Annotated in this window: 54 protein-coding genes and 1 pseudogene; 30 read left to right on the top strand and 25 right to left on the bottom strand. The window is 72.0% G+C overall.

Annotated features, from left to right (window positions below; genetic code table 11):
* Positions 1-346 precede the first annotated feature (346 nt).
* The 4 genes from VQ02_RS06660 (at position 347) to VQ02_RS06645 (ending at position 5529) form a co-directional block, all read left to right on the top strand.
* Positions 347-1645, top strand: coding sequence for a TIGR04295 family B12-binding domain-containing radical SAM protein (locus VQ02_RS06660; RefSeq protein WP_048443382.1), 1299 nt, complete (start codon positions 347-349; stop codon positions 1643-1645).
* Positions 1630-2802, top strand: coding sequence for a glycosyltransferase family 4 protein (locus VQ02_RS06655; RefSeq protein WP_048443381.1), 1173 nt, complete (start codon positions 1630-1632; stop codon positions 2800-2802). The genes VQ02_RS06660 and VQ02_RS06655 overlap by 16 nt, the downstream gene beginning before the upstream one ends.
* On the top strand, positions 2799-3887 hold the full coding sequence (locus VQ02_RS06650) for a CgeB family protein (RefSeq protein WP_048443380.1): 1089 nt from the start codon (positions 2799-2801) through the stop codon (positions 3885-3887). The genes VQ02_RS06655 and VQ02_RS06650 overlap by 4 nt, the downstream gene beginning before the upstream one ends.
* A gap of 355 nt (positions 3888-4242) precedes the next feature.
* Positions 4243-5529 carry a radical SAM protein gene (locus tag VQ02_RS06645; protein ID WP_157080527.1) on the top strand — a complete coding sequence of 429 codons (1287 nt, stop codon included), beginning with the start codon at positions 4243-4245 and terminating at the stop codon, positions 5527-5529.
* 9 nt (positions 5530-5538) lie between these two features.
* On the opposite strand, the gene VQ02_RS36775 is transcribed toward VQ02_RS06645, so the two are convergent.
* Entirely contained in the window at positions 5539-5772 is a 234-nt protein-coding gene (locus tag VQ02_RS36775; RefSeq protein WP_157080526.1) for a hypothetical protein, read from the bottom strand.
* A 138-nt stretch (positions 5773-5910) separates the two neighbouring features.
* Between VQ02_RS36775 and VQ02_RS06640 the strand changes: the two genes are divergently transcribed.
* Positions 5911-6174 (top strand): hypothetical protein, encoded by a 264-nt coding sequence (locus VQ02_RS06640; RefSeq protein ID WP_048443378.1) that lies wholly within the window; start codon positions 5911-5913, stop codon positions 6172-6174.
* Positions 6175-6216: 42 nt separating this feature from the next.
* Here the strand turns inward: VQ02_RS06640 and VQ02_RS06635 are convergent, their stop codons facing one another.
* From VQ02_RS06635 to VQ02_RS06625, 3 genes are all read right to left on the bottom strand, one after another.
* Positions 6217-7398, bottom strand: a complete 1182-nt coding sequence (locus VQ02_RS06635) for an alpha-hydroxy acid oxidase (RefSeq protein ID WP_048443377.1) — start codon at positions 7396-7398, stop codon at positions 6217-6219.
* 251 nt (positions 7399-7649) lie between these two features.
* On the bottom strand, positions 7650-9200 hold the full coding sequence (locus tag VQ02_RS06630) for a cation:proton antiporter (RefSeq protein ID WP_048443376.1): 1551 nt from the start codon (positions 9198-9200) through the stop codon (positions 7650-7652).
* 118 nt (positions 9201-9318) lie between these two features.
* Positions 9319-9732: a flagellar biosynthesis repressor FlbT gene (locus VQ02_RS06625; RefSeq protein WP_048443375.1), complete on the bottom strand. Its 414-nt coding sequence runs from the start codon at positions 9730-9732 to the stop codon at positions 9319-9321.
* Positions 9733-10007: 275 nt separating this feature from the next.
* On the opposite strand from VQ02_RS06625, the gene VQ02_RS06620 reads away from it, so the two are divergent.
* Complete coding sequence (locus VQ02_RS06620; protein WP_048443374.1) at positions 10008-11861, top strand: flagellin N-terminal helical domain-containing protein; 1854 nt, start codon at positions 10008-10010, stop codon at positions 11859-11861.
* Positions 11862-11929: 68 nt separating this feature from the next.
* Here the strand turns inward: VQ02_RS06620 and VQ02_RS06615 are convergent, their stop codons facing one another.
* From VQ02_RS06615 to VQ02_RS06605, 3 genes are read right to left on the bottom strand one after another with little or no spacing between them, the layout of a single operon-like run.
* On the bottom strand, positions 11930-12244 hold the full coding sequence (locus VQ02_RS06615; RefSeq protein ID WP_048443373.1) for a cupin domain-containing protein: 315 nt from the start codon (positions 12242-12244) through the stop codon (positions 11930-11932).
* 11 nt (positions 12245-12255) lie between these two features.
* Positions 12256-13284 carry a histone deacetylase family protein gene (locus VQ02_RS06610; RefSeq protein ID WP_048443372.1) on the bottom strand — a complete coding sequence of 343 codons (1029 nt, stop codon included), beginning with the start codon at positions 13282-13284 and terminating at the stop codon, positions 12256-12258.
* A 13-nt stretch (positions 13285-13297) separates the two neighbouring features.
* Positions 13298-13981: a GntR family transcriptional regulator gene (locus VQ02_RS06605; protein ID WP_245239647.1), complete on the bottom strand. Its 684-nt coding sequence runs from the start codon at positions 13979-13981 to the stop codon at positions 13298-13300.
* 236 nt (positions 13982-14217) lie between these two features.
* Between VQ02_RS06605 and VQ02_RS06600 the strand changes: the two genes are divergently transcribed.
* The 10 genes from VQ02_RS06600 (at position 14218) to VQ02_RS06555 (ending at position 24250) form a co-directional block, all read left to right on the top strand.
* The gene (locus VQ02_RS06600) at positions 14218-14988 is read left to right on the top strand and encodes a class II aldolase/adducin family protein (protein WP_048443370.1); all 771 of its coding nucleotides are present in this window, start codon (positions 14218-14220) and stop codon (positions 14986-14988) included.
* A 299-nt stretch (positions 14989-15287) separates the two neighbouring features.
* Entirely contained in the window at positions 15288-16838 is a 1551-nt protein-coding gene (locus VQ02_RS06595; RefSeq protein WP_048443369.1) for an ABC transporter substrate-binding protein, read from the top strand.
* 11 nt (positions 16839-16849) lie between these two features.
* Positions 16850-17821: an ABC transporter permease gene (locus VQ02_RS06590; RefSeq protein WP_048443368.1), complete on the top strand. Its 972-nt coding sequence runs from the start codon at positions 16850-16852 to the stop codon at positions 17819-17821.
* Positions 17818-18696 carry an ABC transporter permease gene (locus VQ02_RS06585; RefSeq protein ID WP_048443367.1) on the top strand — a complete coding sequence of 293 codons (879 nt, stop codon included), beginning with the start codon at positions 17818-17820 and terminating at the stop codon, positions 18694-18696. The genes VQ02_RS06590 and VQ02_RS06585 overlap by 4 nt, the downstream gene beginning before the upstream one ends.
* 2 nt (positions 18697-18698) lie before the next feature.
* Complete coding sequence (locus VQ02_RS06580) at positions 18699-20318, top strand: ABC transporter ATP-binding protein (protein ID WP_048443366.1); 1620 nt, start codon at positions 18699-18701, stop codon at positions 20316-20318.
* A 2-nt stretch (positions 20319-20320) separates the two neighbouring features.
* Entirely contained in the window at positions 20321-21262 is a 942-nt protein-coding gene (locus tag VQ02_RS39705; protein ID WP_048443365.1) for a 2-hydroxyacid dehydrogenase, read from the top strand.
* Positions 21263-21520: 258 nt separating this feature from the next.
* The gene (locus tag VQ02_RS06570) at positions 21521-22738 is read left to right on the top strand and encodes an RNA ligase RtcB family protein (protein WP_063838469.1); all 1218 of its coding nucleotides are present in this window, start codon (positions 21521-21523) and stop codon (positions 22736-22738) included.
* Position 22739: 1 nt separating this feature from the next.
* Positions 22740-23372 carry a peptide chain release factor H gene (gene prfH / locus VQ02_RS06565; RefSeq protein WP_048443364.1) on the top strand — a complete coding sequence of 211 codons (633 nt, stop codon included), beginning with the start codon at positions 22740-22742 and terminating at the stop codon, positions 23370-23372.
* 151 nt (positions 23373-23523) lie between these two features.
* Positions 23524-23757, top strand: coding sequence for a hypothetical protein (locus VQ02_RS06560; protein WP_048443385.1), 234 nt, complete (start codon positions 23524-23526; stop codon positions 23755-23757).
* 259 nt (positions 23758-24016) lie between these two features.
* Positions 24017-24250 (top strand): hypothetical protein, encoded by a 234-nt coding sequence (locus tag VQ02_RS06555; RefSeq protein ID WP_048443363.1) that lies wholly within the window; start codon positions 24017-24019, stop codon positions 24248-24250.
* 60 nt (positions 24251-24310) lie between these two features.
* Here the strand turns inward: VQ02_RS06555 and bla are convergent, their stop codons facing one another.
* From bla to VQ02_RS06540, 3 genes are all read right to left on the bottom strand, one after another.
* Positions 24311-25210, bottom strand: a complete 900-nt coding sequence (bla, locus tag VQ02_RS06550) for a class A beta-lactamase (protein ID WP_048443362.1) — start codon at positions 25208-25210, stop codon at positions 24311-24313.
* 320 nt (positions 25211-25530) lie between these two features.
* Positions 25531-25752, bottom strand: coding sequence for a hypothetical protein (locus tag VQ02_RS06545; RefSeq protein ID WP_048443361.1), 222 nt, complete (start codon positions 25750-25752; stop codon positions 25531-25533).
* Between the two features lie 4 nt (positions 25753-25756).
* A complete protein-coding gene (locus tag VQ02_RS06540; protein ID WP_048443360.1) occupies positions 25757-25942 on the bottom strand; it encodes a hypothetical protein in 186 nt (61 codons plus the stop codon).
* A gap of 256 nt (positions 25943-26198) precedes the next feature.
* On the opposite strand from VQ02_RS06540, the gene VQ02_RS06535 reads away from it, so the two are divergent.
* Positions 26199-26708, top strand: a complete 510-nt coding sequence (locus VQ02_RS06535; RefSeq protein WP_048443359.1) for a ferritin-like domain-containing protein — start codon at positions 26199-26201, stop codon at positions 26706-26708.
* A 3-nt stretch (positions 26709-26711) separates the two neighbouring features.
* Here the strand turns inward: VQ02_RS06535 and VQ02_RS06530 are convergent, their stop codons facing one another.
* The 4 genes from VQ02_RS06530 to VQ02_RS06515 are packed head-to-tail and all read right to left on the bottom strand — an operon-like array spanning position 26712 to position 30078.
* Entirely contained in the window at positions 26712-27425 is a 714-nt protein-coding gene (locus VQ02_RS06530; RefSeq protein WP_048443358.1) for a maleate cis-trans isomerase family protein, read from the bottom strand.
* Positions 27425-28198, bottom strand: a complete 774-nt coding sequence (locus tag VQ02_RS06525; protein ID WP_048443357.1) for an ABC transporter ATP-binding protein — start codon at positions 28196-28198, stop codon at positions 27425-27427. Before VQ02_RS06525 ends, VQ02_RS06530 begins: the two co-directional genes overlap by 1 nt.
* Positions 28199-28235: 37 nt before the next feature.
* Positions 28236-29099: an ABC transporter permease gene (locus tag VQ02_RS06520; RefSeq protein WP_048443356.1), complete on the bottom strand. Its 864-nt coding sequence runs from the start codon at positions 29097-29099 to the stop codon at positions 28236-28238.
* On the bottom strand, positions 29083-30078 hold the full coding sequence (locus VQ02_RS06515) for an ABC transporter substrate-binding protein (protein ID WP_048443355.1): 996 nt from the start codon (positions 30076-30078) through the stop codon (positions 29083-29085). The genes VQ02_RS06520 and VQ02_RS06515 overlap by 17 nt, the downstream gene beginning before the upstream one ends.
* A 310-nt stretch (positions 30079-30388) precedes the next feature.
* Here VQ02_RS06515 and VQ02_RS06510 point away from each other — a divergent pair, with 310 nt between their 5' ends.
* Both VQ02_RS06510 and VQ02_RS06505 read left to right on the top strand, forming a co-directional pair.
* A complete protein-coding gene (locus VQ02_RS06510; RefSeq protein ID WP_048443354.1) occupies positions 30389-31123 on the top strand; it encodes a GntR family transcriptional regulator in 735 nt (244 codons plus the stop codon).
* A gap of 21 nt (positions 31124-31144) precedes the next feature.
* Positions 31145-31888 (top strand): aspartate/glutamate racemase family protein, encoded by a 744-nt coding sequence (locus tag VQ02_RS06505; RefSeq protein WP_048443353.1) that lies wholly within the window; start codon positions 31145-31147, stop codon positions 31886-31888.
* 99 nt (positions 31889-31987) lie between these two features.
* Here the strand turns inward: VQ02_RS06505 and VQ02_RS06500 are convergent, their stop codons facing one another.
* The 4 genes from VQ02_RS06500 to VQ02_RS06485 all read right to left on the bottom strand — a co-directional run bounded on the left by VQ02_RS06500 (position 31988) and on the right by VQ02_RS06485 (position 35508).
* Positions 31988-32686: a carbonic anhydrase gene (locus VQ02_RS06500; RefSeq protein WP_048443352.1), complete on the bottom strand. Its 699-nt coding sequence runs from the start codon at positions 32684-32686 to the stop codon at positions 31988-31990.
* A 32-nt stretch (positions 32687-32718) separates the two neighbouring features.
* Positions 32719-33246 carry an NUDIX hydrolase gene (locus VQ02_RS06495; protein ID WP_048443351.1) on the bottom strand — a complete coding sequence of 176 codons (528 nt, stop codon included), beginning with the start codon at positions 33244-33246 and terminating at the stop codon, positions 32719-32721.
* Complete coding sequence (locus VQ02_RS06490) at positions 33243-33971, bottom strand: DUF429 domain-containing protein (protein ID WP_048443350.1); 729 nt, start codon at positions 33969-33971, stop codon at positions 33243-33245. The genes VQ02_RS06495 and VQ02_RS06490 overlap by 4 nt, the downstream gene beginning before the upstream one ends.
* Before the next feature lie 271 nt (positions 33972-34242).
* Entirely contained in the window at positions 34243-35508 is a 1266-nt protein-coding gene (locus VQ02_RS06485; RefSeq protein WP_048443349.1) for a D-amino acid dehydrogenase, read from the bottom strand.
* 174 nt (positions 35509-35682) lie between these two features.
* On the opposite strand from VQ02_RS06485, the gene VQ02_RS06480 reads away from it, so the two are divergent.
* Positions 35683-36132: an Lrp/AsnC family transcriptional regulator gene (locus VQ02_RS06480; RefSeq protein ID WP_245239646.1), complete on the top strand. Its 450-nt coding sequence runs from the start codon at positions 35683-35685 to the stop codon at positions 36130-36132.
* Positions 36133-36228: 96 nt separating this feature from the next.
* Here the strand turns inward: VQ02_RS06480 and VQ02_RS06475 are convergent, their stop codons facing one another.
* Positions 36229-36924 carry a GntR family transcriptional regulator gene (locus VQ02_RS06475; RefSeq protein ID WP_048443347.1) on the bottom strand — a complete coding sequence of 232 codons (696 nt, stop codon included), beginning with the start codon at positions 36922-36924 and terminating at the stop codon, positions 36229-36231.
* A 179-nt stretch (positions 36925-37103) separates the two neighbouring features.
* Here VQ02_RS06475 and VQ02_RS06470 point away from each other — a divergent pair, with 179 nt between their 5' ends.
* The 7 genes from VQ02_RS06470 to VQ02_RS06440 all read left to right on the top strand — a co-directional run bounded on the left by VQ02_RS06470 (position 37104) and on the right by VQ02_RS06440 (position 43698).
* Positions 37104-38129 carry an ABC transporter substrate-binding protein gene (locus VQ02_RS06470; protein ID WP_048443346.1) on the top strand — a complete coding sequence of 342 codons (1026 nt, stop codon included), beginning with the start codon at positions 37104-37106 and terminating at the stop codon, positions 38127-38129.
* A 27-nt stretch (positions 38130-38156) separates the two neighbouring features.
* On the top strand, positions 38157-38924 hold the full coding sequence (locus tag VQ02_RS06465; protein ID WP_048443345.1) for an ABC transporter ATP-binding protein: 768 nt from the start codon (positions 38157-38159) through the stop codon (positions 38922-38924).
* A 44-nt stretch (positions 38925-38968) separates the two neighbouring features.
* Positions 38969-39820: an ABC transporter permease gene (locus VQ02_RS06460; RefSeq protein WP_048443384.1), complete on the top strand. Its 852-nt coding sequence runs from the start codon at positions 38969-38971 to the stop codon at positions 39818-39820.
* Between the two features lie 378 nt (positions 39821-40198).
* Positions 40199-41995 carry an L-arabinonate dehydratase gene (gene araD, locus VQ02_RS06455; protein WP_083469087.1) on the top strand — a complete coding sequence of 599 codons (1797 nt, stop codon included), beginning with the start codon at positions 40199-40201 and terminating at the stop codon, positions 41993-41995.
* 33 nt (positions 41996-42028) lie between these two features.
* Positions 42029-42775, top strand: a complete 747-nt coding sequence (locus VQ02_RS06450; RefSeq protein ID WP_048443344.1) for an FkbM family methyltransferase — start codon at positions 42029-42031, stop codon at positions 42773-42775.
* A gap of 38 nt (positions 42776-42813) precedes the next feature.
* Positions 42814-43284 (top strand): Cys-tRNA(Pro) deacylase, encoded by a 471-nt coding sequence (ybaK, locus tag VQ02_RS06445; protein WP_048443343.1) that lies wholly within the window; start codon positions 42814-42816, stop codon positions 43282-43284.
* Between the two features lie 66 nt (positions 43285-43350).
* The gene (locus VQ02_RS06440; protein ID WP_048443342.1) at positions 43351-43698 is read left to right on the top strand and encodes a hypothetical protein; all 348 of its coding nucleotides are present in this window, start codon (positions 43351-43353) and stop codon (positions 43696-43698) included.
* Here VQ02_RS06440 and VQ02_RS06435 read toward each other — a convergent pair.
* A complete protein-coding gene (locus tag VQ02_RS06435) occupies positions 43682-44293 on the bottom strand; it encodes an HD domain-containing protein (RefSeq protein ID WP_425339882.1) in 612 nt (203 codons plus the stop codon). The genes VQ02_RS06440 and VQ02_RS06435 overlap by 17 nt on opposite strands.
* 506 nt (positions 44294-44799) lie before the next feature.
* Here VQ02_RS06435 and panC point away from each other — a divergent pair.
* A complete protein-coding gene (gene panC / locus VQ02_RS06430; RefSeq protein ID WP_048443340.1) occupies positions 44800-45666 on the top strand; it encodes a pantoate--beta-alanine ligase in 867 nt (288 codons plus the stop codon).
* A 74-nt stretch (positions 45667-45740) separates the two neighbouring features.
* Here the strand turns inward: panC and dapD are convergent, their stop codons facing one another.
* The 3 genes from dapD to VQ02_RS06415 form a co-directional block, all read right to left on the bottom strand.
* Positions 45741-46586, bottom strand: a complete 846-nt coding sequence (gene dapD / locus VQ02_RS06425) for a 2,3,4,5-tetrahydropyridine-2,6-dicarboxylate N-succinyltransferase (protein WP_048443339.1) — start codon at positions 46584-46586, stop codon at positions 45741-45743.
* Between the two features lie 82 nt (positions 46587-46668).
* Positions 46669-47121, bottom strand: coding sequence for a cyclic nucleotide-binding domain-containing protein (locus VQ02_RS06420; RefSeq protein ID WP_048443338.1), 453 nt, complete (start codon positions 47119-47121; stop codon positions 46669-46671).
* A gap of 118 nt (positions 47122-47239) precedes the next feature.
* The gene (locus VQ02_RS06415) at positions 47240-48763 is read right to left on the bottom strand and encodes a GGDEF domain-containing protein (RefSeq protein ID WP_048443337.1); all 1524 of its coding nucleotides are present in this window, start codon (positions 48761-48763) and stop codon (positions 47240-47242) included.
* A 227-nt stretch (positions 48764-48990) separates the two neighbouring features.
* Here VQ02_RS06415 and VQ02_RS06410 point away from each other — a divergent pair, with 227 nt between their 5' ends.
* Positions 48991-50079 carry an alanine racemase gene (locus tag VQ02_RS06410; RefSeq protein WP_425339881.1) on the top strand — a complete coding sequence of 363 codons (1089 nt, stop codon included), beginning with the start codon at positions 48991-48993 and terminating at the stop codon, positions 50077-50079.
* 61 nt (positions 50080-50140) lie between these two features.
* Here VQ02_RS06410 and VQ02_RS06405 read toward each other — a convergent pair whose 3' ends face one another.
* On the bottom strand, positions 50141-50827 hold the full coding sequence (locus VQ02_RS06405; protein ID WP_048443335.1) for a response regulator transcription factor: 687 nt from the start codon (positions 50825-50827) through the stop codon (positions 50141-50143).
* A 173-nt stretch (positions 50828-51000) separates the two neighbouring features.
* Positions 51001-51666 (bottom strand): 3'-5' exonuclease, encoded by a 666-nt coding sequence (locus VQ02_RS06400; protein ID WP_048443334.1) that lies wholly within the window; start codon positions 51664-51666, stop codon positions 51001-51003.
* 116 nt (positions 51667-51782) lie between these two features.
* On the opposite strand from VQ02_RS06400, the pseudogene VQ02_RS06395 reads away from it, so the two are divergent.
* Positions 51783-51997, top strand: a pseudogene (locus tag VQ02_RS06395) (L,D-transpeptidase family protein); the annotation flags it as partial.

Below are 51997 nucleotides of genomic sequence, written 5' to 3'. Positions count from 1 at the left end.
CCCCCGCCGCGCCGCCGCCGACCTCGGCCTCGCGGCCCCGCTGCTGTGGCGCCGGGGCCTCGCCCGCCTGGCGGACTGGCTCGCCGAGAGCCGGGGCCTGCGCCTCGGGGGCGCGGCGCGGCAGGCGATGCCGGCCTGAGCCGCGCGCGAGACGCGATTCGGTTCCATGCCGGAGCCTGCGGCACCGGCATGGTGGCGGGCCGGCGGATGCGCCGGCATCATGGCGAATGACCCATTGGTATCATTCGCTTAACCGGGACCGGGCGAAAAGGTCTTGTCGTCCCGGGCGGCACCGCCACTTCCCCCCAGTATCCGCGATGCCCGCCCCCGCCTCAGGACGCCCGCTTTGAGAATCGCCCTCGTCAACCCGACCTGGAGCTTCGAGAACAGCATCTACTTCGGGTGCCGTTCCCCGCACCTCCCCCTCGAGCTGGGGTCCTGCAAGGTGCTGCTGGAGCGGGCGGGCCACGAGGTGCTGATGCTGGACGGGGCCCTCGACGGCCTCTCCCTGGCGGAGCTCGCCGAGCGGGTCGCGGATTTCGCGCCGGCCATGACGGTGGTGACCACCGCCCCGACCTACCTGTTCTGGCGCTGCGCCCAGCCGGAGCTGCGGGTGCCCCGCGCCTTCCTGGACGCGCTCGGGGACCGCGGCGGCCGCACCGTGGCGGTGGGCCCGCACGGCTCCGTCACGCCGGAGACGACGCTAGCCAAGCTCGCCTGCGACATCGTTGTGCGGGGCGAGTGCGAGGAGGTGGTGACGCAGCTGGCCGGCGGCGGCCTCGCGCGGCCCGACCGGGTGCCCGCCCTCGCCTTCCGGGACGGGAGAGAGACGGTCGTCACCGGCGGCCCCGCCGCCACCCGCTTCACCGACCTGCCGGCCCTGTCCTGGCCCGACTCCTGGGTGGCGCGCCACGCCCACCACCACCACCGCTTCGACCGGGCGCCGCAGGGGCCCGGCGCCGAGGTCGAGGCCTCGCGCGGCTGCCCTTATTCCTGCACTTTCTGCGCGAAGATCGACTTCCGGGACAAGTACCGGCGGCGCGAGCTGCCGCTCATCCTGGAGGAGGTCGACCGTTTGATCGCGCAAGGGGCGACCTACCTCTACTTCATCGACGAGATCTTCCTGCCCCAGAAGCCGCTGCTCGAGGCGCTGGCCGGCCGCCGCATCGAGTTCGGGGTGCAGACGCGGATCGACCTGTGGAAGCCCGACATGCTCGATCTCCTCGGCGCGGCGGGCTGCGTCTCGATCGAGGCCGGGGTCGAGAGCCTGACGGAAGCCGGCCGCGCGCTCCTCGACAAGAACTGCCGCGCCTCGACGGACGACCTCGCCGAGCGCCTGATCCACGCCCGTCGCACGGTGCCGTTCGTGCAGGCCAACCTGATCAAGGTGGCGGGCGACGACCCGGACCTGGTGGCGGCGTGGCGCGACCGCCTGCGGGCGGCCGGCGTCTGGGCCAACGATCCGGTCCCACTCTATCCCTACCCGTCCTCGCCGGATTACCGCCGCCTGTGGGGCGAGCCCGACGGCGAGGCCTGGGAGCGGGCGCACGCGCACTACCTGGGTCAGTTCGATCGCTTCAGCGACATCCAGGAGGAGCGGCCGGCCCCGCTGCGCGAGTTGGAGGCGGCATGCTGCCCAGCCTGACGGTCCCGGCCGGACGCCCGGTCCCGCACCGGGGCGCACCGGCCCTCAACCTGTTCATGACGATCGACGCCGTGGGCGGCGTCTGGCAGTACGGCCTCGACCTGGCGGAGGACCTGACCAGCCAGGGCATCGGGGTCACCCTCGCGGTGCTCGGGCCCGAGCCGAGCCAGGACCAGCTCCGCGCCGCCCGGGCGATCCGGGGCCTCGACCTGCGCCCGACCGGCGCCAGCCTCGACTGGACGGCGCTCACCCCCGGCGAGGTCGAGGCCGCCGCGCGCATCGTCGCCCGCGAGGCCGAGCGGGCGGGGGCGGACCTCATCCACCTCAACAGCCCGGCGCTCGCGGCGATCACGGGATTCTGCGCCCCCGTGGTGGCGGTCGCGCATTCCTGCGTGGCGACCTGGTGGGCGGCGATGCGGCCCGGCCCCCTGCCCCCGGACCTCGCCTGGCGGGCGAGCCTGATGGCCGAGGGCTACCGGCACGTCGACGCGCTGCTCAGCCCGACCCGGGCCTTCGCGGAGGCGACGGCCGCCACCTACGGGATCGCTCCGCCCCGCGTGGTGCCGAACGGCCGGCGCAGCGCGGCAGCGCGGGGCCACCGCACGCCGGCAGGAGCCGCCGCCTCGCCCTTCGTGTTCACCGCCGGCCGGCTCTGGGACGAGGGCAAGAACGCCCGCACCCTCGACCGGGCGGCGGCGCGCCTGCGCCTGCCGGTCCTCGCCGCCGGCGATCTCAAGGGCCCGAACGCGGCCCAGTTCACCCCCGAGCACCTGCGCCCCCTCGGACGCCTGAGCGACCAGGACGTGGCGCGCTGGCTCGCCGGCGCGCCGATCTACGCCTCCGCCGCCCGCTACGAGCCGTTCGGCCTCGGCGTGCTCGAGGCGGCGAGCGCCGGCTGCGCCCTGGTGCTCTCGGACATCCCGACCTTCCGCGAATTGTGGGACGAGGCCGCGATCTTCATCGCACCGGACGACGATGCGGGCTTCGCCTGCGCCATCGAGATGGTGGCGGCCGACCCCGCCATCCGGGCCCGCCTCGGCGCCGAGGCGCGGGCGCGGGCCGAGACCTTCACGGTCGAGGCGATGACGGCGGGCGTGCTCGACGCCTACCGGACCGTCCTGGCGGAGCCGCCGCGGCGGGCCGGAGGGCTGGCGTGAGGATCGTCGCCTTCACGCATTCCCTGCGCTCGTGCTGGAACCACGGCAACGCCCACTTCCTGCGGGGCGTGCTGCGCGAGCTCCAGGCCCTCGGCCATGCGGTCGCGGCCCACGAGCCGGCGGGGGCCTGGAGCGTCGAGAACCTCGTCCGCGATCACGGCGAGGCCGGCCTCGCCTCCTCCCTCGCGCCCTACCCCGAGCTGACGGCGACGATCGACCCGCCGGGCTTCGACCTCGAGGCGGTCCTCGACGGGGCCGACCTTGTGCTCGTGCACGAGTGGAACGAGCCCGCTCTCGTCGCCCGCATCGGCGCGGCGCGGCGCAACGGCGGCCGCTTCACGCTGCTGTTCCACGACACCCACCACCGGGCAGTGAGCGAGCCCGCGGCGATGCGGGCCTACGACCTCTCCGGGTACGACGGCGTGCTGGCCTTCGGCGAGACCCTGGCCGAGGTCTACCGCGGCTGGGGCTGGGGCGGCCGCGTCTTCGTCTGGCACGAGGCCGCCGACACCCGGCTGTTCCACCCGCCGGAGGCGGAGACGCCCCGCGAGGGGCTGGTCTGGATCGGCAACTGGGGCGACGGCGAGCGCAGCGCCGAGCTGGAGCGCTTCCTGTTCGGGCCGGCGCAGCGGGCGGGCCTGCTCCTCGACGTCTGGGGCGTGCGCTACCCCGACGAGGCCCTGGCGGCCCTGCGCCGGCACGGCGCCTGCTACCGCGGCTGGCTGCCGAACGCCCGCGCCCCGGAGGTGTTTTCCCGCCACCTCGCCACCGTGCACGTGCCGCGGCGCTTCTACGTCGAGGCCCTGCCCGGCATCCCGACCATCCGGGTGTTCGAGGCTCTGGCCTGCGGCATCCCGCTGGTCTCGGCGCCCTGGCGCGACAGCGAGGGCCTGTTCGCGCCGGGCCACGACTTCCTGGTCGCGCCGGACGGGCCTGCCATGGAGCGCCACCTGCGCGACCTCGCCCACGACCCCGCCCTGTGCGCCGCCCTGGCGGAGCGGGGCTTGCGGACGATCCGGGCCCGCCACACCTGCGCCCACCGGGCGGCGGAGCTGCTGGCGGTGGCGGCGCGGCTGCGGGGGTGAGCGTGCAGCCCGCCTGATCGAGCCGGTTCGTGGGCACGAGGACGGGGTCGGGATCTAGGTCCGCGAAATATCCTCCGCGCACGCGGAACGGGGAGAAGCGCCTCGTTTCAAGACTGTGATGCCTGCGCCTGCATGAGTTCGGGCGAGCCTCGCTCCATCGAACGAGCCCGTTCGACGGTGCGATACGTGCGACGTGCGCCCAAGCCCTCTCAAGCAGTCTCCACGGAGTAGGCAGCTCGGCGTCCGTGACTCGCGCTATCCGTCGCCTGTGCTCTCACAGCAACAGGTTATTGGCAAGAATCACGTACATTGATCGAAAAGAGCGGACCATCCGCTTTCATGGAGGAAAAATCCCGTGGATTGTCGCATCCTGCGCCAGTTGACCCTGAAGGCAGATGGTCACCTATCCTGCGACGACAGCAACGGGTACTATATTCATGTCGGCGATGTCGCGGCAAAGCCAGGATGGTCGATCAAGCAGGTCTTCGGCGGGGCGATCTACGAGCACATCCGGCGATCGTTCCAGGACGGCCGGGCGCCGTGGCCCGGCAAGTGCGAAACCTGTGACTGTTTCTCGCCGCATGACGGGCCTGTCGATACGCTGGAATCGCGGGTCCGGATCATGGTCGAGCCGACCCTCGGCTGCCGGCTGGCCTGCCCGTCCTGCAAGCGCAAGCAGGAGCTGGGACGGCGCCGGAACGACGACCACCTCTCCCCGGAGCTGCTCGGCAGCCTGATCCGCAGTTGCGTGCGCTCGGGCATCGCGATCGACGAGGTGCACTACCTCGGCTGGGGCGAGCCGCTGCTGCATCCCGGCTTCCGGGACCTCGTCGAGACAGTAAGGACGCTCTCGCCGACGACGATCCAGGAGGTAACCACTACGGGGAACGCCGACTTCCAGGCGAGCCTCGGCGGAACCTACATCGACCGCCTGGTCGTGTCCTGCGACGGGGTGCAGCAGGAGGAATACCAGAAGTACCGCATCAACGGCTCCCTCGAGGCGGCCCTGCGGTTCATGCGGGACGCCAAGACCTACGGCCACCCCGAAACCTTCGTTGAGTGGAAGTACATCCTGTTCGACGGCAACGACAATCCCGATGACTTGACCAGGGCGCAGGCTCTGGCCGACGAAATCGGCCTCGACAGCCTGCTGTTCATTGTCACGAACTCGAAGACCCGGTCGCTGCGCTACACCAACGAGACCATCGCGGAGATTCCGATCCGCTCGCGTCGGGCCAAGGTGTCGCCCGCCGCCGCGATGATGATCGGCTCACGCCGCTCCGGCCACGTCGACCCGAGCCGGTCGATGCTCGGGGACCGGGAGAACGCCTCCCTCTACATTGATGAGTGCCGTGTGACCCGGGGCAACATGCTGACGGTCAGCGGCTGGTCTCTCGGGGCGGATGGCGCCTACGTGGACGCCGTCGAGATGATTGCGGGACCACACCGGCAGGTCACGCAGACCCATGATCTGCGCCATGACGTCGTGGCAGCCCGCAGCAACGCGCAGGGCGCCCGCTGCGGTTTCCTGTTCCGGGTGCCTCTGGGTGACGCTCCGGCGCCCGACAGCCTCGCCTTGACCGTTCGGCTGCGCAACCACACGCAGGACTTCTCCGCCGCCGTGAGCTGGCCGGCGTCGTGAGGCGATGCGTCAGTACTGCACGAACTCGCCGAGCCGGCCGGCGAGGCGGTAGGCCCGCTCGCGGGTCAGGCCGCGCAGGATCACGCGGGAAGCGCTGTAGAGCGTGAAGGTCCCATCGGTGTCGGCCTGGATCCGGATGCCCTCGTGCATGGCTTGGCGCTCCCCCTTGTCGTTGCGGCATCGGTTGTGGATGCAGGGGAGAACGCGCGACGGCGCGCCGAGATACGCGGCTGAATCGCTCATTTTTTAGGCATCCGGAGAGCAGGAAAAGATCTTTCTTCTGGAACCTTCGCTGTTGGATGAAACTTTCCTGCTCACCTGCCGCTCCGGCGGGCCGGCCTCCGCCGCAAGGTGGGGGATCGCGAACAGGAGACAACCAAGATGAAGAAGCTGACTTTGGGCCTTGCAGCGGCCGCCGTGCTCGGCAGCCTCACCCTCGGCATCGGCGCGGCCTCCGCCGCCCCCGCAAGCCCGGCCGGCGTGCAGGCCAGCTCCATGGTGGAGCAGGTTCAGATGACCCGCGGCGAGCGCCGGATGATGCGCCATCATCGGATGCACCGGCACATGAAGCATCGCCGCCACATGATGCACCGGCGGCACATGATGCGTCACCACATGCGCCATCACCGCATGCACCGCATGTGAGACGGCCGAACCCGCCCGGCACGAGGGCCGGGCGGGACACCGTCAGAACGGCCGGTTGGCCAGCGCCGGCCTGCCGGCCAGGATCCGCTCGTCGACCTGGCGGACGTCGCGCAGGCCGCACATCGCCATCGTGACGTCGAGCTCCTTGCGGATGATGTCGAGGCACTGGGTCACGCCCGCCTCGCCGCCGGCCCCGAGCCCGTACAGGAAGGCCCGGCCGATGAAGACGCCGTGGGCGCCGAGCGCGAGCGCCTTGATGACGTCCTGGCCCGAGCGGATGCCGCCGTCCATCAGCACCTCGATGCGGTCGCCCACCGTCTCGACGATTGCGGGCAGGGCCGCGATCGAGGAGATCGCGCCGTCGAGCTGACGGCCGCCGTGGTTGGAGACGATCATCGCCTCGGCGCCGCTCTGGGCGGCCAGCTCCGCGTCCTCGGGATCGAGGATGCCTTTGAGGATCAGCTTGCCGCCCCAGCGGTCGCGGATGCGCTTGACGTCGTCCCAGTTGAGGCGAGGGTCGAACTGCTCGGCGGTCCAGGACGAGAGCGAGCGCAGGTCCCCGACCCCTTGCGCGTGCCCGACGATGTTGCGGAAGGTGCGCCGCTGCGTGCGCAGCATGTTCAGGCACCAGCGCGGCTTCGTCGCCAGGTTGATGATGTTGGGGATCGTCATCCGGGGCGGGGTGGAGAGGCCGTTCTTCACGTCCTTGTGGCGCTGGCCCAGGATCTGGAGGTCGAGGGTGAGCACCAGCGCCGAGCACTGCGCCGCCTTGGCGCGGTCGATCAGCCGGTCGATGAAGTTCCGGTCGCGCATCACGTAGAGCTGGAACCAGAACGGGGCGTCGGTGTTCTCGGCCACGTCCTCGATCGAGCAGATGCTCATGGTCGAGAGGGTGAACGGCACGCCGGCCTTGGCAGCGGCGCGCGCCGCCAGGATCTCGCCGTCGGCGTGCTGCATGCCGGTCAGCCCGGTCGGCGCGAGAGCCACCGGCATGCTCACCGGCTGGCCCACCATCGTGCTGGCCAGCGTGCGGTTCGTCATGTCGACGGCGACGCGCTGGCGCAGCTTGATCTGCGAGAAATCGTCCTCGTTCGCCCGGTAGGTGCTCTCCGAGTACGACCCGGAATCGGCGTAGTCGTAGAACATCCGCGGCACCCGCCGCTCGGCGAGGACGCGCAGGTCCTCGATGCTGGTGACGGGCCCCGTCGTGAAGAACCGCGACATCCAGGATGGCGGCCGCGACGAGGGCATTCGGGTGGCGTGCATGGCGTCTCGCTCGTGCGTCTCTCTTGTCCGGCGCGGGGCTCGTCGCCGTCCCGGCGCGCGGGGCTCTTACGTCTTGGCGCCTCCCGAGATACCCCCATCCGGTCCCGTTTGCCCATCGCTTTTCTGGCGCGCCCATCCTGCGCGCCAAGCGCGGCCCGGCCTCGCGTAGCGCAGGGGGACTGCGCGCCGCGCGACGCCCGCCCGGGGTGTCAGGACGGGACCTCCTCCCGCGGCGTGGCGCTGAGCTCGGCCCAGTCCAGCTCCTCCTCGAGGTGAAAATAGGCGTCGTCGCCGATCTCGCCGCGCTCGCGAAGGTCCAGGATGGTGCAGCGGGCGGCCTCGACGGCGCGGCGGCGCAGGGCGTCCGCGGGCAGGCTCGCCGGGGCGAGGCCCTCGTCATGGGCCTCGGCCTCGCGCAGGCCCGCCTCGAACTCGCGCCGCAGGGCGTCGGCTTGGGGCGAGCGGTCGTCGGCCAGGCTGTCGCGGGCCGCCCGGTAGGCCACGGCCCGGGCGCGGCCGATCTCGAGCCCGACCGGGTCGTCATCTCCCAGGGAGAACCAGGCCAGCAGCGGGCGCAAGGTGAGGCCCTGGATCACCAGGGTGCCGAGCACGACGCAGAACGCCGTCAGCACGACGAGGTCGCGGTGCGGGAAGTCGCCCGGCAGCGCGAGGGCGAGCGCGATGGTGACGACGCCGCGCATGCCGCACCAGGCCACGGTGGCGCCGGAGAGCAGGCCGATCGGCTGCGGGCCGATCGGCCCGGCGAGCCGGTGCCAGAGCTGCGCCGCCGCCCGCGCGCCCATCACCCAGGCCAGGCGCACCGCCACCGTGGTGCCGAACACCGCCGCCGCCACGACCGCGTAGTGGCTGCGCTCGGCCGGGCTCAGGCCCTCCAGGATCGGCCCGATCTGGAGGCCGATCAGCACGAAGGCGAGCACGTTGAGCACGAACACCGCCGTCACCCAGACGGTGTTGGAGGTGACGCGCAGGTGGGCCGGCATGGTCTGGGGCGAGAGCCGCGACACCGTGAGGCCGAAGCTCACCACCGTGAGCACGCCCGAGACCTCCGCCCGCTCGGCCGCGAGCCAGAGGCCGAAGGTGGCGACGAACTGCAGCACCACGGCGCTCGGCGGGTCGGTGACCCGGCGCATCAGCCGGACGTAGAGCACCGCCAGCGCCGGCCCCGCGACGAGGCCGCCGACGACGCCGACGAGGAAGGTCGGCGCGACCTCGGCAGCCGAGAACGATCCCGTCGCCACCGCCCCGAGGGCGAGGCGGTAGATCAGCAGCGAGGAGGCGTCGTTGAACAGGCTCTCGCCCTTGAGGATGGTGACGAGGCGGTGGGGCAGCCGGACATGGGCCAGCACCGAGAGCGCCGCCACGGCGTCCGGTGGGGCCACGATGGCGCCGAGCACGATGCAGGCGGACCACGGCATGTCGGGCACGAGCCATCGCGCCACCAGGGCGACGGCCGCCGTGGTGACGCCGACCGCGCCGACGACGAGCCCGGTGACCGGCATCCAGTTGCGCTTCAGGTCGCGCAGGCTGGTGTCGTAGGCGGCGTCGAGCAGGACGGGCGCGAGAAAAAGGGCCAGCGCCAGGTCGGGGTCGAGACCCGGGCGCGGCACCTGCGGCACGAAGGCGAGGACCACGCCGCCGATGGCGAGGAAGGCCGGGAACGGCGCCCCGAGGCGCCGCGCCACCCCGGCGAGCAGGACCGCGACGACGAGCACGCCCGCGATCCATTCGAAGATCAGCATCACCCCTCCGGCTCTGAAGGGAGACAACGCGCGCGGGCTGCCGGGGTTTGGGCGGCAATGTCGCGCCCGCCAGCCGGCCTTCAGGGCGGACCGGACTTCGACGCGGGTTGCGGGCGCGTCAGGTCGGGGCGGCGACGTCGCTGGTCGGGTCGAGGCGCTCCAGCAGCGAGCGCTCGTAGGCCACGAGTTCGCGGCCGACCTTCAAGGCGCGGTGGTACTGCTTGGCCGCGAGCTCGTCCTGGATCGCCATCAGGTAGGGCGTGCTCGACGGCATCGCCTTCAGGATCTCGTTCGACTGGCGCACCAGGAGGTCGTCGGCCTCCTGCGGGTGGTCGGCGAGGTAGATCAGCTGGAGGGTGACGCAGAGCTGCTTGCAGGCGGTGTCGGCCTCGCTCTCCGTGATGATCTCGGTCTCGCGCAGGAACCTGCACGGGTTCTCGATCAGGAGGCTGGTGGGCCGGTCGCCGTTGCGGATCGCCGCGCCGTTGATGATCAGTCGCTCGTTGGGCTTGAGGTGGATGCGCAGGGGCATGGACGGGTCTCGGGGCCTGTGCGGGGCGGGTCTCGAACGATCGTGCCGCCGATCCCGCCGCCGTTCTTAGCCTGGGACGACGGGCGGATGTAGCCCGGGACCGACGCGGACGGCCCGCCGGCTCGTCGGGAGCAGCCCGTCTATACGCATGATTAACCATGCCGTCGGGAAGTTGACGCAGTCGCGGATCGAATTAAGGACTGGGCAAGACCCGACCGGGCAATGTGGCAACGTCGTCAAAATGACGATTCAGACGATCAACAAGGATCGCCCTCATGTCGTCCAGCATCACCCTGTCGGCCGCCACCCGGCAGAACCTCCTGTCGCTCCAGGACACGGCCAGCCTGCTCGCCACGACGCAGACCCGCCTGTCGACCGGCAAGGAGGTCAACTCGGCCCTCGACAACCCCGCCAACTTCTTCACCGCGCAGGGCCTGAACCAGCGCTCGGGCACCCTCACCAGCCTGCTCGACGGCATCAGCAACGGCATCCAGACGATCCAGGCGGCCAACACCGGCCTCACGAACCTGCAGAAGCTGACCGACCAGCTGAAGTCGACTGCCCAGCAGGCGACCCAGGCGACCTCGGCGGTCACCGCCAAGGCGACCCTGACCACCAAGGCGCTCAACGGCGCCATCGACACCAACCTCGTCTCGACCGGAGCCACGCAGGCGACGGGCCGGTCCATCGGTGCGGCTGCGACGACGGCCTCGACCCTGACAGGTACGGTCGCCTTCGCCACGGCCACCACGCCCACCGCCCTGGCCACCGACCAGAAGTTCGAGGTCGACGGGGTCAGCGTCACCGTCGGCGCCGGCAACTACTTCGCTGCCGACGTCGTCAGCACGATCAACGCCCAGCTGACGGCTGGAAACTCGAACGTCGTCGCCTCTGCCAACGGCGGCGGCAACATCATCCTCACCAACAGCATCGACGGCGCTGCGGTCTCGGTCTCGGGCACTTCCGCCGGCATCCTCGGTGCGTCGCCGGCCGCCAACACCGCGGCGGCTGTGTTCAGCCCCAAGGCCAGCACCCGGATGACGTCGCTGGGCTTCACGGACGGCGACAACGTCGTGGTGAACGGCTACAGCGTGTCGATCTCTAAGACCGACACCGTTTCGACGTTCGCCCAGAAGGTCTCTACGGCGACCAACGGCGAAGTGACGGCAGCGTTCGATCCGACGGCGGCGAACCGGTACTTCACCTTCACCGCAAAGGACGCGAAGACCCAGGTCAACCTGGCGAACGGCTCCACGGCGACCTCGCTGATCTCCAAGATCGGCTTCAACGGCGCGACCTCGTTCGCGGCCGGCCTGGGGGCCAGCGGTTCGACCGCCGACCTCGCCAACAAGACCCTCACCGTCAGCGTCGGCTCGGGCGCGAGCGCCAAGACGGCCACGGTAACCTTCGGCAACCTCACCGGGCAGGTCCAGACCCTCGATCAGCTGAACGTCGCCCTCGCATCCGCCAACGCCCAGGCGACGATGGACTCCACCGGTCGTCTGTCGATCTCGACCACCAACGACTCGGCGTCGCAGACCCTGAACATCAGCGGCACCGCGACGGGCGCCTCCGCCTCGTTCCTGACGTCGAGCGCGGGCGCCACGCTCGGCGGCGACGGCCTGACGGCCCGCAACAAGCTTGTCACCGACTACAACAACCTGCTGGGTCAGATCGACCAGCTCTCGAACGACTCGAGCTTCAACGGGATCAACCTGCTCAAGGGCGACCAGCTGAAGGTCAACTTCAACGAGGACGCGTCCTCGTCCATCACCCTGAAGGGTGTCGCGACGAACTCGACCAGCCTGAAGCTGACGGCCGTCACCACCGACGACTTCAAGGACAACACCGCGATCAACAAGGTGATGGACAGCGTCAAGTCGGCGAGCACGACCCTCAAGTCGCAGGCGGCCACGTACGCCTCGAACCTGTCGGTGGTGCAGAACCGCCAGGACTTCACCAAGAACCTGGCCAACGTCCTCGACACCGGTGCGGCGAACCTGACCAACGCCGACCTGAACGAGGAAGCAGCGAACTCGCAGGCCCTGTCGACCCGCAACTCGCTGGCGATCTCGGCCCTGTCGCTCGCCAACCAGTCGCAGCAGGGCATCCTGCAGCTCCTGCGCTGATCGGCGCGTAGCCTCACGCGTGAGACGAGCGGCCGGGGCGCGAGCCCCGGCCGCTTCCGTTTGAGGGGTCAGCCCGCCAGCCCCTCCGGCCGCTTCACCTCGATCTCCACGAAGGCGATCGGGTGGTCGGAGCCGTTCTGGACGTCGTGGCGGATGCCGGCGGGGCGGCGGTAGGACTGGCCGTGGGCCAGCGGCACCTCGGTGACGGTCGTGCCGTCGTGGATCCGTAGCGTCCCGGCGGTGATCATCACCACGAAGTAGGGCCAGCCGTGCTCGTGCCAGCCGGTGACGGCGCCGGGCGGGAAATCCCAGCGCGTGATGCGGACCGTGTCGTCGTCGTGCTGGACGGTCGGGACCGCGGGAATCGTGCAGGCGAAGGCCATGAGCAAAAATCCTAGCGAACGGATTCGAAGCCGGCGAGGACCGCCGTGAGGTTCTGGCCGAGCAGGTCCGAGAGGTAGCCGCCCTCCTGCACCAGCACGGTCGGCAGGCGGAAGCCGGCGAGCGCCGCGCCGATGCGGCGGAAGCCCTCGGTGGTGATCGCGAGCCCGGCGAGGGGATCGTGCTCCGAGGCGTCGAGGCCGAGCGCCACCACGAGCGCGGTCGGGGCGAAGGCCTGCACGGTGCGCGTGGCCACGCCCTCCAGCACGTCGAGGTAGGCGTCGTCGCCGGTGCCGAGCGGCAGCGGCAGGTTCAGGTTGGCGCCGATCCCCTCCCCCTCCCCGCGCTCGTGGGAAAAACCCCAGACGAAGGGATAGAAGCCGCGCGGGTCGGCGTGGAGCGAGACCGTGAGCACGGAGGGATCGCGGTAGAAGATTCCCTGCGTGCCGTTGCCGTGATGCACGTCGACGTCGAGCACCGCGACCCGGGCGTGACGCTGGCGCAAGGCGGCGGCCGCGACCGCGCTGTTGTTGAAGTAGCAGTGGCCCCCGGCCCGGTCGCGATAGGCGTGGTGGCCCGGCGGGCGGCACAGGGCGTAGGCCGCGTCCTCGCCGTCGAGGACGAGCTGGGCCGCGCTCGCCGCGACGTCGGTCGCCGCGCAGGCCGCCGCGAAGGTGCCCGGCCCGATCGGGCAGGCGGTGTCGACGGTGTGCCAGCCGAGCCGCCCGACGATGTGGGTCGGGTAGGTCGCGGCCTCGCGCACCGGGTGGACGTTGGCGATCATCTCAGGCCCGTGGTCGGGCAGCGCCTCCCAGGCCTCCCAGGCCTCGGCCATGAAGGCGAGGTAGTCGGGGCTGTGGACCCGGGCCCGGGCGCCCTGGCCGTGGCCCTGCGGCGCCACCACCCGGTGGCCGCCGGCCTTGAGGCCCGCGAGCAGACGGTCGGCCCGCTCGGGCTGGTCGGCGGCGGCCTTCACCTGGCCGCGCACCAGGAAGAATTTCGGGTCGTGGCTGCGGTGATCGTCGGAATGGACGGCCTTCATGGGGGCTCCCGCGTCAGGGGGTGGGGGTGAGGCTCTGCACCAGCCGGCCGACCTCGCGGCGGGCGACGCCGATATGGTGGTCGACATGGGCGACGATCCGCTCCGGGTGGCCGGCCTCGATCGCCGCCAGCACCGGCTCGTGGGTGCGGGCGATCTCGTCCGGATCGTCGTAGAGCCGGCCGATCAGCCCGATGACGATCCGCAGCTCCGAGGCCAGCCCGTCGAACAGGCGCAGCAGGCGGGCGTTGCCGGCGGCCTCGCAGATCAGGCGGTGGAACTGGTAGTCGGCCTCGACGATGGCGACCGGGTCGTCGCGCCGGGCGAGGTCCCGCATCAGGTCGAGCTGGCGGCGCAAGGCCTCCCGCGCCGCCGGGGTCAGGCGCCGGGCCGCCTCGACGGCGGCGTGGCGCTCGACGCAGAGGCGCAGGTCGTAGAGTTCGTCGACGTCCCGCGGCGAGAGCTCGCGCACGAAGAAGCCCCGCCGGGGCGAGGCCTGCAGCAGGCCCTGGCTCTCGAGCAGGCGCGCCGCCTCCCGCACCGGCGCCCGGCTGATGCCGAGCTCGCGGGCGACCGCCGCCTCCGCCACCTTGGCGCCGGGAGCCAGCCGCCCCTGCACGATCGCATCGGTGAGCCGGCGCGCGACCTGCCGCACGAGGTCGCTCTCGGCCAGCATCGGCAATCCGACGGGTTGGGACATCGCGCGCATCGCACCTCCGTCAGTCCATTGTGCAATGCGTAGGCGTCGATTGTCGACACTTTCAGCTTGATCGTCAGGCCGGGCCGGGTCAGTCTACCCTGGCACCGGATGGTGATCCCGAGCCATCCGACCCTGGGTCCGGCCGCCGGCGGAGAGACATCTCCGCCGTCTTGTCAGATCCCGCCAAGATGTGCGGCGCGTTCGGCCTGGGCCGACACTGCCCGCGAGGAGGTCCGATGGCGTCATCTGCTCACCCGCCCGCCGGCGAGACCGTGCAGCGCATCCGCGTCGATCTCGCGGCGGCGTATCGGCTGATCCATCGCCTCGGCCTCGACGACAGCATCTACACCCACATCTCGGCCCGTCTGCCGGGACCGGAGCACCGCTTCCTGATCAACCCCTACGGGTTGCGCTTCGAGGAAGTGAAGGCCGGCAACCTCGTCACCGTCGACCTCGAGGGGCGGGTCGTCGACGATCCCTGCGGCCTCGGCATCAACCCGGCGGGGTTCACCATCCACAGCGCGGTCCACGCCGCCCGGGAGGACGCGGTGTGCGTGCTCCACACCCACACGGTGGCGGGGGTCGCCGTCTCCTGCCAGGAGGAAGGGCTGCTGCCGCTCAACCAGTGGTCGATGCAGTTCGCCGGTCGCCTCGCCTACCACGACTACGAGGGCATCGCCCTCGACCTCGACGAGCGCCAGCGCCTGGTGGCCGATCTCGGCGACAAGCCCGTGATGGTGTTGCGCAACCACGGCATGCTGACCTGCGGCCGCTCGGTCGCCGAGGCGTTCAAGCTGATGCACAACCTCGAGCGCTCGTGCCGGGCCCAGCTCGCGCTTCAGGCCGCCGGCGCCCCGCTGATACGCCCCTCGGCGGCGGTCGCGGCCAAGACCGCCGGCCAATACGCCTCGTTCTACGACAAGATGGAAACGGGCACGATGCCCGACACCGAGTGGGACGCCTTCAAGCGCATGCTGGCGCGCAGCGACCCGGACTACACGGAATAGGCCGAGGCAGGCATGCCTGCTGCCGAGTAGGGCGCGGGTTTCTCCTCTCCCCGCGGGCGGGGAGAGGGCTGCCTGCACCTTGTCGTGCAGGCAGCGAGCGCAGGCGAAGCCGGAGCGAGGGTGAGGGGGTGTCTCCGTGATGCCTCCTCCTGAAGCACCCCCTCACCATCGGCTGCCGCCTCGCTGTGCCCCTGAACAGGGCCACAGCCCTCTCCCCGCCCGGCGGGGAGAGGGGAATGCGCACGGCCCGGATGCGAAGTTCTCTCAAGACGCCGCGACAGGGACCAAGGGGACAACCGATGCTCAAGACGATCGTGGCCGGTACCGTGCTCTCCCTGGCGCTCGCCGGAACGGCGCTCGCCCAGGCTCCGAAGCCGGGCGGCATCGCCAACGTGGTGATCCAGCCGGAGCCGCCGGGCCTGATGCTGGCGATGCTGCAGAACGGCCCGACCCAGATGGTGGCAGGCAACATCTACGAGGGTTTGCTGCGCTACGACTTCGCCCTCAAGCCGCTGCCCGGCCTCGCCGAGAGCTGGAGCATGAGCGAGGACGGCAAGACCTACACCTTCAAGCTCGTCAAGAACGCGACCTGGCACGACGGCAAGCCGTTCACCGCCGACGACGTGATCTTCTCCGTCGAGCTGCTGCGCCAGACCCATCCCCGCGCCCGCGGCAACCTCGCCAAGGTGGCGAGCGTGACCGCGCCCGATCCGTACACGGTGGTGTTCAGCCTGTCCGAGCCGTTCGGGCCGTTCATGGGCATCTTCGAGGTCGGCTCGCTGCCGATGATCCCGAAGCACATCTATGCCGGCACCGACTACAAGACCAACCCGGCCAACAACACGCCGATCGGTACCGGCCCCTACATGTTCAAGGAGTGGAAGAAGGGCTCCTACATCCGGCTGGTCAAGAACCCGAACTATCACGTCGCCGGCAAGCCCTACCTCGACGAGATCTACTGGCACGTGATCCCGGACGCGGCGGCGCGGGCGGTGGCGTTCGAGACCGGCAAGGTCGACATCCTGCCCGGCGGCTCGGTCGAGAACTTCGACGTGCCGCGGCTGTCGAAGATCAAGGGCGCCTGCTCGACCACCAAGGGCTGGGAGTTCTTCAGCCCACATTCCTGGCTCTGGCTCAACAACCGCAAGGGCCCGACCGCCAACAAGGCGTTCCGCCAGGCGGTGTCCTACGCGCTGGACCGCGACTTCGCCCGCGACGTGGTGTGGAACGGGCTCGGCAAGCCGGCGACCGGCCCGTTCTCCTCCTCCGTGCGCTACCACGACCCGAAGGCCGCGAAGTATTCCTACGACCCCGCCAAGGCCAAGGCGCTCCTGAAGGAGGCGGGCTACAAGGGCGAGACCGTGCGCCTCCTGCCGCTGCCCTACGGCGAGACCTGGCAGCGCTGGGCGGAAGCCGCGAAGCAGAACCTGGAGGATGCCGGCATCAAGGTCGAGCTGGTCGCCACCGACGTCGCCGGCTGGAACCAGAAGACCTCCGACTGGGACTACGACATCGCCTTCACGTACCTCTACCAGTACGGCGACCCGGCGCTCGGGGTCGGGCGCAACTACGTCTCGTCGCAGATCGCCAAGGGCTCGCCGTTCAACAACGTCGAGGGCTACTCGAACCCGAGCGTCGACGAGGCCTTCGCGAAGGGCGCGGTCGCCGTCGGCGACGATCAGCGCCGGCCGATCTACGAGGCGGTGCAGAAGACCCTGGTCGAGGACGCGCCGGTGGCCTGGCTCCTCGAGCTGCAATTCCCGACCATCACCCGCTGCAAGGTCCACGACCTCGTCACCACCGGCATCGGGGTGAACGACGGCTTCCGCGACGCCTGGATCGAGCGCTGAGGGAGACGGGCATGGCGGGCTTCGTCGCGCGGCGGATCGCGAAGGGCATCCTGGTGCTCCTCGCCATCGTGGTCCTGAACTTCTTCCTGATCCGCCTCGCCCCCGGCGACCCGGCCCTGGTGATGGCCGGCGAGGCGGGGGCGGGCGACGAGGTCTTCGTCGCCCAGCTGCGGGAAAAGTTCGCCCTCGACCAGCCGCTGCCGAGCCAGCTCGCCGCCTATCTCCGCAGCATCGTCGGGCTCGACCTCGGCTACTCGGTGCGCCAACAGATGCCGGTGGCGACGCTGATCGGCGAGCGGCTGCCGGCGACGCTGCTCCTCACCGGCACCGCCTTCCTGGTCTCGCTCTCGCTCGGGGTGCTGCTCGGGTCGCTCGCCGCCCGCCGGGCCGGGACCCTCGCCGACACGGCGATCACCGGGATGGCGCTCTTGTTCTACGCCACGCCGCTGTTCTGGGTGTCGCTGATGGCGATCATCCTGTTCTCGGTCCGGCTCGAATGGCTGCCGAGCTTCGGCTTCGAGACCGTGGGAGCGGGCTATACCGGCCTCGCCCGGGCCGCCGACATCGTCCGGCACCTCGTGCTGCCGGCCCTCACCCTCGGGCTGTTCTTCATGGCGGTCTACGTGCGGATGACCCGCTCCTCGATGCTCGAGGTCTCGCGCCTCGACTTCGTCAAGACGGCCCGCGCCAAGGGCCTGACCGAGGGCGTGATCCAGCGCCGGCACATCCTGCGCAACGCCCTCCTGCCGGTGGTGACGCTGGCCGGCCTCCAGGCCGGGACGCTCGTCGGCGGCGCCGTGCTCACCGAGACGGTGTTCGCTTGGCCCGGGATCGGGCGGCTCATGTACGAGGCGCTGCTGCAGCGCGACTACAACCTGCTGCTCGGCGTCTTCGTGGTCTCCTCCGCCATGGTGCTGATCTTCAACCTCGTCACCGACGTGGTCTACCGCGCGGTCGATCCCCGCATCGAGGTGGCGCGATGAACAACGCCGTCCCCCTGAGCGCGCCGGCGCCCGCGCGCCGCCGCGGGCCGCTCGCCGCCTTCCTGCGCCATCCGGGCGCGGTGATCGGCCTCGTGATCCTCGCCCTCGTGGTGGCGGCGGCGCTGCTCGCCCCGATCCTTTACCCGACCTCGCCCTGGCGCATGGTGCAGCGGCCCTTCGTGCCGCCCTTCACCCTGGAGCGGGTGCCGCTCGGCACCGACGCGCTCGGGCGCGACATCGCCGCCGGGCTGATGCACGGGGCCGGGGTCTCGCTCATCGTCGGCCTGGTCTCGACGCTCGCCGCGCTCGTCATCGGCGTGCCGCTCGGCGCGCTCGCCGGCTATCTCGGCGGCCGGGTCGACGACGCGCTGATGCGCTTCACCGAACTCTTTCAGACCGTGCCGAGCTTCGCGCTCGCCATCGTGCTCGTCGCGATCCTGCAGCCGTCCCTGTCCTCGATGATCCTCGCCATCGCCCTCGTCAGCTGGCCGCCGGTGACCCGGCTGGTGCGGGGCGAGGTGCTGTCCCTGCGATCGCGCGAATACGTCCAGGCGGCGATCGTCACGGGCCAGACCACCTTCACCATCCTGCGCCGGGAGGTCCTGCCCAACACCCTGTCGCCGATCGTGGTCCTGGCCTCGCTGATGGTGGCGACCGCGATCCTGCTCGAATCCTCGCTCTCCTTCCTCGGCCTCGGCGACCCGAACCGGATGTCCTGGGGCTTCATGGTCGGGGCCGGCCGCACCGTCATCCGCCAGGCGTGGTGGATCACCGCCTTCCCGGGCGTGGTGATCCTGCTCACGGTGCTCGCCCTCAACCTGATCGGCGAGGGCCTGAACGACGCCCTCAATCCGCGCCTGTCCCGGGAGCGCTGACGATGGATACCGATGCAAGGCGGATCGCCGTCGCGGTCCGGGACCTGAGCCTCGCCCTGCCGGCGGGCGGCGACCGGGCGAACGCCGTCGACGGCGTCTCGTTCGACCTCGTGGCCGGCGAGATCCTGTGCCTCGTCGGCGAATCGGGCTCCGGCAAGTCGATGTGCGCCCACGCGCTGATGGGCCTCTTGCCGAAGGCGGTGCGCCCGGTCTCCGGCACGATCCGCCTCGGCGACACCGATCTCCTGGGCCAGGACGATGCGGCCTGGCGCGACACCCGCGGCCGGCGGATCGCGATGATCTTCCAGGAGCCGATGACGGCGCTCAATCCGCTGATGCGGATCGGCGACCAGATGGCCGAGATGTTCGAGGCCCACGGCCAGCTGACGCCGAAGGAGCGCCGCGCCCGCGCGGTGGCGCTCGCCCGCGAGGTCGGGCTGCCGGAGCCGGAGCGGATCGTGCGGGCCTATCCGCACCAGCTCTCGGGCGGGCAGCGCCAGCGGGCGATGATCGCCATGGCGCTGGCGCTGGAGCCCGCCGTGCTCGTCGCCGACGAGCCGACGACGGCGCTGGACGTGACGACCCAGGCGCAGATCCTGAAGCTGATCCGCGACCTGCAGCGCCGCCGCAACATGGCCGTCCTGTTCATCACCCACGATTTCGGCGTCGTGGCGGAGATCGCCGACCGGGTGCTGGTGCTGCGCCACGGACGGGTGGTCGAGGAGGGCCCGGCCGCCGCGGTGCTCGGCCGGCCGCAGGCGCCCTATACCCGCACGCTGCTTTCCGCGGTGCCGACCATGGACCCGCCGACCCGCCCTCCCCTCTCGGGCCCGAAGGCGGTCGAGGTGGTGGGCCTGCAGAAGACCTACGTCACCGGCGGCGGGCTGTGGCGGGCGCCGCGGCGCACGGCGGCGGCGCGGGACGTGGCGTTCGCACTCCACCGCGGCGAGACGCTGGGCCTCGTCGGCGAATCGGGCTCGGGGAAATCCTCGGTCGCCCGCCTGGTGATGCGGCTGATCGAGCCGGACGCCGGCCAAGTGCGCCTCGGCGACACCGACCTGACGCGGCTCAGGGGCGAGGCCCTGCGCCAGGCCCGCAGCCGCATCCAGATGGTGTTTCAGGACCCCTTCGCCTCGCTCAACCCGCGCCGCAGCGTCGGCCGCATCATCGCCGACGGGCCGGTGGCGCACGGCGTGTCCCTGCCCGACGCGATGGAGCGGGCGCGCCGCCTCCTCGATCTCGTCGGCCTCGACGCCAAGGCTCTGGAGCGCTTCCCGCACGAGTTCTCCGGCGGCCAGCGCCAGCGCATCGGCATCGCCCGGGCACTCGCCCTTGAGCCCGAGGTGCTGGTCGCCGACGAGGCGGTCTCGGCCCTCGACGTCTCGGTCCAGGCGCAGGTGCTGGCGCTGCTGGAAGACCTGAAGACGCGCCTCGGCCTGTCGATGCTGTTCATCACCCACGACCTCCGGGTGGCGGCGCAGATCTGCGACCGGATCGCGGTGATGCGCCAGGGCGAGATCGTCGAGCTCAAGACCGCGGGCGCGCTCTTCGCCAATCCCGAGCACCCCTACACCCGCGCGCTCCTCGACGCCGTGCCGGGCCGGGTGCGGCAGGCGGCCTGAGGATGGACCGCCTGCCCTGCGTGCTCCTCAGCGCCACCACCGACCTGCGCCGGCTGTTCGGCGCGGCGCTCGGCGAGATCGCCGACCGGGTCGAGATCCTCGACCATCCGGCGCCGGAGCCCGAGCGGGTGCGCCTGGCGCTGGCCTGGCGCCCGCCCGCCGACGCGCTGCCACGCTACCCCAACCTCGCCGCCCTGTGCTCGATCGCGGCGGGCGTCGACAACCTGCTCGCCTGCCCCGGACGCCCGCCCGACCTGCCGGTGGTGCGGGTGGTCGATCCCGACCAGGCGCGGGCGATGTCGGGCTTCGTGCTCTGGCACGTCATCGGCCACCAGCGCCGCTTCCAGACTTACGCGGAGAACCAGCGCGACCGGGTCTGGCGCCGCCTCTATCCGCGCGACGCGAGCGCGGTGCCCGTCGGCCTGCTCGGCTACGGCCAGATCGGCCGGCGGGTCGCGGCCGACCTCGCCGCCCTCGGCTTCCCGGTGCGGGCCTGGGGCCGCACGCCGCAGACGGCCGGTCCCGGCGTCATCCACCATCACGGGCCGGAGGGTCTCGCGGCGATGCTCCCCGAGAGCGAGGTGCTGGTGAACCTGCTGCCGCTGACGCCGGAGACGGGCGGCCTCCTCGACGCCGCGCTCCTCGCGCGCCTGCGCCCGGGCGGATACCTGATCCAGGTCGGCCGCGGCGAGCACCTGGTCGAGGCCGACCTCCTCGCGTCCCTCGCCTCCGGCCACCTCGCGGGCGCCGCCCTCGACGTATTCGCCACCGAGCCGCTGCCCGCCTCGCACCCGTTCTGGGACCATCCGGCGATCCGCGTCACGCCGCACGAGGCCTGCGAGGCGAGTCCGCAGGCGGTCGCCCGCACCCTGCTGGCCGCGGCGGAGGCCGTGCGCGAGGGCCGGATCCCCCCGGGCGCGGTCGACGCGGCCCGGGGCTACTGACCTCCCTCGACGACGCCGGCCCCCCGCGGATTGCCACGCTGCTTCCGTTGCGGTAACAGCGAAGCGTGGACCGGGACTGGACCCGGCGGGAGGGCGAGCCATGGAATGCATCCATGCCCGCCCCGTCCTCTGACGGGGCAAAGACGCGAGGATCCCCGCGAGTGCGGCGGACCGGCGTTCTGACGCGGCGAGGCGGCTTGTCCGTCCGCTGAGGCTCGTCTTCGGCCGCTTCGCGCGGCCACGGAATCCACATCCCTCATGGGCAATTCGATCATCGCCACGCGCGCCCCCGGCGTCCGCGTGGTCGCCTCCGCCTCGACCTGGATCGAGGGCGAGGCCCTGCGCCAGCTCGACGAGACCGGCGCGCTTCCCGGCATGCGCGAGACTGTCGGCATGCCGGACCTGCACCCCGGCAAGAACGGCCCGGTCGGGGCCGCCTTCCTGTCGGAGGGGCTGATCCGGCCGGCCCTGGTCGGCTCCGACATCGGCTGCGGCATGGCCCTGTGGCAGACCGACCTGTCCTTGCGTCGGGCCAACCCGGCGCGGATCGCGGACCGGTTCGACGGGCTCGACGGCCCGTGGGAGGGCGACGTCGCCGGCTGGCTCAGCCAGCGCGGCGTGGCTCCCACCGCCTACGACGCCGCCCTCGGCACGGTCGGGCACGGCAATCACTTCCTGGAGGTGCAGGCCGTCGCCGAGATCCGGGATGCCGAAGCGTCGGCGCGGATCGGGCTCGACCCGGCCCGGGCCGTCCTGCTGGTCCATACCGGCAGCCGGGGCTTGGGCGAGTCGATCCTGCGGGCCCATGCCGAGTGGCACGGAGCCTCGCCGCTGCGGGCCGACACGCCGGACGCCGATGCCTACCTGGCCGCCCACGACGCGGCTGTGGGATGGGCCCGGGCCAACCGCGACCTCGTCGCCCACCGGGCCCTCGCCGCACTCGGGGCGGAGGGCCGGTGCCTGCTCGACCTCTGCCACAACGGCGTCACGCCGATCGAGGTGGGCGGGTGCCGCTGCCACCTCCACCGCAAGGGGGCGGCCCCGGCCGATCGCGGGCCGGTGGTCGTGCCCGGCTCGCGGGGCGACGTCAGCGTCCTGGTCGAGCCGGTCCCGGACCGGGCCGACACCCTGTGGTCCCTGGCCCACGGCGCCGGGCGCAAGCTCGGGCGGCACGAGGCGAGGGACAAGCTCAAGGGCCGCCTGCGCCGGGAGGACCTCGCCCGCAACCCCTTCGGGGGCGTGGTGGTGTGCGGGGACGAGCGGCTGCTCTGGGAGGAGGCGCCGCCGGCCTACAAGCCGGCGGCCTCGGTCGTCGGCGACCTGGAGGCGGCCGGGCTCGTCCGGACCGTCGCCGTGCTGCGGCCGCTCGTCACCTTCAAGTGCTCGCTCGACCCGGACGGCCCGGCCCGCGGCGACAAGCAGGCCCGCCTGCGCGAGCGCCGCGCCGCCCGCGCGGTCAAGCATCGGGAGCGCTGAGATGGAGGTCCTGCTGCATCTCAGCGCCGGGCGCGGACCCGGCGAGTGCCAGATCGCGGTCGCCGGCCTGTGCACCGTGCTGCCGCGCGACGCCGCGGCGTCGGGCCTCGCCGCTGCCGTCCTGGAGACGAAGGCCGGCGAGGCCGGCCTGCTCTCGGCCCTCGTCCGGGTCGAGGGCGACGGGACCGAGGCCTGGGCGCGGTCGTGGGAAGGCACCGTCCGGTGGACCTGCCCGAGCCCGCTCCGGCCCGGGCTCGGGCGCAAGAACTGGTTCGTCACCGTCGCCCGGGTGACGCCGCCCCGGCTCGCGGATCTCGGCGTGCGGGAGGCCGACCTGCACTGGGAGACCTTCCGCTCCTCCGGCCCGGGTGGCCAGCACGTCAACACCACCGACAGCGCGGTGCGGCTGCGTCACCGGCCCAGCGGCCTCGTCGTCACCTCCGGCACGGAGCGCAGCCAGCATCGCAACCGGGCCCTCGCCCTGACGCGGCTCGGGCTGGCGCTCGGCGCCCGGGCGGAGGCGCAGGCCCAGGCCGGAATGCGGGAGCGCTGGTCCCTGAACATCGCCGTGGCGGACCGGGGCGGGCGGGCGGTCCGGGCCTATGCGGGGCCGGATTTCGAGCGGGTGCGCTGAGAGCGGCGCACGCTACCTTCCGTTAACCATCCGGCGCGCAAGGTCCGATCAGATCGGCGGGCCGCCCCCGCGACGATGCGGGGACGTGACTTCGTTTCGCCGTGTTGCGAGGTTAGGCTCGAACACGGTGGCTCAATCGAGGGGGATGGGCATGCTCGGGACAGTAACGGCCTTCGTGGCGATCCTGATGGTTCTCGCCCTGCGCAACGCCGCCAAGGCGGTGCTGATGCCGGTCTACGCCGTGCGCGACATCCATCGCGGCCGCTACGTCCGCGGCCTGGTGCTCCTGTCCTGCTCCGCCCTCGCCGTCTGGTCGATCTGGACCATGAGCCATCCGGGCCGGACCAAGGCCGCCCCGGTGGCGGCGGTGATGTATACCGGCTGAGACCTTCTCAGTCCGTCCCATCGTCTCCCGCACTGCGGCATCGGCGCCGGCGCTTCGCGCTGGCCTCCGGCGGCTTTCGGCCCCATATCCGCCCTTGCGTCGCGCGCCGGCCCGTCCGAGGCAGGCCCCGACCAGGCGCCCGAAGGACCGCCATCGCCTGATCGATCCCCCACCTCGCGGCGCGGGCCCGCGCCGTGCGGCTCCGGCCGTGCCCGGCGCCGCGGCGACGCGCGCTCCGCCGCCAAGAAGAGTCACGACCATGTTGCGTTCGAAGCAGAAGCCGAAGGTGCAGGACACGGGCTTCGTCCTGTTCGACGTCTACTACGAGGACGGTTCGCGCCGCTCCAACCGGCGGGTGCCCCGGGCAGCCGTGCTCGACCTCGACGCCGATACCGCCATCCGCCAGGCCATCGAGGAGCAGGACCGCGACATCGCGGAGAAGTCCGGCCGGCCGCCGCTCGCCATCACCCGGATCGTCCGCTCGGCCGCGTGAGCGGCCGTTCGGCTGACGGCTGGCGATCGCGCAAGCCTTCCGCGTCGGTCGACACGCCGTTCAGGCGCCCGGGAAGCTCCGGGCGATCAGCCTCCCGACCTCCGCGTGAAGAGCGTCGCGCGCGGCGGGCTCGGCCGGCGAGCCGGTGAGGTACACCGCCGCGAGGATCGGCGCACCGTCCGGGCGGTGGATCAGCGCCACGACGTTGGCAGTGCCGTTGTCGCCCGTGCCGGTCTTGTCCGCCGTACGCCATTCCGCCGGCAGGCCGGCGCGCACGCGCTTCAAGCCGGTCGGGCTCTCGTGCATCCAGCCGGTGAGCCGGGCGCGGGATTCCGCCGACAGGGCCCGGCCGAGCAGGACGTGGTCGAGAAGGCCGACCATCGCCGCCGGGCTGGTGGTGTCGCGCACGTCGCCGGCGATGGCGGTGTTGAGCGTCGGCTCGGTGCGATCGAGGCGGGTGACGGTGTCGCCGTGGGCGCGGGCGAAGGCGGTGATGCCCTCCGGCCCGCCGAGCGTCGTCAGCATCAGGTTGGCGGCGGTGTTGTCGCTCCATACCACGGCCGCGGCGCAGAGCTCGGCCAGGGTCATGCCGGCCTCGACGTGCTTGGCCGTGACCGGGGCGTAGCTGAGGAGGTCGTCGCGGCCGTAGGAAATCCGGCGGTTCAGGTCCTCCTTGCCCTGGTCGGCCCGGGCCAGCACCGCGGCGGCGGCGAGCGCCTTGAAGGTGCTGCACATCGGGAAGCGCTCGTCGGCACGATGACCGAAGCGGCGGCCCGTGGCGGTGTCGCGCACCTCGACCCCGAGCGTCCCGCCATCCCGCCGCTCCAGTTGCGCGAGCCTGGCCGCCGCGTCCTCCGCCGCCGCGGCGCCGCGGGTTACGCAGGCGATCAGCGCGGCGCCGATCAGGGCGGCGCGGCGGGTGAGGCCGTCGGCGGGCCGAAGGAGGGCGGAGTGGGGCATGGCGCGGCTCCCTGTGCGAGGATCGTCAGGGAGGCTCATGTGAGGTTCGACCTTGGCGATATCGCGCTGAGGCCGTGACAGGATCGGGGCGGACGCTGGTTCCCGCCGACGCCGCCTCCCCGGTCGATCCCGCGATCGACCGGGGACGGAGGATCCTCGCATCCGTAGTCAGTCGCCGTGCCTGGTGATGCGTCGGCGGCCCGCGCGTCACGCGCACGACGCCGATGCGACGGCCCCGGAACGGGGCCGCCCTTGTTCCACGGGAAACATCCTTCGGGAAGGAAGCCCGCGGAGTCCGGGCGGCCCGGCGCCGGTCTGCCTCAATGCGACCGCGGCGAGTGTCCCTTGCGGTCGGGGTCGTGGGTGTGGTGGCGGTCGCGCTCGCCGCCGCCGCCCGAGACGTGGGAGCGGCTGTCGTTGGTGGCGGAGCCGGGGTTCGGGCCGGCATGGGCGGTGGGGTCGGGCCGGTCCGGCCGCTGATGGCTGCTGCCCGGGCCGCCGTGATGGCGGTTGGCGGCGTCCGTCTTGTCGGAAGTGCTCATCGGTTCACCGATCCTGCTGGTAGCCCTGGTTGGTGGTGTTCACCTTCGAATTGCCGGCCTGCCCGACCTTGTCGGGGTCCTTGGCCTGGCCGGAGCCCTTCGGCCCCGTCTCGGTCGGCGCGCGCTCGGCGCTGCCGGGGCCCTTGTCGGAGCGGTTCGCCGGCGGCACTGGAGGCGGTGACGCGGTCATGGCGGGTCTCCCTGTTGGGTGGTTGGGCGGCGGCGGCGCTCGGGCCGGCTCCGCCATGGAGCGCGGTCAACGCCTGCTGCCTCCCGGCGTTCCGAGCCGCCCCGGCACCCTCGGATACTTTGTCACAGTATGAGTATCTGGCGCGAACCGGCGGGTGCGACCGGCGTTGGGCCGAGCAGCAGATCCCTTGCTCGAACCGCTTGCCCGACGACCCTTGCCGAAGGCCTTTGCCCGACAACTGAGGAAGGAACCCCCGATGGCCGAGGACATCCGTTCGCTGTACGTGACCGCGCTGAAGAACACCCACGCCCTGGAACTGCAGGCCCTGCAGATCATGGAGCGGCAGGTCGAGCGGCTGGAGCGCTACCCCGACATGGAGGCGGCGCTGCGCCGGCACATCACCGAGACGCACGGCCAGCGCGACCGGCTCGACGAGGCCCTGGCGGCGATGTCCGAGAGCCCCTCGACCCTGAAGGAGGGCGTGCTCGGCTTCATGGGCAACATGGCGGCGCTCGCCCACACCCCGGCCCAGGACGAGATCCTGAAGAACGCCTTCGCCAACCGCGCCTTCGAGAATTACGAGGCGGCGGCCTACGACGCGCTGATCACCCTGGCGGAGGCCGCCGGCCAGAGCGCCCGGCTGCCGGCCTTCGAGATGTCGCTGAAGGAAGAGCTGGCGATGGCCCAGACCATGGCCGACCTCGTGCGGCCGACCACCCGGCGCTACCTCGAGCTGACCCTCGGCGGCGCCAAGGCCGATCGCTGATCGTCAGAGGCGAAACAGCCCGCCCTGGCCGGTGATCCGGCCGGGGTCGGCGCCCGCCTCCCGCAGGGCCGCCCACAGGGTGACGGCGATCGAGTCGAAGACCGGGATGCCGAGCTCGGCCTCGAGGTCTTCGACGAGCGCCGTCCCCGCCATGTTGGTGCAGACGATCGCCACGGCCTCGGCGCCTTCGGCAGCGACCGCCCGGGCCATGGCGGCGACGTCCGCCTCCGGCACCTCCGCGAACGAGAAGTTGTCGGAGAGGCCGCAATGGCGCTCGGCGGCGCAGTCGAACCCGGCCGCCCCCCAGTTCGCCCGGATCTTCTCCTGCACGTCGCCCGTATAGGGCGTGACGAGGCCGACCCGGCGGATGCCGGCCCGGGTGAAGGCCTCGCGAAAGCCCAGCACCGCCGTCGCCGCCGGGATCCCGGTCGCCTCGGTGATCCGGGCGCACAGGGCTTCGTCGCGGTCGAAGCCGAGCCACGCCGCCGAGGTGCCGTTCCAGGCGATCGCGTCGACCTTGGCGTCCGCCAGCAGCCGGCCGGCCGCCAGGATCGGCGCCTCGTCGAACTGCCCGAGACCCGCCGCCGAGAGGGTGATCTCGGTGACGCGGAAGCGCGAGAAATGCGCGGTGATCTCCGGCGCGCCGCGCAGCAGGTCCGCGGTCGCCGGCTCGAGCCGGGTGTTCGACGACGGGGTCAGCATCCCGAGCCGGGTCATCACGCGGCGGCCCTGGCGCGGCTCGATTCCTCGCGGATCAGCCCGAGGATCCGGCGCTTCATGTCGTTGAACTCCGGGCTGGTGACGTCCCGCGGCCGGGGCAGGTCGAACGGGATGAACTCGCGGATGCGGCCCGGGCGCCGGCTCATCACGGCGATGCGGTTGCCGAGCACCAGGGCCTCGTCGACCGAGTGGGTGACGAACACCACCGTGGCGCCGACCCGCTGCCAGATCGTGACCAGCTCCTCCTGCATCTCGATCTTGGTCTGGGCGTCCAGCGCCGCGAAGGGCTCGTCCATCAGGATCACGGCCGGGTTCATGAGGAGCGCCCGGGCGATGCCGACCCGCTGGCTCATGCCGCCGGACAGCTCCGCCGGGTAGTGCCGCTCGAAGCCGGCGAGCCCGACGAGATCGATGTAGGTCTTCGCCCGCGCGTGCCGCTCTGCCTTGCCCACGCCCTTGAGCTTGAGGTGGAAGGCGACGTTGTCGATCACGGTCAGCCAGGGCATCAGCGTCGGCTGCTGGAAGACCACGCCGCGGTCGGCCCCCGGCCGCTCGACGACCCGGCCCGCCACCCGGACCTCGCCGGCGCTCGGCCGCTCGAACCCCGCGATCATGTTGAGCAGGGTGGACTTGCCGCAGCCCGAGGGCCCGAGGAGGCAGACGAACTCGCCCTTCTCGATCGTCGCCCGGGTCCGGTCCACGGCCACGAGGTCGCGCCCGTCGCGGTCGCGAAACACTTTCTGCACGTCGGCGAGGTCGATCGCGCTCATGGACAATCTCCGATCCGAGGGAAGGGGAAGGGGCGCATCACCGCCCCTGCACCGTCGTGCCCTTCTGCCAGTGCAGCACCGAGGCCATCAGCGCCTTGAGGCCGAGGTCGGACAGGTAGCCGAGGAGGCCGATCGAGATCATCGCGGCGAGCACGATGTCGTAGCGCAGGAAGTAGTAGGAATCCCACAGCACGTAGCCGAGGCCGCTCTTCACCGCGACCATCTCGGCCGTCACCGTCAGCATCCAGGCCGAGCCGATGGCGATGCGCAGGCCCGAGAAGATCGACGGCAGGGCGGCGGGCAGCACGATGTCGGTGAGGAGCTGGCGCTCGGAGGCGCCCATCATCGCGCCGGCCCGGATCAGGTTGCGGTCGACCCCGCGCACGCCGTGGATGGTGTTCATCAGCACGGGGAAGAACGCGCCGAGGAAGACCAGGAAGATCGCCGGCTTGTCGGCGATGCCGAACCAGATGATGGCGAGCGGGATCCACGACACCGGCGGGATCGGCCGCAGCATCTGCAGGGTCGGCTCGACGGTGCGCTCGACGAGCCGCCACCAGCCGATCGCGACCCCGAGCACGATCGCCGAGACCGCCGCGATGGCGTAGCCGGCGGCGACCCGGGTCAGGCTGGCGAGGGCGTCCTGGATCCAGTGGCCCGAATAGGTCTGGGTGCTCTCGTCGAGGCCGAGCAGCCAGTCGCCGAGCGCGTGCAGCACGGCGGTGGGGGCGGGCAGGAGCGCCGCCGGCAGGGCGCCGGAGCGGGCGAAGGCCTCCCAGCCGGCGACGAGGAGGAGCGGCAGGGCCGCCCGCTCGGCGAGGGCCACCAGCCGGCGGGGCAGCCCGCGGGCCGGGGCGGGGTGCGCCGCCGGCAGCGGTGCCGTCTCAGTAGCCGAGGCCATCGCGGGTCTTCTTCGTGGCGGCCTCGAGGAACGAGAAGTCCATGTGCTTCTCCACGTCGGCCGAGACGTCGCGGCTGATGTACTTGAGGTCCCGCATCATCGCGGCGATGGCGAGCGTTTTCGCCCGGTGCATCCGGTAGTCCGGCTCGGCGTTCTTGATCGCCTCCGCGGCGACGTCCTTGGCGAGGCCGGTCTTCTGGTTGATGACGTCGACCCAGACGCCCTTGTCGGCCTCGAGCTTGGCCACCAGCGCCACGTCCGCGTCCACCACCGCCTGCACGGCGGCGCGGCGGGAGGCGATCACGTCCGAGCGGGTGACGATCAGGTTGGTCAGGTTGCCGGCCGCCTGGTCGTAGGGCAGCACGAAGCGCTCGGCGGCGCCCGCCATGCGGATCTGCGAGGCGAAGGGCTCGACCGAGCAGACCATGTCGATCTCGCCCCGCTGTATCGCCGCCAGGTGGTCGGACGGGTTCGGGATGTTGACGAACTGGATGTCCTTGTTCGGGTTGATGCCCTGCTTGAGGAAGGCGCCGCGCATGTGGATGTCCTGCGCGTTGCCGCGGGAGGCCGCCACCTTGAGGGGCTTGCCTGCCGCCTTCGCCTTCTCGACCGCGGCCTTGAAGCCGGCCCAGTCGTCCGCCTTGAGGCCCAGCGCCTTGGCGGAGAGGCACTCCGAGCCGCCGTTCACCTCGCCGGCCACCGCCACGATGTCGAAGCCTTTGTCGAGGGCAGTGACGTAGTGCAGGTAGGTCACCTGCGCCACGTCGAGGCTCTTGGCGATCAGCGCCGTCAGCACGTCGTTGCCGGAGTTGAAGCCGGTGGCGTCGATCGTCACGCCCTTGGCAAGGCCCGGCAGCAGGGCGACCGGCAGGCAGTGGGCGCACTTGGCGTAGCCGACCTTGACCGGTGCCTCCTGGCCTGAGGCGGGCGAGAGGGACCACAGGGCGGCGGCCAGGAGGGGGCCGAGGTGGCGGCGCATGGGGATGATCCTCGCTGTGAGGGGCGCGCCGTCCGGGAGCGCGATCGGGCTTGACCGGTTGAACGTGGCCGATCGGACTTGGCCGGACGTCTCGAAAGCTCTCGCGGCGGGCCGTTCGGAACCGCCGCGAGACCAGGGTGTGACGGGTCCGGACCCGGCGCAACGCATTTTTCGTGCTCTGCATGCAATTAATGCCAAATGCTGATGCAGGCGCCAGAAATTGCCTGGAATTGATGCGCCTGCCGCCGTCCGGAGCGGCTATGGTCCCGGTCGTTGCCACCTGTGGCGGCGAGCGATGGAGACGACCCGCATGGACCCGGTCCGGCGCCCCCGCGGGCGCCCCCGCAAGCCCGTCCTGCTGGAGCCGGCCGCCGGCCTGGGGCCCCGGCTCGGCCTGCACGACCAGGCGGCGCAGCGCCTGCGGGCGCTGATCGTCGAGGGCACGCTGCCCGCGGGCGGCGCCCTGGTCGAGACGGAGCTGTCCGCCGCGCTCGGCATCTCGCGCACCCCCTTGCGCGAGGCGCTGAAGCTCCTGGCCGTCGAGGGGCTGGTGGAGCTCAGGCCGAACCGCTCGCCCCGGGTGGCGGAGCTGCGGCGCGACGCCGTGTCGGCGCTGTTCGAGGCGATCGCCACGATCGAGCGGGGGGCCGCCGAGCTCGCGGCCCTGCGGATCACCGCGGCGGAGCTGGAGCGGCTGCGGCAGCTCCAGGCCGAGATGGAGGCGCACCACGCGGCCGGGGATCTCAGCTCCTACTTCGCCCTCAACCAGCAGATCCACGCCCTGATCGTCGCCGCCGCCCGCAACGGGCCGCTGCGGGAGGCGCACGAGGCGCTGCACGCCCGGGCCGAGATCGCGCGCCGCCGCGCCCTCGACAGCCGGGCGCGCTGGGACGAGTCGGTCGCCGAGCACCGGGCGATCCTGGCGGCGCTCGAAGCCCGCGATCCCGCCTCCGCCGGCCGCCTCCTCGCCGACCATGTCGGCCATACCGGCACCGCCCTGCTCGCCGGCCTCGCCGAGGCCGACGCGGAGCCCGACGCCGCCTGAACCCGCCCTGAGAGACCGCCGATGCGCCTGCTGCTCCTCAACCCCAACACCACCCGCGACGTCACCGAGCTGATGCGCGCCACCGGCATCGCGGTCGCCGCCCCCGGCACCGAGATCCTGACGGCGACGGCGCCACGGGGCGTGCCCTACATCGCGACCCGGGCCGAGGCGCAGATCGGCGGCGCGATCGCTCTCGAGATGCTGGCCGAGGCGCCGCCGGTCGACGCCGCCATCATCGCGGCCTTCGGCGACCCGGGCCTGCTCGGCGCCCGCGAGCTGTTCGATTATCCGGTGGTCGGCCTCGCCGAGGCCGCGATGCTGAACGCCTGCATGCTCGGCCGGCGCTTCGGCCTCGTCACCTTCGCCCGCGCCCTGTTGCCCTGGTACGAGGAGTGTGTCGCCGCCCACGGCCTGGCGCAGCGCTGCGCCGGGGTGCGGGCGCTCGAGGGGCGCTTCGCCGCGCTCGCGGGCGTGCAGGAGGAGAAGGAGGCGCAGCTTCTCGACCTCGCCCACGCGATGGTCGAGGAGGACGGCGCCGACGTGCTGATCTTCGCCGGCGCGCCCCTGTCGGGCCTCGCCGCCCGGGTGCGCGAGCGGCTGCCGGTGCCGGCGGTCGATCAGGTGGTGGCGGCGGTGAAGCTCGCCGAGGCCCTGGTGGCGCAGCGCCCCCGCAAGGCGACGGCCGGCACCTTCCGCCGGCCGGATCCGAAGCCGAGCCACGGGCTGGCACCGGCGCTCGCGGCGCGGATCGGGCATGCAGGGTAGAACGGCAGCCTGAGCGACTGACATTCCATGGATTCGAGGGATCCCCTCGCCCGGGCGGGAGAGGGGGAGTTGCTCAACCTGGAAATGGCGAGGACGACCTCAGCCCCCGCTGCCCGCTTCGTCCTGGCACCGGATCAGCTTGGTCGCGCCCGCCGCCCGGTCGGGCTCGGCCAGGCGGAACTCGCCGGTCTCGGGGTCGCGGATCCGCAGCTGCCCGGTGGCGATGCCGAAATGCGCGCCGTGGAGCTGCAGCTTGCCGCGCTCCACCAGGATGCGCACGCAGGGGAAGGTCATCAGGTTCTTCAGGCTGTTCGTCACCGTGGCGTATTCGAGCTGCTCGAGATAGTCGGGCCCGCGCGGCTCGTCGCCGAGCGCTTCCGCCGCCGGGCGGATCAGCGAGACCCAGCGGCCGATGAAGTCGCCGGGCGAGAGCGGCGCCGCATCGTCCGCGAAGGCGCGCACGCCGCCGCAGCGGGCGTGGCCCAGCACCACGATGTGCTTCACCTTGAGCGCCTGCACGGCGAATTCGAGCGCCGCCGAGGTGCCGTGGTACTCGCCGCCGGTCTCGAAGGGCGGGACCAGGTTGGCGACGTTGCGCACCACGAACAATTCGCCCGGCCGCGCATCGAAGATCACCTCCGGCGAGACCCGGCTGTCGCAGCAGCTGATGATCAGGATCTCGGGGCTCTGCCCCTCGGCGAGGCTGGCGTAGCGGTCCTGCTCGCGCACGAACCGGTCGTCGAGGAAGGCGCGGTAGCCCTCGGTCAGCGCCTGGGGAAATGATAGGCCGTCGTCCATGGTTGCGCTCCTTCGGAAGAGGGTGCTCCGGCTTACGCTGCGCCCGGGCCCCAGGACAATGTCACCACCTCCGGCAAAGCCTCGCCGGCGACGAGGCGCCGGGCGAGATCCGCGAGGCCCTGCGGCTCGACCCGCTCGCGGGTGGCGGCCAGCTCGTCGAGCGGCCACCAGCGGGTGCCGTAGACGGGGTTGTCCTCGGTCTCGGCGAGGCGGCTGGTATCGACCCGGTCGTCGGGCAGCCGCACCACGAAGTAACGCTCGTGCGCGATGCGCGGCTTGTTGAACAGCGTGAACGGTCCGTCGCAGCGGGCGACGAGCGGCCCGAGCGGCGCATCCTTGACGCCGATCTCCTCTTCCAGCTCGCGCCGGCAGGCCGCCTCCGGCGTCTCGCCGGGCTCGATCCCGCCGCCGGGCATGAACCAGAACGTCCGCTCGCCGGGCCGGGCCGGATCGACGTCCCGCGAGGCCTCGTAGGCGATCAGCAGGAGGCGGCCGGCCGGGTCGAACACCAGGGCACGGGCGATGTCGCGGGTCGCAAGATCAGTCGGAGCTTCGGTCATGCGGGGGCCTCGCTGGATGGGAGCGTCCAGATCGCGGCCGGCAGGCCGTGGGCGTCGCGCTCCGGCGGATCGGGATAGGGCACGCCGCGCCCGTTGGCGATGGCCCGCGCGACGGCGAGCGCCGCCAGCGCGTCGAGGAGGTCGTCGGGCTTGGCGCCGCGCGGGGTCGCGAGGTCGGCGGGCAGGCCGGCCCGGGCGAGGAGGCCGCGCCGCAGGGCTGCGCCGGCGGGACCGCGCTTGGATTCCGTGAGCGGCATCCCGCCGTTGAGGCTTGAGAAAGCGAGTTCCGGATGCACCTCGTAGACCCGCTCCCGCAGCCCGGGCCGCGCCCGCAGCAGCCCGTCCGCCTCGCGGATCCGCGGAAAGATCGCGTTGGCCGGTGGCGAGGGGGCGAAGGGCTGGGTCTCGGGCCGGCGCGACAGGGCGATCGCCGCCGTGTAGTCGGGTGCGTAGACGACGCTGCGGGCCGAGGTCGGGAAGACCGAGGCGCGCCGCGGCCCGAGCAGGGCCCGCACCAGCACCTCGGCTGTGCGGCCGCCGGGCCCGACCCGGTCGGGCAGGCCGATCGGGATGTCGACGGCGACGATCGCCGGCGCCTCGGGCGCGTCGCAGATCGCCTCCAGGCTCGGCAGCACCCGGGCGCGGATCCCGGGGCCGCCGTCGCGCGGCCCGAACACCGCGACCCAGCCGCCCGGGCACCCGTCCACGCCTGCGACCCACGCCATGCGCCGTCTCTCCGCCCGGGGCGGGATCTAGGGCGGGCGAGGCGCGTGTCGCAGGTGAGTGTCGTCGGCTGCCGGATGGGCGCTCACGTTCCCGCTCCACAGGGTCATCCCGGGGCCGCGCAGCGGAACCCGGGATCCCGAACCGCTGACGGTGCAGAACGAAGCGGGACGCTCTCCGCCCAGTTCTGAACTGTCAGCGATTATGGATCCCGGGTGCTCGCCCCGGGATGATCCGGAGGATGTCATTGACCGTGGGTGAGGGAGACCGCCCTCACGCCGCCTTGGCGTAGCGCGCTTCCGCGAGGTCCTGGTGGGCGATCTCCGGCGCCCGGCCGCCGATCAGGTCGGCGAGCAGCCGGCCCGAGCCGCAGGCCATGGTCCAGCCCAGCGTGCCGTGGCCGGTATTGGTGTAGAGGTTGGGATAGGCGGTGGCGCCCACGATCGGGGTGCCGTCCGGGGTCATCGGACGCAGGCCGGTCCAGAACTTCGCCTGAGACACGTCGCCGCCCTGCGGGAAGAGATCGAGGACCGAACGCTCCAGCGTTGCCCGGCGCGGGCCGCGCAGCGCCTGGCTGAAGCCGGCGAGTTCCGCCGTGCCGCCGACCCGGATGCGGTCGCCGAGCCGCGTGATCGCCACCTTGAAGGTCTCGTCCATCACGGTCGAGACCGGGGCGGCCTCCGCGTTCGTGATCGGCAGGGTCAGGGAGTAGCCCTTCACCGGATAGACCGGCAGCTCGATGCCGAGGGGCTTGAGCATCGCCGGGGTGTAGCTGCCCATGGCGGCGACATACGTGTCGGCCGTCAGCACCTCGCCGCCGGCGAGACCCACGCCGGCGATCCGGCCGCCCTCCTGGCGCAGGGACGTGATGGTGGCGCCATAGCGGATCGTCACGCCCATGCGCTCGCAGATCGCGGCGAGGCGCTGCGTGAACAGATGCGCGTCGCCGGTCTCGTCGCCCGGCAGGCGCAGGCCGCCCACGAAGGTGCCCGACACCCGGGCGAGCGCCGGCTCGGCCGCGATGCAGCCCGCCGGGTCCAGCACCTCGTAAGGAACACCGTACTCGTCGAGCACGCCGGTGTCGTCGCCGACATGGTCGAGCTGCTTCTGAGTGCGGAAGAGCTGGAGCGTGCCCTTCTCGCGGTGGTCGTAGGTGATGCCGGTCTCGATGCGCAGGTCGCGCAGCACGTCGCGGCTGTACTCGGCGAGGCGCACCATCCGGCCCTTGTTGCGGCGGTAGGCGTCCTCGGTGCAGTTCGCCAGCATGCGGGCGAGCCAGCCGTAGAGCTTGGGCTCCAGGCTCGGCCACAGCACCAGCGGCCGGTGGCGCATCATCAGCCACTTCATCGCCTTCACGGGGATGCCGGGGGCGGCCCAGGGCGCCGAGTAGCCGGGAGAGACCTGGCCCGCATTGGCGAAGCTGGTCTCGAGGCCCGCGCCCGGCTGGCGGTCGAGCACTGTGACCTCGTGGCCGGCCTTGGCGAGGTAGTAGGCCGAGGTGACGCCGACCACGCCGCCGCCGAGGATCAGAACGCGCATCGCCGCAATACCTTCCGTCGCGCCCTAAGCCTCTTGCAATGCCCGACCCGGCGCCTGGCCGATGGTGGGAGTGTCGCGCAAGGATCGCCGAATTTCTCGCCAGATCGGCGCATGGCCTGCTAGATTATGCTACAATACGCAATGATCTGCGGCGAAACGACAGGAGATTGCGCAGTGGCCGGGCGGGACGAGATCGACGCGCGCATCCTGCGCGTCCTGCGCGGCGACGGCCGCATCAGCAACGCGGATCTCGCCGCCAAGGTCGGGCTGTCGCCCTCGGCCTGCCTGCGCCGCCTGCGGCTCCTCGAACAGAACGGCACCATCCGCGGCTACACCGCCCTGATCGAGGCCGACGAGCGCGAGGTCCACCTCGTGGTGCTGACGCAGATCACCCTGGAGCGGCAGACCGAGGAGTCGCTCAACCGCTTCGAGGCGGCGGTGCGCCGCTGCCCGGAGGTGCGCGACTGCTACCTGATGACCGGCCTGTCCGACTACCTGATGCGGATCGAGGTGTCGGATGCGGGCGACTACGAGCGCCTGCACAAGGAGGTGCTGTCGCGCCTGCCGGGGGTGGCGCGCATCCAGTCGAGCTTCGCGATCCGGACGGTGGTGGGGCGCGGGTAGGAACGCAATCTCTACCCTCAGGACGGGAGCCCCCTTCCCGGATCTCCTTCCGCTGACGCTCCAGTCGTCCGGGAAAGGGGAGAGATGCTGGAACGCTCACGCGAAATACGCCGGCCAGCGCGCCCGGATCTCGTCGCCCAGCGCGATCGACTTCGAGAGATGGTCGCGCACGGCCTCCTGCGCCTCCTCCGGCGTGCCCTCGCTCAGCGCCGCCACGATCCGCCGGTGATCGGCGACGATCTGCTGCGCCTTGCCCTCGACCGGCAGGTGCAGGCGGCGCAGCCGGTCGATGTGGCCGCTGCGGCGGCGGATCAGGTCCCAGAGGTCGGGCACCGCGGCGGCCTCGCACAGGGCGCGGTGGAAGGCCTCGTCGCTGGCGGCCAGCCGCGCGAGGTCGCCCCGGCCGGCGAAGATCTCCTGCTCGGCGACGAAGGCCTGGAGGCGCGCGACCAGGGCCCGGTCGGGGTTTTGGGCCAGGGTGCGCACCACCTCCTGCTCGACGGCCCGGCGCAGGAACTGGGCTTGGCGGGCCCCCGCCAGGTCGATCCGGCTCACCACCGTGGCCGATTGCGGGAAGATGTCGACCAAGCCCTCCTCCTGCAGGCGCAGGAGCGCGTCACGGATCGGGGTGGCGCTGAGGCCGAAGCTCGCCTGCAGCTCGGGGCGAGACAGCACCGTGCCGGGCGCGAGGTCGAGCGAGACGATCTTCTCCCGGATCAGGTCGAAGACCTGCGGTGCGGCGTGGCGCGAGCGGTCGCGGAGGCGCTGCGCGCCGGCGAAGACGGCGTTCATGGCGGTCGTACTCGAAGGCGGACGCGGGAGCCGCCGGAGCGGCCCCATGCGTAAGCCTAGCATGGTCCGTTCCCGGTTGACATACTAATGCATTACCATTTTAGTGAGGGTGTCAGGCCGGCGATCGACAACGGACCGGCCTGCGTCGCCGCTCGAAGAGCGGCATCGGGAGAACGCTCATGATCCAGTCGCCCGCGCGCCGCGCCTTCGCGGCGGGCCTCCTCGCCGCCGGCATGCTCCTGTCCGGCGCAGCCCCGGGCCTGGCGCAGCAGAAGAGCGAGATCGCGATCACGCGCCAGCCCGGCATCATCTACCTGCCGACCCACATCATCGAGAAGCGGGGGCTGATCGAGAAGCACGCCGAGCGCCTCGGCGTGCCGGGCGTGAAGACGAAGTGGCTCACCTTCAGCGGCGGCGGCAGCCAGACCGACGCGCTGCTCGCCGGCGGGGTCGACATCGTCAACACCGGGGTCGGCAACCTGCTGCTGCTCTGGGACCGCACGCGGGGCGGCGTGAAGGGCATCGTGGCGACCTCGGCGCTGCCGCTCCTGCTCGTCAGCCGCGACCCGAAGATCCGGACGATCAAGGACATCGCGCCCGGCGACAAGATCGCGGTGCCGACCGTCAAGGTCTCGACCCAGGCGATCCTGCTGCAGATGGCGGCGGGCGAGATCTGGGGCGCCGACCAGTCGAGCCGCCTCGACGCCAACACGGTGCAGCTCGGCCATCCCGACGCCGCGATCGCGCTCGCCAACCCGACCCACGAGATCAAGACCCACTTCGCGGCGCCGCCGTTCCAGTACGTCGAACTGCGCACCGTGCCGGGGGCGCACATCGTCGCCCGCTCGCCCGACATCATCGGCGGGCCGCTGACGCAGGGCCAGTTCTTCACCACGACCAAGTTCGCCGACGCGAACCCGAAGATCATCCAGGCCGTGCGGGCTGCCTCCGAGGAGGCGCAGGCGCTCATCCGCTCCGACACCCGCCAGGCGGTGGAGATCTACCGCAAGGTCACCGGCGACAAGACCAGCGTCGAGGACCTCCTCAGCTATCTCAAGGAGCCCGGCATGATGGAGTTCAACCTCCAGCCCCAGGGCACGATGCGCTTCGCCGAGCATCTCGGCCGCATCGGCACCCTGCGCACGAAGCCGAAGGCCTGGACCGACTACTACCTGCCGGTCGCCCACGACCTGAGCGGCAGCTGACGCCATCCGAGAAGAGGACACGACATCATGACCGCGCTCCTCGACGTCCGCGGCGTCACGCTGCGCTACAAGACGCCCAACGTGCTGGTCACCGCGACCGAGCGCGTCAGCTTCCAGGTCGACACCTCCGACCGCTTCGTGCTGCTCGGGCCGTCCGGCTGCGGCAAGTCCACCCTGCTCAAGGCGGTGGGCGGCTACCTGCACCCGAGCGAGGGCGAGATCCGCATCAAGGACCGGGTGGTCAAGGAGCCTGGCGCCGACCGGATGATGGTGTTTCAGGAGTTCGACCAGCTCCTGCCCTGGAAGACGGTGCTGGAGAACGTGATGTTCCCGCTCCTCAACGCCCGCAAGATGTCCCGGCGCGAGGCGGAGGAGCGGGCGAAGGCCTACATCGAGAAGGTCAGCCTGACGCGCGCCATCGACAGCTACCCCCACACGCTCTCGGGCGGCATGAAGCAGCGCGTCGCCATCGCCCGCGGCATGGCGATGGAGCCCGACATCCTGCTGATGGACGAGCCCTTCGCGGCCCTCGACGCGCTGACCCGGCGCACCTGCCAGGACGAGCTCCTGCAGCTCTGGAAAGAGACGAAGTTCACGGTGCTGTTCGTCACCCACTCGATCGCCGAGGCGATCAAGATCGGCAACCGCATCCTGCTGCTCTCGCCCCATCCGGGCCGGGTCAAGGCCGAGGTGCGCGACGTCGACCGGGTGTCGTCCCAGGACGGCAGCGCCGGCCAGCTCGAGCAGCAGATCCACGACCTGCTGTTCGCCGACGAGCCCGGCCACCACGATTGAGCGTCGAGCGCCTGAGGACGAGGAGGCAAGCCATGACCGCCACCATGCCGGCCCGCATCATCATGAGCGAGGCGGCGCCCGCCGCCGACGGCGCGGTCGAGCGCCAGCTCGGCACCGCCGAGATCCTGTGGAACAGCGGCTTCGTGCGCAAGACCGCGATCATCATCGTGCTGGCGCTGATCTGGGAGGTCTACGCCCGGATCCTCGACAATCCGCTGCTGTTCCCGACCTTCTCCGACACCGTCACGACGCTCTACCAGCAGACCCTCGACGGCACGATCCCGAACCGCGCCTTCTCGTCGCTCAAGGTTCTGCTGATGGGCTACGTCGCCGGCATCGCGCTCGCCGCGACGCTGACGATGCTGGCGATCTCGACCCGCATCGGCACCGACTTCCTCGAGACGATGACGGCGATGTTCAACCCGCTGCCGGCGATCGCGCTCCTGCCGCTGGCGCTGATCTGGTTCGGCCTCGGCAACGGCAGCCTCGTCTTCGTGCTGGTCCACTCGGTGCTGTGGGCGGTGGCGCTCAACACTCATTCGGGCTTCCGCGGCGTCTCGAACACGCTCCGGATGGTCGGGCGCAACTACGGCCTCAAGGGCCTGCCCTACGTCACCAAGATCCTGATCCCGGCGGCGTTCCCCTCGATCCTCACCGGCCTCAAGATCGGCTGGGCCTTCGCCTGGCGCACGCTGATCGCGGCGGAGCTGGTCTTCGGCGTGTCCTCGGGGGCGGGCGGCCTCGGCTGGTTCATCTTCGAGAACCGCAACCTCCTCGACATCCCGGCGGTGTTCGCGGGTCTCCTCACGGTCATCATCATCGGTCTCGTGGTCGAGAACCTGATCTTCCGCACGGTCGAGCGGCGCACGGTGCAGAAGTGGGGGCTGCAGCACTGACCTGACACCCTCCCACGCAGGGGACAGGACCCGTCCGGGAGGAGGAAGGCGCGGGTCTCCCCTCTCCCCGCGTGCGGGGAGAGGCTTGAGCACCTCTTGTCGGGTGCTCAAGGAGCCCGCAGGGCGAGGGTGAGGGGGTGTTTCCGAAGAGGCTCGCTCGTCGAGCCCCCCTCACCCTCGCTTCGGCCTCGCCTCCGCTCGCTGCGTCCCTTGAACAGGGACACAGCCCTCTCCCCGCCCGCGGGGAGAGGAGAGACCCGCGCTTTTCCTTGCACCCGAGGCTCACTCGGCCAGCCCTGCGCCGAGGGGGGCAGGGAGCAGCGGACGGGCGGAGGGGCCCGACATTAGAAGCAACGATAGACAACAGGAGCCCGAACCATGGCCCACGATCCGCTCCCCCCGCCCGAACTCGAGCCCGGCGACATTCCCGACGGCCCGCAGGTCGTGCGCCGCGAGCCCTCCTCCCTGCGCTCGGCGCGCTGGTTCGGGCCGGCGGACCTGCGCTCCTTCGGGCACCGCTCCCGGGCGATGCAGATGGGCTACGCCCCCGAGGAGTGGACCGGCAAGCCGGTCATCGCGATCCTCAACACCTGGTCCGACCTCCAGCCCTGCCACGCCCACTTCAAGCACCGCGTCGACGACGTGAAGCGCGGGATCCTGATGGCGGGGGGCTTCCCGGTCGAGTTGCCGGCGATCTCGGTCTCCGAGAGCTTCGTCAAGCCGACCACCATGCTCTACCGCAACATGCTGGCGATGGAGACCGAGGAGCTTCTGCGCTCCCACCCGGTCGACGGCGCGGTGCTGATGGGCGGCTGCGACAAGTCCACGCCAGGCCTGCTCCTCGGCGCGACCAGCATGAACCTGCCGGCGATCTACATCCCGGCCGGGCCGATGCTGCGCGGCAACTGGCAGGGCAAGGTGCTGGGCTCCGGCTCCGACAGCTGGAAGTACTGGGACGAGCTGCGCGCCGGCAAGATCACCGACCAGGACTGGCTCGGGATCGAGGGCGGCATCGCCCGCTCCTACGGCACCTGCATGACCATGGGCACCGCCTCGACGATGACGGCGATCGCGGAGGCCGTCGGCATGGTGCTGCCCGGCGGCTCGTCGATCCCCGCGGCCGATGCCGGCCACATCCGGCTGTGCTCGGAATCCGGCCGGCGCATCGTCGACATGGTGTGGGAGGACCTGACGCCCCAGCGGATCCAGACCCGCGAGGCCTACGAGAACGCCATCGCGGTGGCGATGGCGATGGGCTGCTCGACCAACGCGATCATCCACCTGATCGCCATGGCGCGCCGGGCCGGCCACGCCATCGGCCTCGACGACTTCGAGCGCTACAGCCGCAAGGTGCCGGTGATCGGCAACGTGCGGCCCAGCGGCAACGCCTACCTGATGGAGGATTTCTTCTACGCCGGCGGCATCCGGGCGCTGATGAACGAGATCCGCGAGCACCTGCACCTCGACTGCCTGACGGTGAGCGGGCAGACGCTGGGCGAGGCGATCGAGGGCGCGAAGGTCTACAACGCCGACGTGATCCGGCCGCTGTCGAACCCGGTCTACGGCCAGGGCTCACTCGCGGTGCTGAAGGGCAACCTCGCGCCGAGCGGCTGCGTCATCAAGCCGGCGGCGATGGACCAGCGCTTCCTCAAGCATTCCGGCCCGGCGCTCGTCTTCGACGACTACCCGTCGCTGAAGAGCGCGATCGACGACGAGAACCTGGACGTGACCGCCGACCACGTGCTGGTGCTGCGCAATGCCGGGCCGCAAGGGGGGCCGGGCATGCCCGAATGGGGCATGCTGCCGATGCCGAAGAAGCTCCTCAAGGAGGGGCACCGCGACATGCTGCGCCTCTCCGACGCGCGGATGAGCGGCACCAGCTACGGCGCCTGTGTGCTCCACGTCGCGCCCGAATCCTTCATCGGCGGCCCGCTGGCGCTGCTGCGCACCGGCGACATCGTCAGCATCGACGTCGAGGCCCGCTCGATCCGCATGGAGGTGTCGGACGAGGAGCTGGAGCGCCGGCGCGCCGCCTGGACCCCTCCGGCGCCCCGCTACGAGCGCGGTTACGGCGTGATGTTCTCGCGCCACATCCAGCAGGCGGACGAGGGCTGCGACTTCGACTTCCTGCGCACCGAGTACGGCGCCCCGGTGCCCGAGCCGGCGATCTACTGATAGGGCTCCGGACGGATCGTCCGGAGCCCCACGATGACACGCCCGACAGGAACCGCCGCCGCGGTCGGCCGCTCGCTGCGGATCTATCGTGGGCCGGCGGCGCCCACGGCCGCGATGGACGCGCTCTACCGGCGCTTCGTGCGGCCCGGCGACCTGGTGTTCGACGTCGGCGCCCATGTGGGCGACCGGGTGGCGGCCTTCCGCCGCCTCGGCGCCCGGGTCGTCGCCCTCGAGCCGCAGCCTGGGCCGGCACGGGCGCTGCGCCTGCTCCACGGCTGCGACCCCGGCGTGACCCTCGTCGCGGCGGCGGCAAGCGACCGCGAGGGCGAGGTCGTGCTCCACCTCAACCGGGCGAACCCGACCGTGTCCTCGGCCTCCGCCGGCTTCATCGCGGCGGCGTGCGGCGCGCCGGGCTGGGAGGGGCAGGTCTGGGACGACCGGCTGACGGTGCCGGCCACCACCCTCGACCGGCTGGTGGCGGCGCACGGGCGCCCGGCCTTCGCGAAGATCGACGTCGAGGGCTTCGAGGATCGGGTGCTGGCGGGATTGTCGGCGCCGCTGCCGGCCCTGTCCTTCGAGTTCACCACCATCGCCCGGGACGTCGCCCTGCGCTGCCTCGACCGGCTCGCGGCGCTCGGGCCGTACGGCTTCGACGTGGCGCTCGGCGAGAGCCAGACCCTGAGCTTCGGCCGCTTCGTCGGCCGGGAGGAGATGGCGGCCTGCGTGACGGGGTTGCCGCAGGCGGCGAATTCGGGGGATGTCTACGCGGTCGCCCTCTAAGCCGACCCACGTCACCGGAAACCGTGCCGCGCCTTACGATGTCGAAGACCACCCGGGCCACCCAGGCCCTCTCCCGCGCCGCCATCACCCACAGCGTCCACGCCTACGACTACGATCCGGAGGCGACCCGCATCGGCCTCCAGGCTGCCGAGGCGATGGGCGTGCCGCCGGGCGAGGTGTTCAAGACCCTGATGGCGACCGTCGACGGCAAGCCGGTCTGCGTGCTGGTGCCCTCCGACCGGGAGGTCTCGCTCAAGCGGCTCGCCGCCGCCTTCGCGGGCAAGTCCGCCGCGATGATGCGCCCGGCCGAGGCCGAGCGGCTCACCGGCTACCACGTCGGCGGCATCAGCCCGCTCGGCCAGAAGCGGGCGGTGCCGACGCTGGTCGATTCCGCCGCCCTCGCCCTCCCGGAGATCTTCGTCAACGGCGGCCAGCGCGGGTTGCAGCTGCGCCTCAAGCCCGCCGATCTCGTGCGCGTGCTCCAGGCGCGCACCGAGGCCGTGACCTGATCGGAAACGCTCCGTTAACCACGATCCGCCAAGGCTTGAGCCATGGTCGGGCGATGGGGCGGTCGGATGGGTAACGGCGTGAGGCTCGTGGCGGGCGTCCTCGCCCTCGGCCTCGCAGGGCCGGTGGGAGCCGCCGACATGCCGGAGCCGGGCCTCTGGCCGGATCCGCGTCCCGCGCCCGGCTACGCCCCGGCGCCCCGCTACTTCCCCCGCGGCGACAGCGACGCCTCGCCCGCCACCCGGGCCCGGATCGCCTGCCCGCCGGGCCAGGGCTTCGTGCCCACCAACGCACCGGGCGACCCGACCTATGTCGGCTCACCCTACGGGCTCGGCAAGCCGAGCTACTACGGCTTCCCGCCCCCGCGCGGCATCGACGACCCGTACGGCCGGCGGCTGGTCAGGGGGTGCCTGTAGGCGGTCCGCCCGGCCGCGGCGCCATGCGCGCCCGGGTCTCGGCGTCCAGCACGGCCCGGATCGCCGCGGTCAGCGGGTGCCGGCCGGTGTGCGTCGCGCCGTAGACGAGGTTGAAGGAATAGTCGAAGCCCGGAGGGTTGAGGCCCTGGTTGTGCTGGAGGATCGTCTCCAGCTTGTCGAATCCCTTGGCCAGGATCGCCTCCGGCGAGGTGCCGGCCTCGTACTCCTCCCACAGCCCCACGATCTCGTCCCGGCGCGCCGGCGGCAGCGGCGCAATGAGCGCCAGGAGGTCGCGCCGCTCCTGCGCGGCCTTGTCCGTCGCCCGGGGATCGGTCGCCGGGATGTCGCCGCCCACCGCCTCGGCGAGGTCGTGGACGAGGCACATCTTGAACAGCTTCAGCGCGTCGACCCCGTCGAGGCCGTCCGCCAGGACCATCACCATCAGGCACAGCCGCCAAGTGTGCTCGGCGGTGCTCTCCTGCCGGCCGGACGCGGCGTAGCCGCTGCGCAGGGTGCTCTTGAGCGCCTCCGCCCGCCGCAGGAAGTCGAGGGTGCCGTCGAGGGTGCCGGCGAGGTCGTCCGGGGTCACGGTCAGGATCCTCCTCGCTCAGCGCCGCCTCGACCGCCGCGAGGACCAGCCCGACGTCGTCCTCGGGCAGGCTCGGCCGCGCGGTCGCCGTGCACGATTCGGCTCCGCAGATCAATCGGGGCCGCCCAGGCCCGATCCGGCCGTTCGTCGCGGGAGCACGAGGCGTCCGTCGCGCGGAGTCGCACCCGGGCCGTCTGCCCGACCGTGTCCCGCCCCTGCGCCGTCGAGGCTGCCCTTGCCGGGAGCGACGGAGGAATGTCGCTGCTGTAGAGCGCGGGCGGATGGAGCACATCTGTTCAGGCCCATGGCGATCCGATGCCGAATCGCCCCATCTCGCCAAAGGGTAGGACAATTCTGGGTAAGTCCTCGCGCATGTCAGGGGACCCTGGCGCCGCGTCCGAGGTGGGGCGAACCCGGCCGGACCGATCCCACGTCTTGGCGCAAAGGCGCCCTGGCGTGCGCGACCGGCCGTGATTAGGGTCCCGCCCGGTTCGAAGACCGGAGCGCCCCCGATGACCTCATCCCCCTCCCCTGCCGGCACCGTCATCCGGCTCGGCGACGTGGCCGCTTTACGGGCGCAGGTGCGCGCCTGGCGGGCCGCCCGGGAGGCCGTGGCGCTGGTGCCGACCATGGGGGCGCTGCACGAGGGGCACCTCGCCCTGGTGCGGCAGGCGCAGGTGAGCTGCCGGCGGGTCGTGGTCAGCATCTTCGTCAACCCGACGCAGTTCGGCCCGAACGAGGACTTCTCCCGCTACCCGCGCGACCTGGAGGCCGACATCGCCCTGCTGGCGCAGGCCGGCGCCGACGCCGCCTTCCTGCCCGACGTGGCGGCCATGTACCCGCCGGGCTTCGCCACCACCGTGACGGTGACCGGGCTGACGGAGGTCCTGTGCGGTCCCTTGCGTCCCGGGCACTTCGCCGGCGTCGCCACCGTGGTGACGAAGCTGCTGCTGCAATGCCTGCCGGACCGGGCGATGTTCGGCGAGAAGGATTTCCAGCAGCTCCAGGTGGTCCGGCGCGCGACGCGCGACCTCGACGTGCCGGTCGTGATCGAGGGCGTGCCGACCCTGCGGGAGGCCGACGGCCTCGCCCTGTCGTCGCGCAACCGCTACCTCTCGGCCGAGGAGCGACGGGCTGCGCCGGCGATGGTCGCCGTCCTGCGGCAGGTGGCGGAGGCCGTGCGCGGCGGTGCGCCGACCGCCCCCGCCCTGGCCGAGGGCCGCGCGAGCCTGGAGGCGGCCGGCTTCGGCCCGGTGCAGTACCTCTCGGTCAACGACGCCGAGACCCTGGCGCCCCTCGAGCGGGTCGAGGGCCCGGCCCGGGTGCTGGCGGCGGCCTATCTCGGCCGCACGCGCCTCATCGACAACGTCGCGGTCTGAGGACCGCGACGCGGGACCGGCCCCGCACGGGACGGTCAGTCCCGCTCGGGACGATTTAGTCCCGCACGGGACGGTCAGTCCCGCAGGAGCTCGTTGATGCCGGTCTTCGCCCGGGTGCCGGCATCGACGCGCTTGACGATGACGGCGCAGTACAGCGACGGGCCGGGCGTGCCGTCTGGCAGCGCCTTGCCGGGCTGGGTCCCCGACACCACCACCGAGTAGGGCGGCACGCGGCCGTAGGAGACCTCGCCGGTCGCCCGGTCGATGATCTTGGTCGAGGCGCCGATATAGACGCCCATCGACAGCACGCTGCCCTCGCCGACGATCACGCCCTCGGCCACCTCGGCGCGGGCACCGATGAAGCAGTTGTCCTCGATGATGACCGGGTTGGCCTGCAGCGGCTCGAGAACGCCGGCGATGCCGGCGCCGCCGGAGATGTGGCAGTTCTTCCCCACCTGCGCGCAGGAGCCAATCGTGGCCCAGGTGTCGACCATCGTGCCCTCGCCCACGTAGGCGCCGAGGTTGACGAAGGAGGGCATCAGCACCGCGCCGGCGGCGATGTGGGCGCCCCGGCGCACCACCGCGCCCGGCACCGCCCGGAAGCCGGCGGCGCGGAAGCGCGCGGCGTCCCACCCCTCGAACTTCGACGGTACCTTGTCCCACCAGGCCGCGCCGCCGGGGCCGCCGGGAATCACCGCCATGTCGTTGAGGCGGAAGGAGAGCAGAACCGCCTTCTTGAGCCACTGGTTGACGTGCCAGTCCTGGCCGTCGGCCTTCTCGGCGACGCGCGCCTCGCCCGAATCGAGGAGCGCCAGGGCGGCGTCGACGGCCTCGCGCACCGGCCCGCGCGTGTCGGCGCCGACATTCGCGCGGTCCTCCCAGGCGGCTTCGATGGTCCGGGCGAGATCGGCGTGCGACATGGGAGTCAGGTCCAAGACGGGAGGCTTCGGGTCGTGCCCCTCTATCAAAGGCCCGCCCGCGATCAAAGGCCTGCCCGTGCTGTCACCTCGGCTCGGCGGCGCGGCTGCCGGCGAAAGCCTGGGTCAGGGCCGTGAGCTCGTCGGCGAGCGCGTCGTGAATCACCGCCGCGGCGTCGGGAAACACCTCGAGCACCCGGCGCATCACCGCCTGGGTGATCACCATGACCTCCACCGGGGCGGCGCCCGCCCGGGCGGTGGTCGGCCGCTCGAGGGTGAGGAACAGGGCGGTCTGGCCGATCAGCGCCGAGGGGCCGGCCTCGACCGGGACGCCGCTGGGGCCGCGGGGCTCCAGCACCACCGTGCCGCGGGTGACCACGAAGCCGCCCTCGGCCGCCTCGCCGCGGGAGAACAGCACGGCGCCCGGCTCCAGCCGCCGTCGCTCGGCCGCGAACGAGATCAGCCGGAGAGCGTCCCGGTTCATCAATCCGAAGAGCGGCGCGGCGGCCAGAATCGCGATGTCGTCGTCGAGCGCCAACGGCCTCGCTCTCCCCTGCCGCGCCTGCGCAGTCTTCCGCATCCGGGCGGCCCGGCCAAGCTCTAGCCGATCCGGCGGGCCCGCACCAAGCGCGAAGCTCAACCCTTCCGGTGATGTGTCAGGCGACCTGCGTGGCCGTCGTGCCGCCCGGGTGCGCCACCACGCGGTTGCGACCCTGGCGCTTGGCCTCGTAGAGGGCCGCGTCGGCGGCCGAGAAGCACTCACCGCCGGTCTCGCCCGCCACCGCCTCGGCGACGCCGAGGCTCAGGGTCACGATCCCGCTCTCGTTGCCGGTGTGCGGGATCCGCAGCCGCGCCACCGCGTGGCGGATGCGCTCGGCCCGGGCGACGGCTTCCGGGCCAGAGGCGCCGGGCAGCAGCACGGCGAATTCCTCGCCGCCGATTCGGCAGGCGACCTCGAGCGGGCTCCGGACCTGGCGCTGCAGCACGCGGGCGACGGCGCGCAGCACCTCGTCTCCGGCGAGGTGCCCATAGGTGTCGTTGTAGCGCTTGAACCGGTCGGCATCGAGCAGGACGAGGCAGAACGGCGTCGCGGTCTGCTGCGACCACTCGCGCGCCCGCGCGAAGGCCTCGTCGAAGTGGCGCCGGTTCGGCAGGCCGGTGAGCCCGTCGGTGTTGGCGAGGCGGGCGAGGTCGCGGTTGGCCGCGAGCGCCTGCTCCTCGGCCCGTCCGCGCCGCTCGAGCTCGCGCTGGAGCAGCAGGGTCAGCCCCACCATGCCGCCGCACAAAACCGCCACCAGGGCGACGACCGCGGCGGCCTTCGGCCGCCACAGCGCCGCGATCGCATCGGTCGGCACCATCACCGTCGCGACCAGGGGATGGTCGCCGATCCGGCTGTAGGTGAACAATCCCTCGATCGCCTCGGTGTAGCCGGTTGCGACGAACTGGCCCGAATGATGCTCGAAGAAGCGCGGGAAGTGCGCCGCCTCCATCAGGCTGCGGCCGATCACGCCCTCCTGCATCGGGCTGCGGACCAGGATCTCCCCGCTCTCACGGAAGAACGCGATGCGGCTCCGCTCGCCGATGCTGAGCCGGCCGAACAGGGCGTTGAAGTAGGCGACGTCGATCGTGCCGACGACGACGCCGGCGAACGCCCCGTCCGCATAGGCGAGGCGGCGGCTGAGCGGGATCACCCAGCGCCCGTCCGACTCCACGCGGAGCGGCTTGCCGATGTAGAGGCCGGCATCCTCCCGCTGCTTGTGGACCAGGAAGAAATCGGCGTCGGGAAAGCGCAGCGGCCGGGGCACCACGGCGGTCGAGTCGGCGAAGGCCTGGCCCTGCGGATCGAGGGCCAGGATGGCCCCGAGTCCGCTGGCGGTGGCGGCGCGGTCGAACAGGACGAGCTGGCGCAGGTTCGGCGCGATCCCGTCGGCCTCCGGATCGCGCAGGCCCTCGCCCACGGCCCGGAGCGACAGGTCGTAGAGCTCGATGTTGCGGTCGACCATGTGCTCGACCGCCTCCAGCAGGTTCTGCGACACCCCGCCCACCTGGTCCCAGGCGCTCCGGCGCATCTGCATGACCATGATGGTGGAGGCGGCCCCGATCACCAGGGTGGCGGCGATGATCGACCCGGCCAGCGTGCGGGACGCGGCGGAGCGCCGCCTGCGGGGTCGAGGATGCATCGGAGCTCCGGTCGCAGTGCCTGCGATCCTCCCTCTAGGACGCGGAGCCTAAAGATTGGGTTGCTCCGAAGGGACGACAGGAGCCTTTTCCCAACGGTGGTCCAAGGGTGGGCGGCGGGCGCCGTTTGAGGATACGGTCCGGACCGAAAGCTGGCCGCAGGAGGGACCCCGATGAGCCTCGTACCGATGCCGCGCGCGCCGCGGGCCCTGCCGGGCGCGCCGCGATGATCGCCCCCGCCCTCCGCGACGAGATCGCCCGCCGCTACGGCACGCCCGCGATCGTCATCGACCTCGACCGGGTGGCCCGCAACATCGCGCGGCTGCAGGCCGCCTGCGACGCGGCCGGCGTCGCCAACCGCCCGCACATCAAGACGCACAAGAGCCCGGTCCTCGCCCGGATGCAGATCGAGGCCGGCGCTCGCGGCGTCACCTGCCAGAAGCTCGGCGAGGCCGAGGTGATGGCGCGGGCGGGGATCGACGACATCCTGGTGAGCTACAACCTCATCGGCTCGCACGCCGTCGGGCGCCTCGGCCACCTCCTGCGGGAGAGCCCGGCCCGGATCACCGTGGCGGCGGACAACCCGGTGACGGTGGCGGGCCTGGCCGAGGCCGCCGCCGCGGGCGGGCGCCGCCTCGACGTGGTGGTGGAATGCGACACCGGCCGCAAGCGCGCCGGAGTCGAGACGCCGGGCGAGGCGGTGGCGCTCGCCCGCGACATCGCCGCCCGGCCCGGCCTCGCCTTCGCGGGCCTGCTGCTCTACCCGCCGGCCGGCGGCGTCGCGGCCGCGCAGGCCTTCCTCGACGCGGCCCAGGCCGGCCTCGCGGCGCACGGCCTGCAGGCCCGCATCGTCTCGACTGGCGGCACACCGAACCTGCCGGAGATCGGGCAGGTCCGCGGCACCACCGAGCACCGGGCCGGCACCGTGATCTTCAACGACCGCATGATGATGGCGGCGGGCGTCGCCGCCCTGGAGGAGTGCGCCCTCGCGGTGCTCACCCGGGTGGTGAGCCGGGCGGGCGAGGCGCGCGGCATCCTGGATGCCGGCTCCAAGACGCTGACCAGCGACACCGGCGGCGGCCTCGACGGGTTCGGGCTGCTGCCCGACCATCCGGGCGCCCGCATCGCCGGCTTCGCCGAGGAGCACGGCTTCCTCGATCTCGCGGCCTGCGCCGACAGGCCCCCGGTCGGCACCCTGGTGGAGGTGGTGCCCAACCACGTCTGCGTCGTCGTCAACATGGTGGACGCGTTCGTGGCCGTGCGCGACGGCGCCGTCGTCGGCACGATCCCGATCGAGGCCCGCGGGCTGATCACCTGAAGGCGGGCGAAGCGCCTGTCGCGCCCGGGCGGCTGAGCAGGCGTGCGGCGGCGAGACCGCTTCAGGGCAGCAGCTTGTAGCCGCCGCCCTCGGTCACCAGGATCGAGGCGGTGGCGGGGTTGGGCTCGATCTTCTGGCGCAGGCGGTAGATGTGGGTCTCGAGCGTGTGCGTCGTCACCTGGGCGTTGTAACCCCAGACCTCGGCGAGCAGCGTGTCGCGGCCCACCACCTGCCGCCCGGCCCGATAGAGGAAGCGCAGGATCGCCGTCTCCTTCTCGGTGAGCTTCAGCTTCGAGCCGCGCTCGCCGACGAGGAGCTTGGCCCCCGGCCGGAAGGTGTAGGGCCCGATCTGAAACACCGCGTCCTCGCTCGCCTCGTACTGGCGCAGCTGGGCCCGGATGCGGGCGAGCAGCACCGCGAGCTTGAACGGCTTCGTCACGTAGTCGTTGGCGCCGGCGTCCAGCCCCATCACCGTGTCGGTGTCCGAGGTCTGGCCCGTCAGCATGATGACCGGGCCGCGAAAGCCGCCCTGGCGCATCTGCCGCACGGCCTCGCGCCCGTCGAGGTCGGGCAGCCCGACATCCATCACCACGAGATCGACCCGCTCGGCCGCGACCCGGTCCATCGCCTCCTGCGCGGTCTCCGCGGTGACGACGTCGAAGGCATCCGAGAGGGCGAGCTGCTCGGTCAGCGTGTCGCGCAGGGTCGGATCGTCGTCGACGACGAGCAGGCGGTGGGCGTTCGACATCGAACCGGCACTCTCGAGGAAAACGGGCGGCCGCCGGAGAGGTGCGTCCCGCCGGCCGCCGCCCGGGCGGGCGACGATCCGGGCGGACCGCAGCCTGGCAGCGTGCGGAGGCAGAGTAGCGGAGCGTCCCGCCGCGGCAAGGGCCGCGCCCGGGCCTGTCCACGGCGCCGGCCTCACGGACGGGGCGGCAGCGGGCCCTCGGGCCGGGGTGGAACCTGGCGCAGGTTGGTCGGAGCGGAGAGCGGTGGGCGCGCGACCGCCACCGGGCAGGCCTGGAGCCACAGATAGGCCCGGAGCGCCAGCCACGCATCCTCGAGGGCGCCGTGGCGTGTGCCGGCCCGGGCGAGGCCGATGCGCCGGCACACCGCGTCGAGGGCCGCCCGGCCCTTCTCGCCCCGGCGTCGATACGCCTCCATGGTGCAGTAGACCCTGGCGGCGACCGGCGGCAGGCCCGCCGCGTGAAGCTCGCGGCGGAGGAAGCCGAGGTCGAAGGCGGCGTTGTGGGCGACGACGAGGTCGGCCCCGGCGAGCACGGCCGCGAGGGTGCCGGCGTGGATCCCGGCCGGATCTTGGTGGCGCAGCAGCCAGTCGTCGTAGCCATGCACCGCCTCGGCCCGCGGATGGCTCGCGCGGCCGGGGTCGAAGATCAGGTGATGGCAGGCGACCTCCGGCAGGCCGGCGGCCAGGGAGGCGGTGTCGAGCGCCACGGCGCCGAAGCTCACCATCCGGTCGGTCTCGGCCAGCCCGGTCGTCTCGACGTCGATGGCGACGAGGCGCGACGGCAGCCAGCCGAGCCAGTCCGGCGCGGCGTCGGTGAGGATCGGGGTCGGCTCGGGCATCGTCGGAGCGGCTGTTGGAGGGGATCCGGCATTGTCCGCGGGACGGGGCGCCCTGTCACCCCGGGGCGGTCGCGACGGCCCTGGAGCCCGTCGCCTCCGCACCGTAGAGAGGAGCGATGAAGCGCATCACCCTTTCCCGGCTGCGGGTCCGCCCCGATCCCCTCGACCGCAGCCGCGGCACCCTGATCGCCGGCCTGGTCCTGATTCCCTGCGCCCTCGGGAAGGGCGGCCAGACCCGGGTGAAGCGCGAGGGCGACGGCGCCTCGCCCCGCGGCAGCTTCCGCCTGCGCGGCGGCTTCTACCGGCCCGACCGCCTCGGGCGCCGGCCCGC

The organism is Methylobacterium variabile (assembly GCF_001043975.1).
Classification (GTDB): Bacteria; Pseudomonadota; Alphaproteobacteria; order Rhizobiales; family Beijerinckiaceae; genus Methylobacterium; species Methylobacterium variabile.
The sequence above is the reverse complement of the archived record's forward strand: the minus strand, read 5'-3'. Positions and strand labels throughout refer to the sequence as shown.

What these genes read in the sequence shown, in the direction of transcription:
- VQ02_RS06470 (WP_048443346.1), top strand. Translation starts at nt 37,104, where the DNA reads ATGATCCAGTCGCCCGCGCGCCGCGCCTTCGCGGCGGGCCTCCTCGCC.
- VQ02_RS06520 (WP_048443356.1), bottom strand. Translation starts at nt 29,099, where the DNA reads ATGGCCTCGGCTACTGAGACGGCACCGCTGCCGGCGGCGCACCCCGCC.
- VQ02_RS06530 (WP_048443358.1), bottom strand. Translation starts at nt 27,425, where the DNA reads ATGACCCGGCTCGGGATGCTGACCCCGTCGTCGAACACCCGGCTCGAG.
- VQ02_RS06525 (WP_048443357.1), bottom strand. Translation starts at nt 28,198, where the DNA reads ATGAGCGCGATCGACCTCGCCGACGTGCAGAAAGTGTTTCGCGACCGC.
- VQ02_RS06495 (WP_048443351.1), bottom strand. Translation starts at nt 33,246, where the DNA reads ATGACCGAAGCTCCGACTGATCTTGCGACCCGCGACATCGCCCGTGCC.
- VQ02_RS06510 (WP_048443354.1), top strand. Translation starts at nt 30,389, where the DNA reads ATGGACCCGGTCCGGCGCCCCCGCGGGCGCCCCCGCAAGCCCGTCCTG.
- VQ02_RS06595 (WP_048443369.1), top strand. Translation starts at nt 15,288, where the DNA reads ATGCTCAAGACGATCGTGGCCGGTACCGTGCTCTCCCTGGCGCTCGCC.
- VQ02_RS06415 (WP_048443337.1), bottom strand. Translation starts at nt 48,763, where the DNA reads ATGCATCCTCGACCCCGCAGGCGGCGCTCCGCCGCGTCCCGCACGCTG.
- VQ02_RS06590 (WP_048443368.1), top strand. Translation starts at nt 16,850, where the DNA reads ATGGCGGGCTTCGTCGCGCGGCGGATCGCGAAGGGCATCCTGGTGCTC.
- dapD (WP_048443339.1), bottom strand. Translation starts at nt 46,586, where the DNA reads ATGTCGCACGCCGATCTCGCCCGGACCATCGAAGCCGCCTGGGAGGAC.
- VQ02_RS06540 (WP_048443360.1), bottom strand. Translation starts at nt 25,942, where the DNA reads ATGACCGCGTCACCGCCTCCAGTGCCGCCGGCGAACCGCTCCGACAAG.
- VQ02_RS06400 (WP_048443334.1), bottom strand. Translation starts at nt 51,666, where the DNA reads ATGCCCGAGCCGACCCCGATCCTCACCGACGCCGCGCCGGACTGGCTC.
- VQ02_RS06440 (WP_048443342.1), top strand. Translation starts at nt 43,351, where the DNA reads ATGGGTAACGGCGTGAGGCTCGTGGCGGGCGTCCTCGCCCTCGGCCTC.
- araD (WP_083469087.1), top strand. Translation starts at nt 40,199, where the DNA reads ATGGCCCACGATCCGCTCCCCCCGCCCGAACTCGAGCCCGGCGACATT.
- VQ02_RS06515 (WP_048443355.1), bottom strand. Translation starts at nt 30,078, where the DNA reads ATGCGCCGCCACCTCGGCCCCCTCCTGGCCGCCGCCCTGTGGTCCCTC.
- VQ02_RS06555 (WP_048443363.1), top strand. Translation starts at nt 24,017, where the DNA reads ATGTTGCGTTCGAAGCAGAAGCCGAAGGTGCAGGACACGGGCTTCGTC.
- VQ02_RS06505 (WP_048443353.1), top strand. Translation starts at nt 31,145, where the DNA reads ATGCGCCTGCTGCTCCTCAACCCCAACACCACCCGCGACGTCACCGAG.
- VQ02_RS06560 (WP_048443385.1), top strand. Translation starts at nt 23,524, where the DNA reads ATGCTCGGGACAGTAACGGCCTTCGTGGCGATCCTGATGGTTCTCGCC.
- VQ02_RS06585 (WP_048443367.1), top strand. Translation starts at nt 17,818, where the DNA reads ATGAACAACGCCGTCCCCCTGAGCGCGCCGGCGCCCGCGCGCCGCCGC.
- VQ02_RS06535 (WP_048443359.1), top strand. Translation starts at nt 26,199, where the DNA reads ATGGCCGAGGACATCCGTTCGCTGTACGTGACCGCGCTGAAGAACACC.
- VQ02_RS06610 (WP_048443372.1), bottom strand. Translation starts at nt 13,284, where the DNA reads ATGAAGGCCGTCCATTCCGACGATCACCGCAGCCACGACCCGAAATTC.
- VQ02_RS06490 (WP_048443350.1), bottom strand. Translation starts at nt 33,971, where the DNA reads ATGGCGTGGGTCGCAGGCGTGGACGGGTGCCCGGGCGGCTGGGTCGCG.
- VQ02_RS06630 (WP_048443376.1), bottom strand. Translation starts at nt 9,200, where the DNA reads ATGCTGATCTTCGAATGGATCGCGGGCGTGCTCGTCGTCGCGGTCCTG.
- VQ02_RS06605 (WP_245239647.1), bottom strand. Translation starts at nt 13,981, where the DNA reads ATGTCCCAACCCGTCGGATTGCCGATGCTGGCCGAGAGCGACCTCGTG.
- VQ02_RS06450 (WP_048443344.1), top strand. Translation starts at nt 42,029, where the DNA reads ATGACACGCCCGACAGGAACCGCCGCCGCGGTCGGCCGCTCGCTGCGG.
- VQ02_RS06545 (WP_048443361.1), bottom strand. Translation starts at nt 25,752, where the DNA reads ATGAGCACTTCCGACAAGACGGACGCCGCCAACCGCCATCACGGCGGC.
- VQ02_RS06625 (WP_048443375.1), bottom strand. Translation starts at nt 9,732, where the DNA reads ATGCCCCTGCGCATCCACCTCAAGCCCAACGAGCGACTGATCATCAAC.
- VQ02_RS06580 (WP_048443366.1), top strand. Translation starts at nt 18,699, where the DNA reads ATGGATACCGATGCAAGGCGGATCGCCGTCGCGGTCCGGGACCTGAGC.
- bla (WP_048443362.1), bottom strand. Translation starts at nt 25,210, where the DNA reads ATGCCCCACTCCGCCCTCCTTCGGCCCGCCGACGGCCTCACCCGCCGC.
- panC (WP_048443340.1), top strand. Translation starts at nt 44,800, where the DNA reads ATGACCTCATCCCCCTCCCCTGCCGGCACCGTCATCCGGCTCGGCGAC.
- VQ02_RS06635 (WP_048443377.1), bottom strand. Translation starts at nt 7,398, where the DNA reads ATGTCGCGGTTCTTCACGACGGGGCCCGTCACCAGCATCGAGGACCTG.
- ybaK (WP_048443343.1), top strand. Translation starts at nt 42,814, where the DNA reads ATGTCGAAGACCACCCGGGCCACCCAGGCCCTCTCCCGCGCCGCCATC.
- VQ02_RS06460 (WP_048443384.1), top strand. Translation starts at nt 38,969, where the DNA reads ATGCCGGCCCGCATCATCATGAGCGAGGCGGCGCCCGCCGCCGACGGC.
- prfH (WP_048443364.1), top strand. Translation starts at nt 22,740, where the DNA reads ATGGAGGTCCTGCTGCATCTCAGCGCCGGGCGCGGACCCGGCGAGTGC.
- VQ02_RS06620 (WP_048443374.1), top strand. Translation starts at nt 10,008, where the DNA reads ATGTCGTCCAGCATCACCCTGTCGGCCGCCACCCGGCAGAACCTCCTG.
- VQ02_RS06465 (WP_048443345.1), top strand. Translation starts at nt 38,157, where the DNA reads ATGACCGCGCTCCTCGACGTCCGCGGCGTCACGCTGCGCTACAAGACG.
- VQ02_RS06475 (WP_048443347.1), bottom strand. Translation starts at nt 36,924, where the DNA reads ATGAACGCCGTCTTCGCCGGCGCGCAGCGCCTCCGCGACCGCTCGCGC.
- VQ02_RS06485 (WP_048443349.1), bottom strand. Translation starts at nt 35,508, where the DNA reads ATGCGCGTTCTGATCCTCGGCGGCGGCGTGGTCGGCGTCACCTCGGCC.
- VQ02_RS06600 (WP_048443370.1), top strand. Translation starts at nt 14,218, where the DNA reads ATGGCGTCATCTGCTCACCCGCCCGCCGGCGAGACCGTGCAGCGCATC.
- VQ02_RS06570 (WP_063838469.1), top strand. Translation starts at nt 21,521, where the DNA reads ATGGGCAATTCGATCATCGCCACGCGCGCCCCCGGCGTCCGCGTGGTC.
- VQ02_RS39705 (WP_048443365.1), top strand. Translation starts at nt 20,321, where the DNA reads ATGGACCGCCTGCCCTGCGTGCTCCTCAGCGCCACCACCGACCTGCGC.
- VQ02_RS06640 (WP_048443378.1), top strand. Translation starts at nt 5,911, where the DNA reads ATGAAGAAGCTGACTTTGGGCCTTGCAGCGGCCGCCGTGCTCGGCAGC.
- VQ02_RS06500 (WP_048443352.1), bottom strand. Translation starts at nt 32,686, where the DNA reads ATGGACGACGGCCTATCATTTCCCCAGGCGCTGACCGAGGGCTACCGC.
- VQ02_RS06655 (WP_048443381.1), top strand. Translation starts at nt 1,630, where the DNA reads ATGCTGCCCAGCCTGACGGTCCCGGCCGGACGCCCGGTCCCGCACCGG.
- VQ02_RS06615 (WP_048443373.1), bottom strand. Translation starts at nt 12,244, where the DNA reads ATGGCCTTCGCCTGCACGATTCCCGCGGTCCCGACCGTCCAGCACGAC.
- VQ02_RS06405 (WP_048443335.1), bottom strand. Translation starts at nt 50,827, where the DNA reads ATGTCGAACGCCCACCGCCTGCTCGTCGTCGACGACGATCCGACCCTG.
- VQ02_RS36775 (WP_157080526.1), bottom strand. Translation starts at nt 5,772, where the DNA reads ATGAGCGATTCAGCCGCGTATCTCGGCGCGCCGTCGCGCGTTCTCCCC.